The sequence below is a fragment of the Pantoea sp. X-Soil-ISGK-355 genome, from assembly GCF_059730805.1.
This window is the reverse complement of sequence record NZ_AP035975.1, coordinates 1-56,971: the sequence shown is the minus strand read 5'-3', so window position 1 is coordinate 56,971 and position 56,971 is coordinate 1. Positions and strand designations below refer to the sequence as shown.

Here is a 56,971-nt window from a genome sequence, read left to right as displayed (position 1 = left end):
GCGCTTCTTAACGGCGGGTGCCCGAGGTGGCGGCGGTGCGTAGGTGCCCGGTGCGGCTACGGGTGACGTTCCGCTTCCTCATCGCGGTGTTCGCTCCTCGCTGCGCTGCGGTGCGCCTCACCGCGATTTGCGGCGAGCGTGACCGGCGCGGAGACGGGGATCATCACAGGCCCGCGCGGAGGCGGGCGCTTCTTAACGGCGGGTGCCCGAGGTGGCGGCGGTGCGTAGGTGCCCGGTGCGGCCACGGGTGACGTTCCGCTTCCTCATCGCGGTGTTCGCTCCTCGCTGCGCTGCGGTGCGCCTCACCGCGATTTGCGGCGAGCGTACTTAGCAGGCATGTTATTTATAATAATGCTCTACATTGAAAAATGAGGAAATTAATAAAACCGCTTAGCAGTAAGAAAGGTTTCAGTAATATAATATTAAATCTATTCGCTTTTATTTTAATATTACCTATGATAAGGTAATATGAATTAAAGCGGAGGGTGATTTATGTTTGCTATAATGAAAGGCCACACTGTAGAGGTAACTCTTAACAATCGCAGGCATTGTGTAAAACTCAACAGTATAAAGGATGCTCTTACATACCTGGAAGTCATCAACAAAATAGCTCTACGTAAAGACCAGGCATCTCTGCCTGACGATTTTACAGAAGTTCTTCTTACGCATCTGAAGAAAATTGGTCGCATAGGGGCAAAAAGGAACGTAAGCCACAATGTTTTACATGAAAAGGCGCGTCTGCTCAGTTCACTGGCAAATGGCAGGGGGGCATCTTCTCATGCGTAGGAAAGTGAAGATCATCTGCCTCAACCGCTTAGGCGTAAAGCTGGGGTCAATGATGATAACAACCGATACTGTTGAAACTGATCCGAAAATTATTTTTGAAAAAAACAGAAAGGCAATCAAACAGCTTTATCCTGCAACTGTGAAAGTAAAGATTTTGGAGAAAAAAAACTGATCGCTTACAGCGATTTTTTATCGTAAGTTATCATATTTCACTTTTATTTTTACCTATACATAGGTAATATATACAGATAGCGATAGGATTTTAGCAATCGGGCATTGTGCCCATAACCGGAGATATACCCATGTCAGATAAAGACTCATCCTCATTCAATTTAGATTCGCTTCCTCTTGAAACCCTGCTCGAAGGTATTAACGCAAAGATTTATTCTTACCCCGAAAGCATGACGGGAAATTTTGCAGTTCGCAATTCCACCGATTTTCAAAACGCTAAAATTTATGCAGAAGTGAGTAGCGGTCACAGGGTACAGATTGCTGAAGTGAATTGTAATTCCCGCGCTCAAGATGCTGTTAAAGTGTTAACTGAAGCATTCCAGCCTCTGCGCGAAGCATTAGAGCAGCAAAAGGCAGCAAGGCAGGCTGACCGCGAACACCTTAACCATTATGAACGCCGCCAGGAAGAACGCCGTGATCGCTATAATGACTTAGCATTTAAAAAGCGTCAGGCAGCTTTAAACGCGTTTGATGCTAGTCACAACGCAGTTGCGCATATTCCATTTGGACAACCTGTTCTAATCGGCCATCATAGCGAAAGAAGGCACCGGGCTGTACTCTCTCGTTCTCACCGCCTGATGGACAAAAGCTGTGAATTGTCTAAGACAGCAGATTATTATGAAAATCGCGCTGATAGTGTAGGGCGGGCCGGTATCTCCTCAGACGATCCCGAGGCGGCAAGAAAGCTTGCGGAGAAGGTAACAAGCCTGAAAAAATCACATGCCATGATGATTCAAGCTAACAAGATAGTTAGGCTGAAAAATGTAAGTGATGAAGGCAAGCAGGAAGCGCTATTTTGCCTTGGATACTCTGAAGCAATGATCAAAGAGATATTAGAGCCGGTTTACGGTGGTCAGGGCTTTGCAAGATATCAATTAAGTTTAAGCAATAAAGCCATTAAAACAGCCGAAGATAGAATTATAGCTATTGAGAAAGCTAAAACACTCAGCACAGAAGAAATTTCCTATAATGGGTTTACTGTGCAAAATGATACGGATGATAATCGTATCGTCATTCGTTTCGAATCAAAGCCAGCGGAGGACGTCAGAAAATTGCTGAAAAGGAATGCATTCAACTACAGCCCTTCGCGTAAAGGGGCTTGGGTAAGAAAAATTACACCTAATGCACTTGCCTCAATGAAGTATCTACTAAAAAACTTATGTGAAATTATGTAAAAAATAAGGCGGCAAATGCCGCCTTATTTATTTATATTGTTACTCTAAGCTCAACAATCTATAAAGTAGGTGATTATGAAACATTTAAGCTATTTTGATTCGGCTGAGGACATGCAGATAGATCGTAAAAGAGTCATAGCCGAGTTTAAAAAACATCATACAGATGAGCGGGATATAAAAGAGTTCTTTACAAAATACCCAGCCGATCACAACCAATTCGAAGCACAAGAACTGCTCATTTTCCTTGGATACTAAATCGTAGTCTGTTGCGCATGCGCAACTTTAAGATTCACAACAGTCTTATCACGTTGAATAAACCAGCTTTTTCTACAAACGCACAGTGACTTTGCTGTTCCGTCTTGCAGGCAAAAATCTCCCTCTCTATACTGTATAAAAAACCAGTGTTAGGGAGGGGCTATGCAGATTGAAATTTATACACCATCAACGACTGATATCACGCAGCATGCATTATTTTATGTAGAGCCGGTCTATGCCGGTTTCCCATCTCCGACAAGCGGCTATGAAGCTTCTGAACTAAACCTCCATGACTACTGCGTAAAAAACAGAAACGCCACCTTTTTTGTAAGGGCGTCCGGCTCCTCGATGATTGAAGCAGGAATAAGTGATAATGATATTTTGGTAGTAGACAGATCTCTGAAGCCTGTTCCGGGTAATGTTGTTATAGCAGCAATGGATAATGAGTTCACTGTCAAGCTGTTAAACGTAGTGTCTGGTAGACCTGTTCTAATGCCAATGAATCGCGCGTATAGCCCTATCTATCCAGATCCAGATAGCTTAATCATATGGGGTGTCGTTACATATATTGTCAAAAAGGCAGAGATATGTTTGCCTTAATCGATATAAACTCTGCTTTCGCCAGTTGCGAAACAGTTTTTAGACCGGACCTTTATAATAAACCGGTTGTAGTTTTAAGTTCGAATGATGGCAATATTATTGCAAGGAATAAGCTTGCGAAGAGCTTAGGGATTAAAATGGGAGATCCCTATTTTAAGCTTAAGGGATTTTTGAAGCAAAACAACGTAGCCGTTTTTTCGTCGAATTACACTCTATATCATAGCTTTAGCCAGAGGTTTTATAATTTAATCGAGTCGGTCTCCCCTAAAACAGAAATCTACAGCGTAGATGAAGTATTTTCACAGATAGACAATATCGATAATGTAATAACGTTTGATAATTTTGGAAAAGAGTTAAGGGAGTTAATACTGAGACATACTGGCCTTACAGTCGGGATCGGAATAGCCCCAACTAAAACTTTAGCCAAAGTATGTAATCATCATGCAAAAAAATGGGATATTTTCGGCGGAGTTGTAGCGCTGAACAATCCAGAAAGAATTAGACGCATGTTACTTAAAACAGACGTCGAGGATGTTTGGGGAGTAGGGCGACGATTAACCAAAAAACTTGCGTTAATGGGTATCAAAACGGCTTATGACCTGGCCCAATCAGACACCCGTTTGATCAGAAAAAGTTTCGGTGTTGTCCTTGAGAGGACTGTCAGAGAGTTGCGCGGCGAAGTATGTTTCAGGCTTGAAGAAAATCCGCCCGTTAAGCAACAGATTGTAGTCTCGCGTTCGTTTGGCAGCCGTGTAACAGCGTTTGACGAAATGCAAAGGGCTGTATGTGGCTATGCAGTCAGAGCCGCAGCTAAATTGCGCAGCGAAAAGCAGTACGCTCGTATCATCAGCGTTTTCATTAAATCATCGCCTTTCTCAGTGAATGAGCCACCTTACAGCAATATAGCCACTATCAAATTAACAACTGCCACACAAGATACCAGAGACATTATTGAAGCCTCTCAGCGCGCTCTGTCTAGGATTTGGCGCGATGGTATAAGGTATGCAAAGGCAGGAGTGATGCTCGATGATTTCTCTGGAAAAGAAACTCAGTTCAATCTGTTTGATGAGCACCGGCCAAAACCCAAAAGCGAGCAGTTAATGAGAGTGCTCGATCAGCTTAACGCCTGTGACGGAAACCATCTCTTTTTTGCAGGAGAAGGTATAGATAACACTTTCACTATGCGGCGCGAGCTATTGTCTCCGTACTACACAACAAATTGGAATGACATACCCAAAGCTAGGGTATTATGATTGTTTAAAACAAGCATTCTGGTGAGGGTATTATGAGCGCAGATGGAAGAGAAGACAGTCTAAAAAGTCATTTCGACTCAGAACTAATTAAAGCCTGTGAATTATTAGGTGGCTTGGAAGTCAGGATGCCGCTGAATAGTCAAGATGAGTTCTTCAATGCTGATACCTTATTTTCAACGTTTGACAGATTTTTTTTAGTTGAATTTAAGACTGAAGATAAAAGCTTGAAAGCTGAGCGTAGAAAACCCGCAGCATGTGTACTCTGCACAAATATAGAAAATAACACCAAAATTACAGCTTTACATGATAGCTGTCATTTCGCTATGTGGGGTTACATGGAAGATGATGAACTGAGGGGGGAATATGACTGTTACAGAAAATGTGTATGTAATCAGAAAGTTCTCCCGAAATGTGCCTCAGCCGTAAAACAAAATCTGAAGCCAGATCCTCTAGACTATTCTTATCTGGCATGTGGTGCTGCGAAGAACGAAGTAGGTATTGATTCTGAGAACTTCCAGATCTACCTGGAATGGTTATTGGGTGAACGGGGTGACGGTGGCGGTGGCGGTGGCGGTGGCAGAACAGGGGATTTAAAAGCTGCTATTTATGCAAGCTCAACGACGCACAATATTCATACCGAAATGTTTGAATCCCGTGCAGCACTACATAAATGGGCCATAGGCGACAGACCTACGCCAAATAACAGCACCACCTACACACCCCGTAAAAGAAGGATGTAAAAACATTTCACACGCGCAAATTTCTTCTTTTATTTTTCGCATTGGCATCAATGGCCCCCTTCGGCTCCCCGGCGCTGCCGGGTCGTCGAGCCATACTCCGCTAAGCGGCATAGCCGCTAAGCTCCGCCGAACCCCGCAGGCGGGTTTCGGGCCTCCCGGCTAATGTCTGATGGCTGAGGTCAAGGGAGTGCAGCCAGCCTTGCGGCTGTCGCGTTAAAGGGCCATGCAGCCAGCCTGACGGCTGTCGCATTAACCGGTCGCAGGCTCCCTCTGAAGGCTCACGCCTTGCGTGAGAAGTACTGTGCCCTGTCTAACCTCTCTGACGTGCCACTTCCCCGAGTCCCTCCACCGCGCCTGACGATGCCATACGGGCTGTGCCGGTCAAGGGTCGCTGACGCTGAACGGCTGCACCCGGTCCCTCCGGGCTGCGGCTTTGCCGTTCCCCCGTGACAGTCACCTGCCGCCCGTGAGGCACCTCGGGCTTTGCGGCGGGGGGAACGGGGAATCATCAGCAACAACAACGGGAGAGAAAGACATGGCACAGCAAAACATCAACGTCAAGGTCAAGGGCGCAGCGAAAGGCCCAAGGAATCTTTCGGAAGTGCTTATAAAGAAAGAAAAGATAAACCTATCAGATATACAGGGTTCGATTGTAGGGAATTGCGATGAGGTCGCCGCTTATTTAAAACATAATTATCCGTGTGGAGTCTTCACAGTAATTGTATGGACTCTTGAAGAAATCAAAGTTCTTGCTCAGGCAGAAGGGTTATCATTAAGTGATCAGATAGCGGGGGATGTTTTATTTGATATCGCTGTCAATGAAATTCATGAGCACGGACAAAATGAAGAGAGCGCCTTATCATATGTTTTTTCTTCTAAAAACTAGAGTTTATTTTAGTTCTGACCTGGTAGATTAATAACAGTTTATATATAATATATTTGTTTTCAGGCGCAATGCCTAAACCGGACACCCGCCGTAATTCGGGATAGTAGGTAAGAAATGAAAATCACTATTTCACATGCAATTTCAGTTTTAAATATCTCAGGCGCAATTACTGAAGATTCAATCAAACGCGCTTACAGAAGCCTCGCCAACAAACTCCATCCAGACCGTAATCCGGGAAATGCTAAAGCCGCCGACGAAATGAAGTTAGTCAATGCAGCTTATCATTTCATTAAAACTCAGAACCTTTTAGCAATCCAACGTGCAGCCGCTGAAGCACATGACGACAATTTAGTGTGCGTGATTGCAAGCCTGAACCAACTTTCCGGCATCAAGTACGAACAGATTGGGCGCTGGGTATGGATCACCGGGGACACACGGCCTCACAAAGAAATTCTTAAGGCTCTCGGCTGCATGTGGTCACGTCAAAAGCAGCTTTGGTACTTTCGCCCCAACGAACATAACGCGCGTCATAATCGCCGCACACATGAGCAAGACGAACTCCGGAAAAAATTCGGCACAAGCGGTGAGCGCAAGAGCGCAGGCATGGCAGAGTTACAAGCCTAGTTAATCCGGCGGGGGATTGACCCCCGCCAGCTTAAATATCGGACACCCGCCGCAATTCGGGAAGGAATTTAAATGAAAAATTACAGAAAAACTATTACCGGCACGATCACAGAAATCAATGGTACTCATCAGTTGCATTTTAATGGTTTATATAAATTATCTGGCGGTAAAAACACTCTTAATTTTCCAGTTTACCAGGGAATTCCCCTTCATAACCAGATTGAATCAATAATGCTAGTTAATAAAATGTGCACTAATGTCACAAGAGTCTGCATCTTAAGGGATATAAACAAAGTTAAGGATATTGAAATAACCTACAACTTGCCAGCCTGAGTGAATTAAAAAATGTGAAACGGTCTGTTGACCGTTTCAAATCTAAATATTGGAGCTACATAATGTCCCATTTTACTTATCCATGCTTTATTGGTGTTCAGGGCGGTCAGAAGATTATTACTATCCAGGTGCCATTCTCGCACGTTGAACGTTTATTAGTGTGTGACAACACAGGCCATGTCCTTGAGCGAAGTCAGCGGGAACGTAGTATGAAACGCGTCAACGACTTTGCTAAATATCTTCTTGATGCAGTAGAACATGATAAACCTTTTATCGTTCCACCTCTCATCGGCAATTGCGAAGGTGAATTGCAGATTGACTTATGGGGCGAAACCTTTTTAGGCCAGGTGACATTTCCGATGGAAGCGCGAACAGTCCTTTTTGACGGTCAGCACCGACAGGGCGGCATTGTGCAGGCGGTAAAATGTGATCCACGCCTTGCCTCTCATAAGGTGACGATAGTGCTAACACAGAATTTAGATTTGCCGACCCGGCAACAATTCTTTTCCGACATAAACAGTAATGCCTCAAAACCGAGCGCCTCAATCAATATGGCATATAACCGTTCCAATGAGGTCAGCCAGCTTGTGAAACGGGTAATCAGTTCGCATCCTCTACTGCTTAAAAAGACTGATTTTGAGCGTCCTGTTGTGACCGGAAAGATCAATAATTACTATGTTTCTTATAAGGCTGTCTGCGATGCTACCAGCCGATTTATAGCGTTTCTCAGTGATGACGACTCAGAGACCATAGAGACAAAACTTTTTTTAATCTGGAGTGCCTGGGTAAAGTTTTCCCACTTAGGGCAGGGGACCGAGATTGCTTACGCTTCGTATAAGTCCTGGTTTGTAACCTTCCATGCCGTGTCTATTGTAGGGTTTGGGTTTGCCATGAAAATTCTCCTTGAGCGCAATTCTCTAACAGAAGTAATCGCCATGCTTGAGAACATGAAATCGGATACGTGCAATGCTCAGTCTGACTACTTTGAACATGAAAACTGGAAGGGGATATGTGTTAATCCTGATACCGGCAACATAATTGCAACAGTCAAGGCACAGAAAGCCGTGGGTATAAAGCTGGCCGCAACAATTCAATCAGGTAGTTTTAGCTGAAGTTACATTAAGCCGCAGGAATGCGGCTTTTTGTTTGTAAGGTGATCAATGCTGCTCATACAATACGTGATGCACAGCTTTAGGGATAAGTCATGAAAGTTATATTTGAAAATATTCACACAAAAAACACGAAACAATTCATTTTTACAGTCCATCAGAAAAATGATGGTTCATACCTCATTGCACATGTCAGTTACAGAATTATGCCAGATGCTTCGCGCCGTGTTGTAGCGCAAAAAGAATGGACAGCCAACGATCTACAGGAGTTGAAGGAAGGTGAGTTTATGAACACCCGGCAGGGAAAGCTTTTCGCCAGTTCTTTAACTTGAAAATTCAGGTGCTAAGCCTTTCGATTGATCCCCCCTCAGTCAATGAAACCTGCCAATTTTCCCTTTTTGCGCATGCGCAACTTTCAGTTTTTTCCTTTCACCTTTAAACGGCATGCTGGCCCCCTTCGGCTCCCCGGCGCTGCCGGGTCGTCGAGCCATACTCCGCTAAGCGGCAAGCCGCTAAGCTCCGCCGAACCCCGCAGGCGGGTTTCGGGCCTCCCGGCTAATGTCTGATGGCTGAGGTCAAGGGAGTGCAGCCAGCCTTGCGGCTGTCGCGTTAAAGGGCCATGCAGCCAGCCTGACGGCTGTCGCATTAACCGGTCGCAGGCTCCCTCTGAAGGCTCACGCCTTGCGTGAGAAGTGCTGTGCCCTGTCTAACCTCTCTGCCGTGCCGCTTCCCCGAGTCCCTCCACCGCGCCTGACGATGCCACACGGGCTGTGCCGGTCAAGGGTCGCTGACGCTGAACGGCTGCACCCGGTCCCTCCGGGCTGCGGCTTTGCCGTTCCCCCATGACAGTCACCTGCCGCCCGTGAGGCACCTCGGGCTTTGCGGCGGGGGGAACGGGGAATCATCAGCAACAACAACGGGAGAGAAAGACATGTCACAGCAAAATATCAACGTCAAGGTCAAGGGCGCAGCGAAAGGCCCAAGGAATCATTTTGAAAACCATACAGGAAATCTCTGGTATAGCCCTGATAAAGATGCGGCCTGGTATGCGCACTGGAATGGTGTTGAGTGGGATTTAGAAATTGCCGGTATTGGGCTGGCAAATATGAAACAAAAATATCCCGATCTGGTTTTGATAACGAGAGAAGATTTTGACCTGATCCGCTATCACCTGAACTGCAAACCAGTTACAGAAATTTCGGAGGAAACGTTCACTGACATGCTGGAAGTATTGCCGCCCTTAAGATACTGGCAGTGTCCGGCTAACAAACAGGGCTGCTCATTTCAGCTCGAAGAAATTTTTTCAGGTGGAGTTGTTGATATTTACGTTGCGTGGGAGGGGAAATTCTATTCGCTGAGAGATGACCTGGACCTGAATCACGCCGAAATCATTGAGAAAGTAAAAGTTTCGCGTGGGATTTTGCAGAAATGAAAAGAGCAGGGTTGCCCCCCTGCTCTATCACCCGTCATACGCAGGCGTATGACTTTCACATTAACTCTGGAGCCAACATGAATACTGAAGAACATATCCTGACATATGCAAAAAACTTTGTAAATGGCCTTAGAAACGGGCGTGCTTCCATGCCAGCTATGAAAGTACATGAATGGAATGTGTTTATGCGACTTGTTCGAGAGCAAATGCAACAGCAGGAAATTACCATACATTAAAATAAGACATCTCATATTCTTCGGGACTAAGGCTGATATATCCGCTTTAGTCCCGTGATCATGACCAATGAATAGCTGATGTTCATTTAAAATTTGCGCAAATTTTAATTACAACACCCAAGTACTACCCCGCATCAACAGGTGCCAAATGTAAGCTCATAGCTCAGGTTAGATATTTTGGGCGGATATGAGGGGCTGTCTTGCAGTCATAAATCACTATAATTACAGTAAAAAAGGGTTGATATGTCCCGCAGTGGGACTATAATAGAGGCAAGTCCCACATTGGGACATTGAGAGGGAGCTATGAGAGTTATATCAATCGCTACTTTGCGCAATTTCTGGGAAAACAAGCTTTATCGCGACGCAGAACAACCACTTAAATCATGGCTTGATGAAGTCAAAAAGGTTCACTGGAAAGAACCCGCAGACATTAAAGATTTGTACGGGAGCGCCAGTATACTTAAAAACCGCCGTGTAGTATTTAATATCAAAGGTAACGACTATCGTCTTGTCGTAGCGATTGCATACAACACAGGTATAGTTTTCGTTAAGTTCGTCGGAACGCATGCTCAATATGACAGGATCGACGTTAACACTGTAGAACCGGAGTGATTATGAACATTAAACCTATTCATACTGAAGCTGATCACAAAGCAGCACTGGCAGCGATTGCGCCACTGTTTGAGCTAGATCCAATGCCAGGCACCGAGGAGGGCGACTACCTCGAAGTAATGGCGGCGCTTATCGAACAGTACGAAAATAAGCACTACCCGATTGAAGCGCCCGATCCAATCGAAGCTATTAAGTTTCGCATGGAACAGGCAGGTCTCACGGCCACTGACATGAAACCCGTGTTTGGAACAACCAGCCGTTTCTATGAGGTGGTTAACGGGAAGCGCAACCTTACCCTGCCAATGATCATCAAGCTTCATAAAAGTTTCAAAATACCTGCTGAAGCATTACTGAATCTGAGTGTGTAGTTTTTGGCCCCCTTCGGCTCCCCGGCGCTGCCGGGTCGTCGAGCCATACTCCGCTAAGCGGCAAGCCGCTAAGCTCCGCCGAACCCCGCAGGCGGGTTTCGGGCCTCCCGGCTAATGTCTGATGGCTGAGGTCAAGGGAGTGCAGCCAGCCTTGCGGCTGTCGCGTTAAAGGGCCATGCAGCCAGCCTGACGGCTGTCGCATTAACCGGTCGCAGGCTCCCTCTGAAGGCTCACGCCTTGCGTGAGAAGTGCTGTGCCCTGTCTAACCTCTCTGCCGTGCCGCTTCCCCGAGTCCCTCCACCGCGCCTGACGATGCCACACGGGCTGTGCCGGTCAAGGGTCGCTGACGCTGAACGGCTGCACCCGGTCCCTCCGGGCTGCGGCTTTGCCGTTCCCCCATGACAGTCACCTGCCGCCCGTGAGGCACCTCGGGCTTTGCGGCGGGGGGAACGGGGAATCATCAGCAACAACAACGGGAGAGAAAGACATGTCACAGCAAAACATCAACGTCAAGGTCAAGGGCGCAGCGAAAGGCCCAAGGAATGCATGTTTAAAGGCAGAAAACAAAATACTGAATTTCAGAAATGGGACTGTTGAAACAGGCGATATCTTCTATTCATCCTGGGGCTACGAACAAACGAACATCAACTTTTACCAAGTAACGCATCTAAAGGGGAAAAGCACGGTCGTCGTTCAGGAAATCCGGTGTCAGCAAATTACAGCATCCGGCGCTATGAGCGGCACTGTAGAACCTGTAAAGGGTGATTTTATCGGAGATCCCTTAACAAGACGTGTTAAAGAATGCGCACAGGTTCCCATGATTGTCATAGACGAATGCGAGAACGCTTATAAAAAAACAGATGCAAAAAAGTTTTATTATTCATCCTATGGTTAAGGTTAACGTAAAATAATTAAATTAATAATCTGATTAAGCCTGGTATGTTTACCCGGCTTTTAATATAATAGCTGCATGGCATTGGGCCACTAACCGAAGGTAATATTATGAAAGCTGATTCAACCGCGTCATATATAAAGAAATACTCTCACCTGCCAGTATCTGAATTAGTATTATACATTCCAGGCAAATCATCAATTCAGGATACTGTAGTTGTTCGCGATGGCTCATATGTTGGTCAATACTCAAACAAGACTCTTGAGCAATATCGCGAAGAACATCCCAGCATGATAATCACCTCTTTTGATGAAGCCATTATGCTGACTGAGGAATTAGTCAAAACGGATGTAAGTGAGATCACTGAGGAAAGATATAACGATATGCTGGAGTGCCTTTGGCCTATCGACTGGAAGCAGGGCAGCGGAACGGATTCATTTAAATTCAGAGAAATGTATTCAGGTAATATTACTGATATTTTTGCATTTATTAAGGATGAAGTCTCAGGCGAGCGGCGCTACTTTACTTTCCGCGATAATGTCAGAATGGCACACAGCGAAATTATTGCAAAATGTTCGGCTTTCATCGCTAAGGGGAAAAACGCATGAGTACGATCAGTAACGTCTCAATGGTGTATAAACTCGCTGGCCTGGAAGGTGAAGCGTTAACGCTTTTAGCGCTGATTAATACAGTAGCTGATCTGGACATGGAAGTAATAACGGCGCGCACTGAGAAGCTTTGCAAAAGCGTTTCAGACCTTGTATGGAGTGATAGCAATCTAGGGAAACACGGGTTGACTATCCTTGAAAGCATTGAATCTACAGCTTTAACACTGAATCCATCATGCTGGCTTGATCACATGCCGGAAGATATCTCTATTGTGTTCAATGAGGAGCATTTAGCGTTTTTACATGATGAGACTGAGGAATCAAAAACGGTGAAAACTTGCGCTACATCCGATAAGGGTTGGAGCTTGAACGGCCAACGTTATTACGGCGGCTGCATAGATGCCGGTGAAGAAATTTGTGACCTCGTTTATGCTTGTGAATGTCCCGCATGTGGTGCTAAAGCACAGCGAACTGAATATGATCGGGTCGAAGGTGGATCACTTAACAGCTATGTAAAAACTCAGTGCAATGCGTGTGGCCACCATAGCGATAGCGGTAGATATTTCTGAGTAAGCAAGGCGGCTGTAATATGCCGCCTCTAGACAAATAGTTTTAATTTACGCAAATTGTAACTCTTGTATCTGGTTTTGCCTGATTTTGTCGATTACCTGCATCAGAATAAGTATCGCGTCCGGTTCGGCTCCAGAAAAACCGCAGGCCCTTCGGGCCGGGAAAAGCCGGTGCTGGCGCACCGGCATTATCCCTCCGCATTTTTTAAAGGTTTAGTTTGACCATAATTTTAGTGTTGCGACGGATTGATTCTTTTTTCATCAAGCCTCGATTATGGTCCTAAATTTTAATCTCCAACAGCAACAGCAACAGCAACAGCAACAGCCGGAGACTGGCCCCCTTCGGCTCCCCGGCGCTGCCGGGTCGTCGAGCCATACTCCGCTAAGCGGCATAGCCGCTAAGCTCCGCCGAACCCCGCAGGCGGGTTTCGGGCCTCCCGGCTAATGTCTGATGGCTGAGGTCAAGGGAGTGCAGCCAGCCTTGCGGCTGTCGCGTTAAAGGGCCATGCAGCCAGCCTGACGGCTGTCGCAGTAACCGGTCGCAGGCTCCCTCTGAAGGCTCACGCCTTGCGTGAGAAGTGCTGTGCCCTGTCTTACCTCTCTGCCGTGCCGCTTCCCCGAATCCCTCCACCGCGCCTGACGATGCCACACGGGCTGTGCCGGTCAAGGGTCGCTGACGCTGAACGGCTGCACCCGGTCCCTCCGGGCTGCGGCTTTGCCGTTCCCCCGTGACAGTCACCTGCCGCCCGTGAGGCACCTCGGGCTTTGCGGCGGGGGGAACGGGGAATCATCAGCAACAACAACGGGAGAGAAAGACATGTCACAGCAGAACATCAACGTCAAGGTCAAGGGCGCAGCGAAAGGCCCAAGGAATCTTTCGCAAAACCAACACACACTGAATTTTGATGAGGTTTATAATTTTCTGAGAGCGCACTATAAGCCCTCGCGGTTTTCAGAACGCGATCAACCTGGTATATGGCACGATTATTCACATAGCGTGACTCGGTCACATATTGAATCTTTGCAGCGTTACGGTGTTTCATACATTTCTAAATTCGAAGACAGAGCAGGAATTGGGCTTAAGTTTAATGACCAACTCCAGATTTTGAGTTAATAAACTTTTATCAGGCATTAGGCCACTAACCGGGAGAGCATTATGCATATTGTTGAAACCAGAACACCAATATCAACCGTACAGAATATTAAACTTTTCTATATCGACTGTTCATCTGAGTGTGAGGGTTTGGATCTGCTGGAGCGAAAAGCTTTTGTTACTCAGTTTGAAAAGCAGTTTAACGAGGCGCTGATAGCCGTCACGGGTGAAGATTTATGTCATGGGTTTTGCATCTGGTCGAAAGGATGGACTTCTAATTTTGGTTTAAAAAAGCATCATGATGTTGTTTTTCGCAATGTGTTTGACAAAATACAGAGTGAATTTTCATTCTCTCCGCCCATTGTTAATAAAATTTGTGCCTCCTGCATGGAGAACTATTGCGGAAACTGCTCACAAAGTAATGGCAATAAAATAGCTTACTAGGAAATCAGGTCTGGGTTTCCAGACCTGATTTTAGGCTTAATCAGCAGTGACTGATTTGGCTGGCTCTGACAGATTCAGCTTTGCCGCTATCGCTTTTTTCATTTCGGCAATTGCTCCTCTCACGACTTTTTCAAAGTCTTCGTTTAAGTTAATTTTCAATCCCAGTTCGTTTAGCTCCTTTCGCAAGCTGTCATATTCATCTTTCAATTCCCCATCACACGCGAACTGGATCTTCTTACGCCGCGATTCGGTTGCAGAAACAATCTTAGCCATCTTGGTAACTCCAAATGATACGAATAGGTATCATAAGATCGTAAGTCAATTAGAGCAACTACTGACACACACACGACCGCTAGGTATGTGTGCAAATAAACAGCCCTTACATAGCCAAAGAAAGCCGTTATACAAGGAGCCGCCAGAATATCCGCCTGACGCCCGAACGTGGCAGGCGGTCGCGGTCGATGCCGCCGCCGCCAGTGCATCCCACCTGACGCCCGGACGTGGCAGGCGGTTGCGGTCGATGCCGCCGCCGCCAGTGCATCCCACCTGACGCCCGAACGTGGCAGGCGGTCGCGGTCGATGCCGCTGCCGCCAGTGCATCCCACCTGACGCCCGGACGCGGCAGGCGGTCGCGGTCGATGCCGCTGCCGCCAGTGCATGCCACCTGACGCCCGGACGCGGCAGGCGGTCGCGGTCGATGCCGCTGCCGCCAGCGCATGCCACCTGATGCCCGGACGTGGCAGGCGGTCGCGGTCGATGCCGCTGCCGCCAGCGCATGCCACGTGATGCCCGGACGTGGCAGGCGGTCGCGGTCGATGCCGCCGCCGCCAGTGCATCCCACCTGACGCCCGGACGTGGCAGGCGGTCGCGGTCGATGCCGCTGCCGCCTGCGCACCCCGCCTGATGCCCGTACTGGGCAGGCGGTCACGGCATTGCCGCTGCCGCCAGTGCATGCCACCTGATGCCCGGACGGGGCAGGCTTTCGCGGCAACGCCGCTGCCGCCAGCGCACCCCGCCTGATGCCCGTACTGGGCAGGCGGTCACGGCATTGCCGCTGCCGCCAGTGCATGCCACCTGATGCCCGGACGGGGCAGGCTTTCGCGGCAACGCCGCTGCCGACAGAACACCCCGCCCGATGCCCGGACGGGGCAGGCGGTCACGGCATTGCCGCTGCCGCCAGTGCATGCCACCTGATGCCCGGACGGGGCAGGCTTTCGCGGCGTTGCCGCTGCCACCAGAACACCCCGCCTGATGCCCGGACGGGGCAGGCGGTCGCGGCGTTGCCGATGTCGCCAGTGCATGCCACCTGATGCCCGGACGGGGCAGGCTTTCGCGGCAACGCCGCTGCCGCCAGAACACCCCGCCCGATGCCCGGACGGGGCAGGCGGTCACGGCATTGCCGTTGCCGCCAGTGCATGCCACCTGATGCCCGGACGGGGCAGGCTTTCGCGGCAACGCCGCTGCCGCCAGTGCATGCCACCTGATGCCCGGACGGGGCAGGCTTTCGCGGCGTTGCCGCTGCCACCAGAACACCCCGCCTGATGCCCGGACGGGGCAGGCGGTCGCGGCGTTGCCGATGTCGCCAGTGCATGCCACCTGATGCCCGGACGGGGCAGGCTTTCGCGGCGTTGCCGCTGCCACCAGAACACCCCGCCTTATGCCCGGACGCGGGAGGCGGTCGCGGCGTTGCCGCTGCCGCCAGAACACCGTGCCTGATGCCCGGACGGGGGAGACGGTCGCGGCGTTGCCGCTGCCGCCAGAACACCCCGCCTGATGCCCGGACTCGGGAGGCGGTCGCGGCGTTGCCGCTGCTGCTGATGTGCTGCACGGCCAGCGCCCGGATTCGGGGGGCAGTCGCGGCGGTGCCGCTGCTGCTGATGTGCTGCACGGCCAGCGCCCGGATTCGGGGGGCAGTCGCGGCGGTGCCGCTGCTGCTGATGTGCTGCACGGTCAGCGCCCGGATTCGGGGGGGGGCAGTCGCGGCGGTGCCGCTGCTGCAACATGCAATTAGCCTCCTCAGAACGAATCTGGCAGGAGGTCACAAAAAGCGACAGGTTTTCCAAACCGGCGCATTCAACGTCATAGCGTTCGACTCCTGGAACCTGACGATGCATCGAAACAGTAACTAAGGACAAAACCAAGGGCAAAACGCGGATCAGTGCCCGGTTCGGCTGTATACCCCCATGAAAATCCGTCACACCCAACGCATCATGCGATGCTAAGCCCAAACCCGCATAGGGCGCGGCTTTGGGGTGCATGACTGCTATTTCATAGCTGTCATGCACCAAAAGGATTCACTCCGCAGCAGTAAAGGGGTTAGAGGTGCATGATCGTCATGCTATGATACGAATATGTATCATTGAGAAGAGAAACAACATGGCGGTCAAAAGACACAACTTTCAATTCAGGCTTGCAGCAGACATGGAGGAGCTAATCCTGGCTGAAGCTGCACGCAGAAACGTATCACCAAGTGATTACGCTCGTTCACTAGTTATCTCTTCATTGAGAGATACAAGTCACTTAAGCGCGCGGTCTGACATGAGTCTGAAGCTTCAGGCTACTGCCACCTTCCAGCTTACTCACTTCATTTTCGAACTTATGAAAAAACTCGATCCCGACGTCAGTGATACCGAGATTACCGAATATCTAAACAGGACCATCTTTACACCGGCCAAGCAAAAAGCCGAAACCATTCTGGAGCAACTAGGCACAGGAGAAAACCATGCAAAATAAGCAGGCAGACAGAAGCACAATGGTAGATTTGAACAGGGGAGGACAGACGTTAATCCACTTCCTGCGAATGCTTCATCAAACCCTGAAGCGTTACTTCCGGGCTGTGCTGTGCGTTTACATCGTTTCTTCTTGTTTCTTAGGCTACTACCTGACAAACACCCTTGATCGCTACATGGGATTTAAATACTACTTCTGCAAGCTTCAATACGACTTCCTAAACCTCAAAACTAGTTCTGCGAACCTGACACTGCCTAACGGTCAAACTGTCGTAACGACCAATCAGGCTATCGTGGAAAGTCCACTCATGCAAAAGCACGGTGAAGCACTCTATAGCAACCTTCTTAGTGGCGGCTTAATCGCTGGCGTGATAGCGCTAGCTTCAGCCTACATTCTGTTTCGTTATCTCGTAAAAAGAGGACGCAAAGAAGCGCGGGATGAACATGTAAGGGGTAGCGAACTCGCTGAGCATGATAAGTTGCGTGATGCTGCGATAATGAAGGTTAAGGAGACCGGGCTTGATTCGAGGATTCGCATTGCTGACATACCACTTATACGGTTCCAGGAAAACTCTGGGATAGGTCTTTCAGGCTCTCCGGGCACAGGAAAATCTAACGCCATGCGCGATCTTCTTCGTCAGGTAAGGGCGATGAAGAAAAAAGCTGTTGTGTACGATATTTCCGGCGAATTTGTGAAGCGATTTTATCGTCCTGGTATCGACGTCATTCTTAATTGTTTTGATGCACGATCTCACTCATGGGATGTATGGTGCGAAGGCAATCATGAGATGGTTTTCGACAGACAAGCCAAGGCTGCAATACCGTCCACCAAAGGTGGCGATCCTTTCTGGACCCTCTCAGCGCAATTGTTCTTTTCATCCTTAACACATTCATTCTCACTGAGAAGTGAAAAGCCTGAAATGGCGCATCTGATGCACACTATTCTCAGAATGAGCGCTGACCAGATTTCAAGTGTATTGGCCGACACAGATGCCCGTAACGTTATTAACGTGGATGCTGAAAAACTTGCATCTTCCGTAAGGGCCATTGTTACTGCTTATACACGTAATCTTAAATATTTTGCACACACAAAAGGTAAGCGGTTTTCTTTCAAAGAGTGGGCCAGAGACGAAGACAGTGACGTAACTGTGTTCATCACTGTGCGTGATGACATGATGGAGGCTTTGCGTTCACCTATCTCAATGATGCTGGAGTCTGCAATCTCAGCGATTCTTTCTTTAGAAGCTGATGAAGATCGTCTTATAGCTGTACTGATAGATGAACTTAAAACACTAAATGAACTTCCATCACTTCCTAATCTCATCAACACAGGACGTAAATTCGGTGCCATGCCTGTGATTGGATTTCAGTCTCCTTTTCAGATTTACGAGCTTATGGGAGAGTCGGGTGGTAAGGCTTTTTTCGATTCGCTGGGAACGTTTGGGGCATTCAGAATTAATGGCATGGATGGTGCAAAATGGTCAGCCTATCAGTTGGGAGACAGAGAGAAAGAAGTTGCGAATGAAAACACCAGTTTTGGTGCTAACGATGTAAGAGACGCCGTTAGTGTCAATCACAGCCAGCAGGAAGGTCAGTTACTTTTAGCGAGCGAAATTTTCGCGCTTAACGACCTACACTGTTATTTAAAACTTAACCGAGGCTTGCCAGTATCGCACATCAAATATGAGCATGACGGCATGAAGCAAATTGCACCTGCAATTCTTGAAGCTGACTTCCTGAAAAATGCTGAAAGCATGAAAGCTTTTCATATTGATAACAAGGACAGCCCTGAAGCAATCATTGCTGAAATCAACAAAGATGCGCAGACAAAGAATCTTAAAGATATCAGAAGCTGGGAAGGACAGAAAAAAGCAAATGACGCACGAGCAAGCGGGGCCGCTGCTACAGCCTCTGCAAGCACTTATGCAACAACCTCTGAAAGTGATTCTGACTCAGGAGAAGGTATAAGCGGCGGTGTTGATTTAATGGCTATGGCCTTTGAGCGTGAACAGATAAGCGCATCTTTACCCGAGACTCGATTAGCCGAAAAATCTGGCGAGCGCAATATCTCATCTGAACTTGATATAGGATTCTAATATGCTGAGTGTCAATAAAGTCGGAAATGTTGCGCAAGCCACAACTTATTATAACTCACCTGATAAGTATTATTCTCAGGATGGAGGCGATATTGGTTCTGAATGGAATGGAAAGGGAGCAGAAAATTTAGGGCTTTCAGGTAATGTTAATGATGAAAAATTCCTACAATTGCTGGATGGTAGAGTAGCACCAGACATTCAGTTGGGAAGAAACGGCGCAGGTGGAGAAATTAAACATGTTCCTGCATGGGACTTTACATTCTCCGCCCCTAAGAGTGTATCAATTCTGGCTCTGGTAGGAGGCGATGAAAGAATTGTTAAAGCGCATCTTGAAGCCAACAGAAAAGCATTAGCCTATATCGAAAAGAATCATGCATTAACCAGAATTACAGAGAAGGGGGAAACTAAATACGAAAAGGTTGATAACTTAACTGCTGCTAGCTTTACGCATACAGAGTCACGTAAAAATGATCCTCAATTGCATACACACAATGTAATCATGAATGCAGTTGTCGATAAAGATGGACAGTGGCGCAGCCTAGAGACCCTTCGAATGTATGAAGGGAAAATGATGGCAGGTCTTATTTATCGATTTGAGTTAGCCAATCAAGTTAAACAGTTAGGGTACGACCTGGAGATTACAGATCGCGACAAAGGGTTCTTTGAAATTAAGGGTGTCCCTGATTCTTTAATCGGGTCCTTATCGAAAAGAAGAAAGCAGGTTTTGGAATCTGCGAAGCAGCGCGGACTATTCGATCAAAAATCACTTGAGAAGGCGACAGTCTATAGCCGGGATACAAAAAAAACACCTGAAAGGCATGCATTGCTTGAAGAATGGAAAGATACAGCTATTGAGTCAGGTGCAGACCTAAAGGGAGTTATTGAAAGGGCGATTAATAACAGTGCACCTACATTGAGCGAACAGCCTCTTGCAGAAAATGTGGGGAGCGATCCGGTCAAGGCTGACAGGCGTCAGGAAATAGAGGACCAATCTGAGTGGTCATTCAATAGTTATGGCGAGGAGCGGGGGGCTGATGATGAGCATGCCGATTTTGAATCACTGTATGAAGCAGCTTATCCTACGTTCACTGTAGAGAGTAAACAGGCAAACTCCGAACGTCACATTCTGACCGCGCAGTCAGAAACGCTTGTCAGTGATGTTCAACTTGCCTACAGGGTATTGGCAGAATCTGAAGCTGTTTTTAATGCTGAAGATCTTACAAAAGAAGTCGTGCGCCTCAGAATAGGTGAGGAGACAACTCAGGAAGATATTGAGCAGGTTTATAACGCTATGGTAGAGAGCGGTGAACTCCTTACCCGTGCGTCACGCACAAAGTTTGGCGAGCTTGCGTTTACAACTCCTCATGCGTTCGAAACAGAAAGGCAAATGGTTTCTCTAATGCTGAGCGGTAAGGAATCGAGACCGGCGATTGCAGATGAGGCTGGAATCGTCGCTTATATTGCTGCGTTTGAAGAGAGCAAATCAGAAGAATATGGTTCACCATTCAAATTTTCAGATGACCAACGTCAGGCCATCATTCAAACGGCCACTAATAAGGATCTGGTTTCAGGCATTCAGGGGTTTGCAGGAACGGGCAAGACAACGCTGCTTGAATGTCTGATTGGCTATGCCAGCAAAGAGGGTTACAAGGTCAAAGGATTTGCACCCACAGGTTCAGCTAAAGACACGCTCGCAAAAGAGACCGGTATCGATGCAAAAACTGTTGATACATTCCTGTTCCAGCGTAAGAGAGACGAAGTATCTACCGGTGAAGTGTGGATTGTGGATGAGGCATCGCTGATTAATGGTAATAACGTTTTTAAACTAATCGATGAAGCGCAGCGTAGCGGCGCAAAACTGATATTGCTTGGTGACAGCAAACAGCTTGAATCTGTTGAATGGGGTAAGGCTTTCTCCGTTCTTCAGGGGTTTCGTATGCAAACCTCACATGTTACTTCGATCATTCGACAAAAAAATGCCGCCCTTCTGCAATCGGTATATCACTCGATAGATAAGAACTGGTCTGAAACGTTTGAGAAGATCAGGGATAATGTGCACAAGATAGAGGAGCGCGATATCAAGGATGACTATCTTGCTATGACTCCCGAAGAACGTGCAAAAACGTTGGTCATCATTCCTGACAACGAAGGGCGCAGCAAATTTAACCGTTCAGTTCACGATTCCAGAGTAGAAGCAGGCGAACTTTCGGCCAATGAACATTCCCTTAGCATTCTTGTGAACGCTAATCTCAACACCGCCCAGCGCCGCGATGCACGTTACTTTGCGAAATCGCAGCACATTGAATTTCAGAGAGATCATGAGGAGTTTAAAGCTGGAGAGTTCTGGGAAGTGGTTTCGAAAACTAACGAAACTTTGGAACTTAAAAACAAAGCAGGAGAAGTTAAAACCCTGAATCCCTCAGCCTTGCCAAAAGACAGTAAATTCAGCCTGGATGTGTTTACACAAGAAAAGATAAACGTCTCTGAAGGTGAAACCCTGCGTGTGACAAAGTCCAGAAAAAAGTTAGGGCTTGGAAACGGGGATGAGGTCACAGTAAAAGGTGTAAACGCAGCAGAATGCACTTTAACAATCATTAAGGCCGATGGTACTGAAATATCGCTCGATACAAATAAGGCTCATAACATCGATTACAACTATGCGCAGACAGCTTTCGGAGCACAAGGCAAGACGGTTGACAGGGTAATGGGTGTGGTGGAATCGTGGCGCAGAAATCTTATCAACTTCAGGTCTATCTATGTAACGCTGAGTCGCGCGAGACACGAAGCGCACCTTTATGTGGATGATCAGGAAAAAGTCATTAAAAAACTCGGTGAGCATTTGGCCGACAAATCGACCTCATTAAGTGGTATGTCGCAAGCTGATTTGATTCGTAAAGCCACACAATTGCAGGAACAGCGCGAGAAAAAGAGTGATGTAGCTGGCCCTGACTTCAGACACCTTTTTGCTGATCTTGAGTTTGTGACTCAAAAGCTCTCTTTGAAACAAGGCGTATTCAGCCATACGGACTTACTTAAGGAAGTGCTCAAGCATACGATTGGCACCTATGATGTACACGACGTGGAGAAGGGCATAGCTATAATGAGGAATCGCGGCGATCTGGGCTTGTCGCGCATATCCGGCGAAGGCCGCAAATCGGAGCATTTCTACACGCTACCCACGAACATAAGGACAGAGGCGCAGGTTGTTCGCCATATGATTCAGGGTAAAGAGCGAATACCCGCAATAGCGGGTAAAAGCGTTGTTGAGTCATTTGTAAAAGTACGGAATGAACGTGCGGCAACCGGCGATTGTGAACCTGTAACGAAAGAGGCAGCGGTGGCGCTGACAAAGTTACTTTCTAACCGCGACGAGACCATACTTGTTCTGGGTACAGATCACAGTGGTCATAAAGACTTGATGCGGGGTGTTGGCCGCTCTCTCGCAGAAACCAGCGGCTATAAGGTGAGAATGTTCAGCACCAATACTGAAGGGGTTAACCAGTTGCGTGAAAATGTACGTGACGCTCAGAACGTCTACGCGCACGTCAGCCGCATTGAGGAGCGCATTGCGTTAAATGACAGGGTAAAGGCCAGAAAAGAGGTTTGGGTCGTCGAGAATGCTTCACAGCTAGGTTCTGACGATATGCTGAGATTACAGCAGACAGCGCGTTATGCAGGCGCTCGCATAATGCTTGTTGCAGACCGTTCAGAAAATGCCCTTTCATGGGGTAACGTACCGGCACTTCTTATGCAAAATGATGTGTCAGTAGTGAACCTCGATCAGTCCCAGCGCTCGCGCAATGCTGATATCAACCTGGCGACGGATTCGATAGCTCAGGGCAAAGTCGATGAGGCTTTAAAACACATCGACGGAATGATTGAAACGATAAATGCCGGTGATGATCACGCAGAAGGCAAAAAGGCGCGAATCCAGGCACTCGCCAATACCTACCTAAACTTGCCCAAAAATGACAGGGAAAAGACAGCCGTAGTCATTCCTGACTATTTCACAAGAAACAAAGTTGATGCCCTTATCCGCAAAGGGCTTGCAGTAGAAGGCCGTTTGAAGGGGGAAGAACTGACGACAACTCTTTACCGTAACGCTAACCTTGACCCAATGGAAAAACGCCGCGCTCAGTATTACAAAGCGGGGCAGGTTATTGAGTTCGAAAGCGCAAGAAGCGGGGCAGAAAAAGGTGAATATTTCACGGTTACGTCAGCTAATCCACAGACGAACATGCTTACTCTTACGTCGATATCAACAGGGAAAGCATTAACCCTTAATGCTGATGAAATTGCAGGTAGCAGGGGTAACAGTGTCCGGGTCTACCATGTGGAGGAAAAATCAATATCGGTTGGTGAAGAAATACGGTTCAACAAAACAGCACTCAAAGAGCGTTTGATAGATGCAGATAAAAATGTTCCGACAAAGCTAGCTGGAAAAGTTACAGACATCAAAGACAATATAATTCACCTGACAATGCAGAACGGGCGTGAGGTCAGGCTGGATACGAATAACTTTAAGCACCTGGAATACGGTTATACAAGCAATTTCTATGACTTAAAAGACAAGCGATTTGAGAACGTAGTCACCTTAATGGAGTCAGGAAAAAAACACTTTGCAACTCAGGAAGCACTGCAAAACGTCCTGACCAAGTCTACTCTAAATCTCAAAATAGTGACGGACAGTAAGGGCAAGTTGTTTGATAGTCTCAGGCACCAAAATGGCTTTCAGCAGATTGCTTTGAATAGTAAAAAGGTATCAATCGACAAGAGCGAACTGGCGCAATTTAATAAAACCTTTGGGCTTGGATTGTCACCGGTTAATCGTGGATTAGCAAGGCTCGAAAATGCTTTTAGCCAAGCTGTTCAGGTGGCAAGAAATAAAGTGATGGAGAAAGTGGCAGAGAGAAAACAAGAAGTGCCGCTACCACAGAGGCAAAAACAGAGAAGTCTTTAAAAGAAAGGCCGCAGTGCGGCCTTATATTTTGTTAATACAATTTATCAATGGCTGGTTGATGTGAAACTCCTGTGTTAGCTTAGGAATACATCATCATTTATCATCGTCGGTGATTTATTCACTTAACAGCCATTGTCTTGACTGTTTCAGCAATGCATAAATATATACCGCCTAAGCAGAGAATAATAAAAATGGCAAATTTTACGTACCAAATCCAATGAGTATCAGTAAACGTCAATGAATTTCTAAATAAAAGCATAGCTATTATCAGAAATGTCAGGCTCAGATTGATATCCATAACTACCTCCGCAAGATTTTCCTTCGGCCGCAAGGTCTGTAAATTTGGCAAATTAAAACCAAAATCTAACAAACCAATAGTGAGGCGATTAAATTCTAGTTATCTCTATGTTATTAATTTTTAGTTATTTTGTTTTTATTTTCTCTAATAGCTGCTACAGCCTGAGTTGCAACGATTAGTAGAATGATTACACCAACGAATAAGCAAAGCCAGCCGAAGACGTCAGCGCAAGCATTTAAGGTGAGGATCATTCTAGTCTTTAGCTCATCGTTATCAGCAGAGGTGACGTTATGGACGTCAGCATTTCCTGAGAATAGTAGAAAGCGAATAATAGGGATGCTTATTAACAGAATTGCGGTTAATAACAACCTTAAATCAACGAACTTAGATAGGAAAATGTAAGCCTTTTCATAGGGAAAAGAAACAATAAGAAAAATAATACATATGCAAATGATAAAGCTAAACATAATTACCTCATTAGGGCTTGTCTAAATGTAATGTGTCGCGATTAAAATTTCAATTTAACATCAGTGTCCAACAACGCAAGTAAACGGCTCCCGCTGATTATAGTGATATTATCCATGTTAATATTTCTTACTGAAATGTTTTTTGGGGTTTTTCCTGTGTGTATAAATAATCCTTTGCAATTTTGCCTACTAAGGATGTTTGAAAACTCCTCAAGATGATCGTATCGTATCTCTTTCTGATACCGTTTCGCCTGTATGAGATACATTTCACCATTTACAAAGAAACGACCATCAATCCCACCGTCATTTGAATATCTTTCGTTTCTTTTAATCGGGAAGCCCTTTCTTTCCAGACAGGTCATGATTAACTCTTCAAAGCTATATGGGTCAATTTTCCTTAAATAGCCTAATTTCTGAGGAGGAGTGAAATTACCTATTTTTTTTATAACGTAATCGGCAGTTTTGATTTTTTTATCATGCTTGGTTTTTTTTTGTGGGAATGCAAGGGTAAATAGATATGTTAAAAAAACCATAACTAATAAGTATCTGTGTTCGAATAAAAAATGAAATATGCTTTCTAAGTTCATTAAAATGAGTCCGTTGGCGGTGAAGTCTTTCCTGACTCCGGGCTATCGAAATATGAGTCATTCTCTATGCTGTTAGAGGCAGGAAGGTCAGTGTCGGGTATTCCATCCATACCTTCAGTAACCTCCTTTTCTATCATCGATTTCTCAGGAAATTCATGAGGCATATCGAATCTTTTTGCGTCTCCCGAGCCGTCGTCACTTTTACCCTCAGTGAGCCAGCGCAGAACGAGCAGTAACAGTAAAGCAGAGCCGATCATCGCAATACCGATGCCCCATTTACTCAGCATCAATTTCGCTTCCATCTTTTTGTTGCGCATGCGCAACATTTGTCGATTCATTAAAAGGAAGTGAAAACAGCACCAATACCAATGCAACAGCATGCCATACAGTCACGACCATCAAGTAAACTGAGGGTAGCCCAGGTTTGGAGTACATGCTGTCGAGAGTCAGCAGGCCGGCAGTGATGAATAAAAAGAAAACGTGATAGCCCTGATTGACCACAAAAACTTTCATTGCACAATTGATTGACCATAGCGACAGCAACGTGCCTATAGCCATCTGGTAATCAGAAAAGTGCAAATAGCCAAATAGTTTCATGACGTAAAAGATGAGGGCAGCGAAAGCGCCCAGGGCAGTGATTTTTTCATTCATCAGAAGTTACCAACTAGTTTGCCCGGAGCGCCTAGATCACGCTGACGAACAATATTGAAAGAGAAAGACCTTAGCTGAGATTCGAAACGGTAGTTGTGCGCACCGCCATCAAAAGTTTCACGCAACTCACTGACCGGTAACGAACGTAACTTGTCACTGACTTGTGCAATGAGGACGTTGTCTGTGCGACCTTTCAGCCTGGCTAGATGCTTCTGGATAAGACCAATGTAGACCCTCCTTGCTTGTGCCGTTTCAGCTCTGAAACCGGCGTTATAAGCACCGACTGATTCCCAGTTAACGCCATTCAAAGCAAAGTTACCGGCAAGTATCCATGCGCCTGTCCTTATGCTCAGACACCCATCATTAAGGAGGGAGTCACGGGTTATGTTGTTGGCTAGAAAATAGGGCTGCTTAAGCCACCAACTGCTGATCTGCATTAAGGAGATATCGTCATAGCGGGGCGATTGCGTATTAACCGCTCTGTTATTTAAGGAGGATTCCTGTATGCCTATCGACTTAAGTACCATTGGGTCTATTCCATATTCCTCGCCTGCTTTAACAAAGCATTTATCGTAAGGACTTGGTCCATATATGGAAGAAGAAGCGTTTGCATTGCATATAGCTAATGCTGCACTGCATAAGAAAAGTGTTCTGATCATTTCGATTTATGCTCTCTTCGGTTTTGCAAAACTGTCTCAATGGCAACCGAGCATGAAAAACACAACATCCAGAAAACAGCGACCACTTCTTTCACAAGGGGCTTGAGGCTGTTCCGATGAAAGGCGAAACCAACAAGCACATTGCTAAGCGTATTACGTGACAGGGCCGGAGCGCTGGACATACTTAAAAGCAGATTTAGTCGAATCTGGCGGTCTGCTGCGGTTGTTAATGTTTGGCGATGTAACTCAGGACTGAAATCAACTGATTCACTGTCTTTATCTTTACCAAAAATTACATTGTCGGTAACAGGCGTTTTATCTAAGTATTGATTTTTTTCTTTGGCAGCTTTTAGGTTAATTGCAGATTGATTCGATGGAGTATCATGCGTAATGGTTTCGCGCAGAGACTTTTCGATTGATTCGTAAAGAATTGCCGTGTCTAGGTCCGTCAAGTAGTCATAGATACGGTCCGGGCCTACAGCTAAAGTCAGAGTCACAGCAAAAGCGCCGGGCATAACCACACCATGCTTGACTGCATAACGAAGCGATTTCTTAAAATGTATCGCAGATAACAACGAATCCCGACTTAGCAATTGCATTCTTGAACCTTGATTGGATAATTAAATTACATGATACAATAAAGTATCATAAAGGAAAATTAATTTAGCTTGGATTGAGGCATTTGATTTTTTATGCCATGATGCTCAAGGAAATTAAACGAAACAGGCAATGAGGTTGCGATTGACCAGAGAAGAACACAGATCTAGCGAGGAGGTATCGCTGACGCTTAGCTTGCTGACCGTCACCAAACCGCAACTAATCAGGCAGATTGTCAGCCACATCGTTAATGATGTTCCAGCAACTGCTCTCGCGGGCAACCTCAATTGCGCTCAGATATATCGCGGAAAAAAGAAATTTATACAGCTCCGGGACAAAGTAGCCACACTGTCTGAATCTTACTCACGCCTTTTTGCTGTTCAGGCAGATAACGTCGATGGGGCAGCTTTTCCTGTCATCCTTAATGTTGATAAAGCGGATCTTGAGAAAGGGCTTCTTTGGAAAAGCGTAAAGAATGGGTCTGCATACAAAACGGCTGAACTCTGCTTCTTCACGCTTTCAGACGACGAATACGTTCCCTTCTCAATCATCTGAAGGCTGAAAATATGAAAAATTCTGGACAAAAAACAACTGAGGAAATCTGCTCTTATTTGGGTAATTTGTCACGCCGTCGCCAGGTATTCCGCTCACTTTCCATGATGCAGCTAAAAGCTTTGATTACCGATGCTCAGAACGTATTGGCAGACCGTGGTGAAGAGGAAAAGCGTCAGGAAGAACAGGAAGCAGCTAAACAGGCCAAGATCAAACAAACCCTTGAACAGCTTAAGCAGGATGGAGTGTCTGCTAATGATTTAACACCGTTTCTCAGGAAAAAGAAGCCATCAAAAGGGCCGGTGCGGAGCTACCTGATCGAAGGGGAGTACATTGTTTACAAAGGCGCTGGCCGTATGCCAGCCAAGCTTAAGGCGCTTGAAGAGCGTGTTGGGCGTGAAGGGCTGAAAGCTTATGAAACAGAAGAACAGCCCTCCGGTGAAGGTTAAAACTCAAACCGTTTATTTGACGGCCACGGCAAAATGCCGTGGTTTTTTTTGTCTTAAGAAATGTAAGCCGCGCTCGACTAAAAGTGAAGATTAACTTACCGAATATTTTATATAGTATTCTGTTGGTTCAAGGCCGTTAGTACATTTCCATAAGACATCTAAGGAGATAGCGTGGAGCGTTTCACAGTAATAAATTTCGTAACAGATAAAGCCAAACTGATCAACAGTTCTAAGACATCTACGGATTTCATAGCTCAGATTGAGCTTGCTATTGATGAATTGATTCATAATTACGAACTTGGCAAGTTTACCTGACCTGCCCCCAAGATTAGATACAACCTTCAGTTAGTAATGTCGGTTGGTTTTTCTTCATATTTCCCGTTTCGCCAGTCCGCTGCAAATTCAGCTGGCGTCTGGTAATCCAGCGATGAATGTGGACGGCACTCGTTATAATCCTGCCGCCAGTCGTTAATGATTTTCCTGGCGTGAACGATATCGCTGAACCAGTGCTCGTTCAGGCATTCATCTCTGAATCGGCCGTTAAAGCTCTCAATAAATCCGTTCTGTGTCGGCTTGCCCGGCTGGATAAGCCGTAGTTCCACACCATGCTCAAAAGCCCATTGATCGAGCGCGCGGCAGGTAAATTCCGGGCCCTGATCGGTTCTTATCGTAGCCGGATAACCGCGAAACAACGCGATACTGTCCAGAATACGCGTGACCTGAACGCCTGAAATACCGAAAGCAGCGGTGATCGTCAGACACTCCTTCGTGAAATCATCCACACAGGTCAGGCACTTGAGCCTGCGACCGTTGGCCAGTGCGTCCATAACGAAATCCATCGACCATGTCAGGTTCGGCGCATCCGGACGTAGAAGCGGAAACCGTTCGGTCGCCAGCCCTTTACGGCGTCGTCTGCGTTTTACGCTCAGTCCATTAAGGTGGTAAATACGGTATACCCGCTTGTGATTGACGTGAAGGCCCTCCCGACGCAGTAGCTGCCAGATGCGCCGGTAACCAAAACGTCTGCGTTCAAGCGCCAGTTCAGTGATACGCCCTGATAAATGTGCATCAGCAGATGGACGCTGAGCGTCATAACGGCAGGTCGACAGGGACAAACCTGTAAGCCTGCAGGCACGACGTTGCGACAGACCGGTCGCATCACACATAAACTCAACGGCTTCCCGCTTCTGGCCTGTCGTCAGTACTTTCGCCCCAGAGCCACCTGAAGCGCCTCCTTATCCAGCATGGCTTCGGCAAGTAGCTTCTTGAGGCGGGCGTTCTCCTCTTCAAGAGATTTAAGCCGCTTCACCTCAGGGACTTCCATGCCACCAAACTTCTTGCGCCAGGTGTAGAAAGTGGCATCGGAAATGGCGTGCTTACGGCAGAGCTCACGGGCAGAAACCCCGGCTTCCGCTTCGCGAAGAATACTGATGATCTGTTCGTCGGAAAAACGCTTCTTCATGGGGATGTCCTCATGTGGCTTATGAAGACATTACTAACATCGGGGTGTGTTAATCAACGGGGAGCAGGTCATACCCGCGAGGAAGTGGTTTACATCATTCGTGAGCTTCCAAGGCATCTTGAAAAGCGTGACTTTGAGCTTTTTCACGGATTAGAAAGCTTAGCCGAATCTGTAAGCACCGGCAGCATTACAATTGCCTTTGACGGCGGCAATGCGTTGGCTGTCAGGGCTAAAGCACGTCTGGAGGAGCTTAAAGCAAAACAGGGTAAAGCAAAATGACAGTTGCTGCACATGCAGTTCAGCAGGCAGCAGACGTGATGACACTGAAGGACTATGCCTATATTGCAGCAGTGGCCATATCCCTTTTGATGTTTTTCCTTGCCTACCGGCGTGACAAAAACTCCCAGGGTGATTCTGAACTAAAACTGTTCGAAATCATTACTAAAGCCGAAAAAGACCTTGTAGATCTAGACTTCAAGCGGAGTGTTGTAGCAGGTGAGGATGAGGCAGCACTAAATGAGGCAGAAGCGCTAAATGACCAAAGAAAAGCGTATCTGCAATATGTGCTCAATAGCTACGATATGGGATGCCAGCGCTATCTCGATGGCAAACTTGATAAGACAAGATTTGCCAAAACGTATGGGGTGAGGATCAAGGAGATCAATTCCGGCGACATGGCAGAAGGCATCGGTAAAGACTTCAAGTATGCAGCGCTAGATAGAGTAAATGACATGATTAACAATAAAGAGCGCGGCAGGTGGTTTAGATGATAAAGCCGCTGAAGCGGTTGTGATGCACTGTACAGGCTGTGTAGATATAGTGTCTACCAGCCTCCGACACGTACTGACAACCATTCTTCACTTTGCACAGTAATCTGGCCGTAACCACGTAAGCCCATTCTGAGGCGGTCAGAGTTGACGTGAGCAATGCCTAATACCTCGTAGCATTTATCAACCCTCATATGCCCTGGTTTGACGAGAACGCCTACCTCAATTTCCTTTGCACGTTTTCGATGGAAAACTCCTTTATCATTTGCTGCTTCACTCTCTGCGAAAATGGAGATAGGCAACTCACAGCAAGGGCATAACCATTCATCCCAAACCTGATCAGGTTCAAAATCTTGCTCACATGAGTAACAATGATAAAACTCCCCAGGCATACGGGTAGCGTGTTTTCCTAAATGAGTCATAAGATGTCGCCAGATTTTTAATTCTGTTCAAGAATGCCTGATACTGCATTGTTACGCAATGCACGTAAAGCCAGTTCGCTATCCCACGAAAATGAAACTCCGTTCTGTGCGCCGATGTCCATAGCAAACAAGCGCGTATATTTTGCCGTGCTGCTTAGGTACTTGTGTCCAAGATAAGTCTGTAAGGTTTTCTCATGAACCCTATTAAGAAGAAGGTGTATAGCAAAAGAGTGTCGGAAAGTGTGAGGGGTGATGTGAATAGTAAATGTGACGTTGTCACATAAAGCGAGTTTGATTGCCTCCTTTAACCATCTGGCAACAGTATCAGGAGACTCCGGCCAAATGGGTTTGCTGGCCGGAACCTGAAAGGTTGCAAGGTATTGCCGCATCATCCTGACATAATCTTTATCAAGTAATGGAACAACACGTTTAACGCTGTCTCCGCGAGAAGGTCGTCCAGGCTTGCGGCTGCGCTGCTTGAGGGTGCGAATTATGACGTGAGGGCGTGGCCCGTCAAGGACGAAGCTTGCAGGCGTCAGCGCCAGCGCTTCATTGGGACGCGCACCAGTATTCCAGAGGGTCTGAAAATGTGCCAGGCGGCGCATGTCATGCATGTAGCTAAACAGCACGGAAACCTCTGGTGAGAGCAGGTACATTATTGGGTCTGTAAGGTTCTGCGCAATTCGACGCATTGCAGCGGCAACCTCCCATTCCCTTAGTGAATCTGTACGAACCAGGGGTACAGTAGCGAAATGTGCGTCTGGTAAATTCTGCAAGATTCTCCCCCAGTAATTTCTTCAGAATGCGCGTAGCGTTGTCTGCGACTTTTAGGCTGAGTTGCGCATGCGCAACACCTCTTGCTGATATTGTGCCGCAGCGGCTGGCAGGACGCACTCAGATTAATTATTTTTTGCCAGTAAGGGATTGCGGAAGTTTATGCACTGTACAGGCTAATTCCGCAGAAATAAATGCCGGTAAGAGTTGCTTTCGGAGGTTCATAATCACAAAAAAAACAACATATGGTAGTTGTGAGTGGCTAATTGGCACTAAATGTTGTGAAGAGAGGGGAGGGGCAGGGCATGCGGAAGAATACCGCTTTCTCCGCAGAATCACGCACGCGGTGAATCATGACGCAATTGCTTTCTGTAAACAAAGTAGACAGAAGCAGCATAAAGGGGGACGTCGAAGAGAAAAGTAGCAGAGCGATACAAATTGAGGGAGGCCAGATGTGACTAAGGCTCCCTTTAGGGGAGCCTCATTCATGGGTGGGCGTCCCGTAAGACACCACTGATAGCCGTTACCAAAGAACCATAACCAATAGTTAGCGGGTACTCTCTGGTTTACTGTTAGCTACTATACAGCCAATCGGCAGGCATTTCAACCATACTCAGATATCACTTCATTACCCGCCGGATAATGAGTAACATCCTGAATGATACGAAGCTAACTACATGACAGGGAAACGGGATGTTAGATGCGGAAATTCTGGACAAGATATCATTGCCAAGACTTGATAAGTACAAGGAAGCATTCGGGCTTACCACCTACGAACATGCATATGCTGTCTACGTCTGGAACAAAATGCTGGCTGGCGCATTTACCCCGTTAGTGCAATCTGTAGAGGTATCTCTCAGGAATGCGATTAATCAGGGTATTATGTCAGACCCCAGATATAGCTGGTTATGGTTCACCAACGTTTACCGTCCGAAGGATCTTCCAGGCAGTTTCGCTAAACTCCATCATCATATAGTTAATAAATTTACGCACCATGACCTAGATATTCTTAAAGAGAACGGTGACGTCAGTTACGCACCCATTCTGAAAAGCACATATGATAAAAAAATCAAGAAAGGTGCTCCCAGTGCCAAACGCTCGTACAATCAACATATCATCGGTAATCTGATGCTAGGATCATGGGTCGTTCTGCTTAATTCTGACTATGTTGATAACACTCACAAAACGAGATTATGGCCCAACCTCACTTCTACTGTTTTCCCCAACGCGGTAGGCGCGGAAAAAGACAACTTGTTTCATATCTATAATAACGTGCGACTGTTCAGAAACAGGATCAGCCATAATGAACCGCTTTGCAGGGCATCGACGGTCGCTGCGACACAACAAATTAACGACAGCATAGAGTTTCTTTCTGAAAAATATCAGGAGTTGTTACACGCACTCGGCTTGATCAGCCGGAAACGCCAGCAACAAATTAATGATGGCCCCGCTACATCACATTTTTATTCAGTGTGCAATAAAGAATACGTGAATCGCCTTATCGACAGCTTTACAACGGGCAGATTAAGGGTCTGTGGAAAATGTAAAAAGACCTACACTACCAGCACAGGAAGCACCTGCCCATGCCGTATATAGATGATTCCCGATGAAGCAAGGACAAGACCATGAGCGATGATAATCATGCAAAAAACAGAGAGACAGATGATAATCCTCTAACACGGAGAACATCAGCCATACTAAAATCTCTCAGCCAGCTCGGAACGCTATACAGTTCAGAGAACATAAGGATAGCAAATGAGGTAGCAAAGCTCAGTTATATTCCTGAGCAAGATTTTCAAAAGTCCATGTTTGGAAACTTCTTTCGCAACGAAATGACTTTAAAATCCGTTACTCAAAATACCAGCTATCAGGCACTTGTAAGTATACAGAAACAGAATGATTTCTTTCGAAGGTTGACAACGGTTTCTGAAATGCCTTTTTTTAAAATAATGGAGAAATACCGCACCGTCACAGATTTATACCAAAGTCCGGCTATGGGAAATATATTTGCTCCCTCTGCATTAGCCATTGCTGAAGAACAAATGAAGAAAAATGCAGATATTCTTAAATCAATGTCTGTTGGTGCGGGTATTCTTCCTCGTGTTATAAGTAATCACATAGCGAATCATGAATTACTTAGCAGGACTAGTATAAATTACTTTAAATTTGATTGGGATGAGTTTGCACAGAAAACCATAGTCGGGAATAGTTTAAGAGAGCAATCGATAGTTCTTGCAGCATTAAATAATTTCTTTAAGGATGAACCTGATTCTTTCACTAATCTTGCCGAAAACATTATCAGTTCACTGGAATGCGAGCCAGAAAGTGAATTTACTGAAATTAGGATGCAGATCAAATCTGCTAATGTTTTTTCTGATCTGCCAACTAAAGTTAAAAAATATTTTCTTTTATTATTTATTTACATCATATTGCCTACTTTTTTTGCTGTCAGAGATGAAATCTTAATGAACTTGATAAAGCAGCAGTGTCTGACCAGTTTTTTGTGTGAGACTAAAAAGGAACAGGTAAAAAACCTCGAAGAAGGCAGATCAGATGAACTGACATACCGCGATTTGAACCGCATTCGTGTGGTAAGACGTGATAACGTCAGACTCAGAACAGGTCCCTCGATGCAGGCCAATGTTATTGAAGTGCTACCTGTTAATCAGCCCTTATTGATTATGAACAGGGATAACAGAACGTGGTTACTGGTGAGAACAGTGCTTAATGGTGAAGAAATCGAAGGATGGATAAACCGCAGTTATACAACGGTTTTGGTCAAATAGAAACGTTCTTTCTTCAATACTCAATAAGTTAAGTGTGAGGAACAGAGGTACTGCTATGAGTCGTTGCTTACCGGGTACTAATTTGTACTACCTTGCAGGGGATAACGTCCCCCCTGAACAATTCGAACGTATAATGCCGCCTGAAAAGGCCTGGCACAGAGTGCAGCGTGATTTTTGCTTTGACGATACGACAACAGTCAGTGGCTATATCGTGAATATGCGTCCGAAAGTAGTTATAAACTTCAGGGACCAAGCTCCTAAGCGGGGACTGCGTGAAGAAAAGAGAATGCTGCAACTCATATATACCGGTGAAGTCGTTATGATCGACCACGAATCACTACCCGGAGATGTTTTTTTTATTAACAGTGAAGGTAAACTCATATGTACTCGTAGTTGGTTGTTCAGTCCCGGTGGTAGTGAACGTATTCTCAGCGAGTTCGTTAAGTCTGTACAGCGACGTGCAGGACAGTATCGGGACGGAAAACCCAGACCAACTGCCTTTGCTGCGAGATCAGTGGTGTCCTCTCCAGAACAGTACGCTCAGGCTGATAAAAAGCCGGAGACGTTTAGAGCCATAAACAGCAGGGCCGCAGGGCGACTTCTGGCCGCAGGAGCGATATATAATCAGAACCCGGAAATGTACGCGGATACAGCGCGTAAACTGGGCGGAGACGCAGCAGCAGGCTTCAGTGAAGTCCTTAATCAGCAGACAGCAGGCTCGCTTATAGCTCTGAGTTCAATTCTTGCGATAGGCCGGGGGGCCATTCACCCGGTCTCCGTGACAGAACTTGAAAAGCTAAAAAGTTTTCTGGGTACTTATAAAGGAGAAAAAAACCTACTCCAGAATATCGACGTAGTGAAAATGGATTATATCAAGCGTCCGTCAGCAGAGCGTATTGCCCTTCGTAATCAGTTTGATAAGGCCAAAAAATCATTTTTGAAAGAGATTGTTGATAGCCCGGATGTTCAGGGCCGGTTGAGCACTGACGACCTTACAAGAATGACTCAGGGAAACAACCCTGTTGGCTGGGATGTTCACCATAAACTTCCGCTGGATGACAGTGGAACAAATGACTTCAGTAATTTAGTATTGATAAGCAAGTCACCAGAGCATGCTATGTTCACTACAACACAGCAGAGGATTTCCCGCTCTATCGCAGCCGGTGGCCCAACTCAGGTTTTGTGGCCTGTACCCAAAGGTGTCATATATCCATAGGTTTTTAAAATGAAGCGCAGCAACGAGCTAACAAATCTGGCAAGAGACGTTACCGGCCTGGCACAAGCACTTGGCTATCCGGTTAACCCTCCGTATCAGGGAGCTAAACCTAACAAAACATTGGGGGCCGCATCCAGTTCTGAAATGAACGACTTCTGGGAGCAATACTGGCCGTTTCTATCCTGCATCGACGGGTTCAATATTGACGGTTACTCACTGTTTGGATTAGGAAGTTACCATAACGAACAGAACGGACTCGTTGAGTACAATGAAGAATTAGCTACGGCTCTAAAGGGAGATAAGGCAGAGAAAAAATTCATTCTCATAGGCACATCGGGCACTGACTGGTTTGTGTTTAACCTGCAAAACCATACGTGGGAGTCCAGAGACAGGATTGCAATTGATGAAGTTTATGAGTCGTTCGATGGGGTTGAGGGTTTAGTGAAAAACTTAATTTCAAGAATAAAAGAGGCAAACGATATATGTTAAGTCGGGCTGATAAATCAGCCCGTAAGGATATTTATATTGCGCCATCGAATAATTAACTATTGTTTTCTTCTTCAAATTTTTTAAATTTTTTATCACGTATCTTTAGTAACATCAAAGCTATGATACCCATAACTGCATAGCTAGACGGTGTTATATAAGAAATGTTTCTCTCATTTGGGTCAATGAAGAAAATCAATGAAATGACTAAAAAAAGCCAAGGAGTACTTACCGAGTTAAACATAAGCAACAACTGCATACGATATTCGTTCATGTCAAATAGAATGTAGTAGCATCCTATGAGCCATACTATCCCAAAAAAAACCAAAGCCTGAATTTCACTAGTCATAATTATTTTAGTCTCCATCCTTTTATTTCGACTCTTTTGAAGAGTCAACGTATTCAGTGAATATATGTAATGCCTTTTCAATATCAATATCGTCAATCATCATATGTAATATATCGGTCCATCGTACTTTGCAGCCAACTCTCACCTCTAACTTATTAGCAAGGACTTCTAGTTTTGCTTTTTCGACCATCGAAACTGCAAACGTTGTTCTGCCGGTTTTTTTATTATTTTGCTCAGGCTCTTCAATAGCTGCGATCTTATTTTGATTATCTCCAATGATATCGTCTACTGAAACTCCTAAAGCTTTAGCAACTTTGACCGCCGCTGACGCACCAGACTTAAACTTAGAACCTGCTTCCATACGTGATAATTGCCTGGCAGAAAGGCCGGACATTTCCGATAGTTTCTTCATTGAAACGCGTTTGTTCTTCATAAGAGTGTTTATCATTACTCCAGAGTCACTCATTAGAATTAGCCTCACTTTGGTGTGGGTAATTTAACATGTACCACGCGGACACACAATTAGCTTTAAAATTAGAGAAAGTAATGGAGTTTAAAGTAATGCATAATTCATTACTTCCAGTTTGTGCTCTTGCTGTATCAGTTTAGTTTATCGCGTTCAATGAAGCTAACGCTTACTATTCCCGTTGCCGGGACTTTCATAATCTCACGAATTTTGTTATTGACAGCGCCTTCTGATTTACTTGAGCGAAATGGCATTCCATTAGCTGTAATTCTGACTACAACAGAAATGATTGTCAAAGTCATGCAAATGCTCGTTAAATTTCTTAAGCATGAGGCGATTTCTTCCGAAGTAGCGGTTCTTAAATCTGAAATGAATTGTACGACTGATGATGATTCTGGCAGAGTAGATAGTAGAGCGATTGAAATCATGCCAATTATAACGGAAGTGAAATGCCGTACAACCATGTATGCTAGTGAATTAAGCGACCCGGCCAGACCGAGAAAATCAGCAATGCGAATCCTCCAGTCTTTTTTTACACTACTTATGATGTTTTGATAGTCGTTTAAAGGTAGTTCACCGACCTCAATGTTATTAACTTTAACGATCACGACATTTTCTTTCATTTTTTTTCCTTTGTATAAAGATTGTGTTAAGAAGTGCTATTTTCGCAAGTATTTGCCAATTTTCTGTAACTTATTGATATTTAACATAATTTACGTTATGCGCAGTGAGTGGTTACTTGTGCGTACCTGACTGATCACGGGCCATATCATAAAATTCGAATGCACAGCGTACTGGCTGAGCTTGCTTTAAAACCATGTCGTTGCCGGTCGTATCTGGTATCACTATTGCTTTTAGCTGACCATTCTTTTGCACCTCGTATCCATATCCATTGATACAAAGTTTGCTATGAGACTTTTCGAGGTGTACCTGCATTGATGTTGCAGATTTTCTTTCTTCAACAAGAGACGTTAGTCTCTCAGTCAAAGCAGTCGAAAAATTATGCTCAAAATCATTCACACTTTGAGGTATTGGGTCGAACCGGGCATGTGAGATGTACGAGTCGCGTCGATCTTGTTCAATTGTTTTAGTCTGAAGGTAGTCATAGTAACTACTAATCCAGTGAGATATATAAATCGACAGGACGACGATAAGTAGTAGTTCTATAAAGCTTCTGACTCTTTTAGGCCACCTTGCCATTCGTTCAAAAATATCCATCACACATCCCCTCCATGTAGGCATTGTCTGAAATACGGTGCTTAGGTACAAGCATAGATGTTTTCTGTTGTGAATGATACTAAAATGTATCATAATCTAAGTGTGTCGTGCGGTGAACTTGTGTAGAGTGTTTAACTCAGAAATTATTAATTGACTGTACGATCATAAAAAAGCATATGTGCCATGCTCACGAATCAGAGAGTTTGACATACAGCACTAAGAAAACTAAAAAGATAAGCTTCGTGTAAACGACTGGAAGAAAAATGACAAGAGAAGATTGGCTGTTCAAGCTTAGAAAAATAAATAGGATCGATACCCTGGAGAAGGTTATTGATAAAAACAAGTATGAACTGTCCCAAAGAGAATTAGCAGTATTTTACTCCGCATCAGATCATCGTTTAGCTGAACTTACAGTTGGAAAATTATTCGATAAAGTTCCCCCGAGCGTCTGGAGGTTGATCAAGTAGTGCTCTGTGTTTAATCCGATAAAGGAGTAACGATGTTGCGACTAACATATAAAGACATTGCCAGTATTTGCACCACAGTGCTCTGTGTTACTTATTTACCTTTTATTTATTCATTGTTTCTCTTAACTATTGGATATGGATTTTGTCTCATTTACACTCTAATCAAAGATCGGATTAAATTAAGTAAAAGGGAAAAAAGAGTGCGAATTTTATAACCCTGCGTGTGGTGCATGAATGACAGGAAGAATGCTCATAATTATACACCGCCTACGACCACCGCTTAGCATAACTGACAGTTTGTAAGTCTTTGGACAAAATCCACTCTATGAATCGAAGTTAGTTAAATATGTATATCCACCCTTCAGCCAATTTTCAAGCAGGTAAATTAACATGACTAAGCACACTGTCACCACCCGCGAGCAAGTAATGATCGGCGGCATAGTGAATGAACGAGTAGCTACCCACATAGTCACGGGAGTTCACGGTTATGAAACCCTATGCACTAGCGGGTTGAGTTGGGAAAAAGATGAGGCTGGAAATTTGATAACTGATGCGGTCGAGTTGTCTCGCAACCAGTATCCCGTCACTTGTCACGTCTGCAAAGCCGTCTGGCAAGATGTAATGGGCTTTAAAAATGGCGATTTCTGCACCGATGATGACTTTGCTAATTATGAGAAAACGAAATATTTAACATTATCTGTAGATGAGAACCTTTCCGACTATCTATCAAAGCATAATATATCAAGTATAGTCGATGAGAAATCTAAAGAAAAAAAATGGATTGATATAGACAGTTTTTTAGAAATAAACAGTGTAACAACTTCTCTTCTTTCGTTTATAATCGCATTTATTATATATTCGTTTTTTTCCTATGTTTACAGAGTATTACCCATAGGTGTCGGCTCTGCGCCATACCATTTTCTTTTCTATTTTGCATTTTCGTTAATAATCATCTCCTTCGCTAGCTTTATATATAGTATGGTTAAATATATAAAGTCTCGCAATAAACGGAATAATAAATCTTAAGAAGATTAAGCTTTTCTAGCAATCTCAAGGTGTTTCATTAATTCATCGATGACTATGATTAGTTGCTGACCGGGACAACAATACAGTTTATTAACCCCAGCTTAGAAGAGATTTGCTGCCCCGGTCAGTACCATTTTCTTTGTGCAATGCATCACTTGTCCAGCCTTTTCTCATGACCCTCTCCACAAGTGTAACTTTTAACAGCGTAATTTAGTTGTATACTTAGATTCGGATGTTAACTAACGGAGGTTGTATGAAAGAGGCAATGATGAATGATCCTATCATGTTCTGGCAGTCGGTAGCTGTTCTGGCCGTACTCGTCGTCTTAACAATCAGGAATGTAGTTGTACCTTCTTCAAAAAAATAATTAATATTTGCGCAATGTTTAATTGAGTTTTAAAGAAAAGCCCCTCTTGGAGGGGCTTTTTTTCATTACTGGCTTGGCTCTGTGGCGGCTGTATGGGATGAGTTCGGCACTTCAGGATCGTTCAGATACTGCTTTATGCTTTTCACTACTTCTGCTTCATCATCGACGTGTGTGAAGATAAGACAACCCACACCTGCCCCTGACATCAGTGCCCCTTTGCGATCATCGTCTTTACCAGACAAAATTATCGCTGTAATTGGCAAGCGAGTTTGTTTATCAATCAGCACTACTTCAGCCATAAGGCGATGTAACTCTTGATTAAATACAGCATTTTTACTCAGTCCCGAAGAATGAATAAGGGAACTGAATGGCTGTTGTGTGCAAATATAAAATTGGTCAGAGAAATGCCTGTAACACACCTCTCCCAGCTTTAAGCTATTGCTTGGCTTAAGCAGCGGCTGTATGTCTGTCGGCTTTTGCAGCAATCGTTTCGGCTTGTATATCATTACGTAGTAGAACACAGCAATCATTACAATGCCCCCAACAATATTAACTTCAGTTTGTGTCATGTCATCCTCTGCAAAATTTTTTAGTGTCGGTTACAAGAATATTTCTGCTCTCATTCATTCCAACAATCCGCCCTGATTTGAGCTTTGAATACAGAGTCTCAAACTCAGACGTTGAGGCAATACGTTTCAGGTTTTCAATCGTCGCCGTAGCGCGACAAACATTCGAAAAGGTCATATCGGCTTGCATGTATGCAGCATGTCGGGAGCCGTCAAAACCACTGCTTTCCTGAATGAACTTCCCTTTCTCCATGCCTGCTGTTAATTGTTGTGGAATATTAATTGTGACTGCATAACCAGGTTGCATTGCAGCCATAACCATTAATAACAAGGCAGAAACCGTTTTCTTAAGCATAATCATAATAACACCTATGATACTAATGTGTATCATTGAGGGGTAAAAAAAAGCCAAACCTTAAAGGTCTGGCTCGTCAATTATTGCGCATGCGCAACTATCCCAATCATCCGCGATGATAATGGCCGCCGTCCATCGCTTCACTTCTCGCGTTCATATGCGCCACATTTTGCCCGACAAAGTGTGCCGGTTGACCGTTAATCAGAGTTTCTGCGGTAAGAGGATCTGCAAAATTTGCCGGTTTTCCATTGCGGCTGGCAATGCCATTTAGTTGGGTGAGCGCATTTCCGCTGGCCCAACTTTTTGCAACGACACGCGCACTTCTCCGGGCTTTACGCCCCAGAAAAGTCATATCTTCCATTAATTCCATCAGCCACTTTTTCATTATTTTGTCCTTTTTTTAGCCATAAATAAGTTTTAGCATGAATTCAGTACGGTGGCAAATAATACTGTTTTTTTAAACAGCCCATCCTTGGGCTTCAGGTATTATTTGGGAGCCTTTGGATTATCTTTTGATGAACCTGCAATGGGGATACCGGCTGAAGCTGTGCCAGTATTTACAGGTGGATGTGCGCCTGTATCATCATGACTGCTTACCTCTGTTGATTCGCCCTCACCTGTATCTGACTTTTTAACCCGGACAATGGTCTGCACATTGGGTGGCGTATACTCTGGTGCGCGAGATTCATTCGTTGATGAATTTGCCCTTTCCTGGCTTACCTGTTCAGTTACCTGTTCTGACGCAGTTCTTACCGCCCCGTTTTGTTGCTGACGCCATAGATATTCCTGCGCCGATATCATCTGAGTTTCTCCCTTTTCATTTGTAGGGATGACCGGTGCGGTTGGTCTGTCATTAATGTTATTCTTTTCGTTCCACGATTCATTGAACTTATTTTGACGGGTAGACAGACCTGATTCCATTGAATCAGAGTTTGCAGTCCGTAAATTCTGTCCGTAGTAATTAGCAAATTCACGGGCCGTATAATCATCTACGTAATTCTGTTTAGCATTGCCCTGAAGACCCAGTGCATTCGCCTCACGCAGCCCTGCCGCCTGCATTGCCTGAGCTTCATTCAGATAAGCACCATACATAGCATTGGTTCTCTCAGTATCTGTGTCAGTATGGGACGCATTCGCTCCAGCACTTGCGCCGAACAAACCACCTGCCCCACTTTTGCCAGCATTAACTCCACCTGAAATGCTTGTTGACGTATTGCCTTCATTTGATGCTGAGCGAATTGAAGACATATTTCTGGCGGCTTCATTTGCCAGCACTTCCGGTGCAGAACCCGGACGGTTTGCGTTACTCTGCTTGATAAGTCCCAGCACACTCTCCGGATCTTGAAGCACAGTGCGGCCACTGTTGTCACCGCCTGTATCAATGCCTTTGTTAACCGAATAACTACTGTCGTCTTTGGACGAATTATCTTTAGAGGTGCTGTGGCCGCTGTGGACAGACCCTGTGGAGGCAAGTTCACCATTCGCATTACGGGCAAGAGCAAGGTCAACTTTGGCCGCTCCTTCATCCGGTACACTTGCTGCCTGTTTGGTATCGATTAGGCCGCTTTCCTTAAGCGCTTTTGCCTGTGCAGCATTAACGGCCAGATGTACACCTGATCCGGTTTCTGCTGCTGCGAGTTGCTGATCGCCCCCGAGCGGTTTACTGAGTTCATTGAACTGGCTCTGTCCTGCAATGCCGCGTTCTGTACTGATTTCGCCGCCGCGCTCAAAGTGCTGTTTAGTTTCAATCCCATTTTCGGCAAGCGCTTTCTGTTCGCCGGTATTCTGCGCCAGGTGTTTGGTTGCATCATACGCGGCTGTATCTTCAACGGCTTTACCATCACCGTTATGTGCTCTGAGGGCACCGGCAGTCTGTGCGCCATTCGCATCAGACAGATCTCTCCGTGCTTCGCTTTCGGTTTTAAGCGGCACCCCGTTCTCGTCGCGCTGCTGAAGAGTATTAACCAGATCTGCCTGACGCTGCATATCAACCGCATGCTGTTTAGTCTGCTCCGTCTGCATCGCCGCAACGCCGCTCTCAATACCGCCGTTACCGCCAAATGCATTATGCAACGAATCTGCATGGCCTTTGCTTTCAGCACTGCCTGTACTTGCAACGTAGCTTTCGCGGGACTGTACATTTGCGAGACTGCCACCGGCTGCATCAAGAATACCTTGAGAATGCCCGAGGTCAGATGACTGGTTGACGCTTGTTTTCTTAGCTGTCATATCAGTAACAGAGAGGCCGGCCGCATTTGCTGCCTGCTGAGTGCCGACAGATGTACCAATCTCGGTCTGACGCTCCGTGCCGTGGACCTGCTTTTGTTGCTTATGCAGATTAGCAAGATTGCCACCCGCATTAGCAATGTTTGACTGTGCATCGGCAGTCTGCATCACGCCTGAAGCCGAACTTGTTACCCTGGCCTGTTCGCCAACGCTTAAGTTAGCAGCACCCGCCGATTCAATTTGACCAAGAGCGTTGCCTGTTTCGTGCTGCGCACTGGTCCTTGATGCGATAGCCGCACTTTCAGCGCCAGACATATTCGGTGATGCTGTTTCGTAACCGCTAACCTCACCAACCTGTCTGCCTCCCTGTACTTGCCCTATTCTCTGTGCTGCGGTTTCAACACTGCCATTACCCAAGCCCTGTATCTGGGCACTGGAAGCGCTTATATCTTTCATTTGTCCCAGCATGCTTGTATTTGACATTGCATCAATGCCTGCTGTGTTCAGAACCTGCTGAGTTGCTATACCGCCGCTGATATCATTGATTAGGTGGCCGCGACCTTCAGGTGTAAGTGTTTTGTCACCGACTTCGTTACTGATACGGTCAAGGTTCGACAGTGCACGTTGACCGAAAGCGCTCAGGCCAAAGGCACTGACGCCAAAAATACCTGCAACCAGAGTGGCAATCTGTACGGCGCTTGTACGTGCAGATCCCATAACAGACATCGCTTTCATGGCAGCGGTAGGCGCAAGCTGCATTGAGTCAATACCCAGACCATAATTTTTGACTTCATTCATGACGGTCAGGATTTCGTCTGTACTGGCCTGCAAAAGCATAACGTCTGCGATCTGCCAGGTCGTTATGAAGACCCACAGACCGAATAACAGAGTCAGTGCCTTTGTCATCAGTGGAGTGAAAACAAGTAAAAGAAGCATTGGAGTGATAGCGAGAATAATTGCCAGCACTGCGGCCATTATCGTAGACATCCACTCTGGGTTAGTCATGGCATCGGCTAATCCGCTGTTCATCATCGAGCGATTAGCTACCATTGAAGCCGCAACTTCAGGGTTGTTTTCTATAAGCGCATCAGTGATACCTTGTGATACCAGAACGTTACTCATGATGCTGTTCAGGGAGAGCGTGCTTGACCCGAAAATAGTCTGAATTGAGCTTTCAAGGCGGTTTTTGCAATCGACGTATTGTGAACTGTCAGAGACCGCGTAGCCACTTTTGACACAGATATCCCTTAGTCGTGCATCATAGGCTGAGGGATCGCCTAACGCACCTTTCAGAGAGGTATACGATTGATCGCAAGTGACAGTTGCACCGCCTGGATTTGAACTGCTGTACCAGACAGTGTAAGCCGCCTGATTACGTAATGGACTCAATGCTGTTACTACATCAAGGGCATTCGCCCCTGACTTGACTGTGCGGGGGTCAAAACCTCGCGACTCTGCTATGGGTTCGCATTGCCTCCAGAGTGCTTTAACGTTATCTGTCAGATACGGGTCAAACGGTGCTCCGTTCCGCGAAACAACGTTCATGAGCATTTTTATCGCCATGCCCTCCCCCGTAAAACGGACAGTTGAAGCCGTATCACGATTAGAGAAATCTACAAATGCCTGATATACGGAGTTCGTTAACCTGGCTGTCACGGTAATGAAGTCAGGAATCCCACTGACGGCCTGATACTGGTTTCGGGATTGATCATAAATGTAAACGGTCCCTTTGGGCTGTACCAAACCGACATAGAACAGTGTTCCCATGACCGCCATAGCAAGCCATCCCATTCCCATCTGCGCTTTGCCAGTTTCAAGATACTCGATCCCGTTTTTGGCGCTTTTGGTCAGCAGCGCTGCGGCAACACCCATAAAAACAAACGCAGATATCAGCATGGTGTACTGATTATCGTTGAATATGAGCTTCAGCCGGGTGAAAGCATTCACGATAGTTTCAAATCCGCCCATCACAACATAATCAGTGTCAAAGGCGAATGCAGCGGGGCTTAGCCCCGCCAGAACGGTGAACAGTAGTAGATTCTTTTTAATCATTTCAGGTTTGCTCCCGCCCAATCGCGACCGCGCTGCCGCTCATCTTTTTCAAATGACTGACTGAAGTCTTTATTCAGCATGTAGGATTGCAGGCGGCTGTTATAAGCCTGCTCAACCTTACCGCTGGCATCGCGCGCCTGCTTGATGAGGTCATCAAACTTGGCTACAGCCGGTTTGAATAAGTCCATACGGCATGGCTTCGAACCGGCATTCGGATCGGAAAGAGGCATTGAAACCATTTCATTCACCTTATCGAAGGTGTTTTGTGTATTGCGGTAAAGGTCGGTGAAAATGAAATACGTGTAATTAAGGCCAACAAGCTCTGACAGAGTGCCAAGCATTACGTCGCTTTCGCCGCGCACTACTGCTTCCTTAAGGATGGAATAGATGGGCATATTGGTATTCTTGATAAATGCCTGGTCATCTGTTGATAACGGCTGCGATGCCTTGATGTGGTCCACGATGCTTTGCATTTTCTGATACACAACCGTGCGAACCGGGCGGGAGCCAGAAGGTACACATTGTTTATCTTGCGTTTTAATGTAAACGCGACCGTTAAGCATATCGTCCAGGCTGTATTTCTGGTTCTGAGGGCATGCAGTTACGGTTACGGCCATAGGGATCTTGTTGTTGGATTTAGCGTCAATCCAGACGTCACCAAGGTAGCCTCGGATAGTGTCAGCGTAATCCCCCATCCCAACCTTATCAGCGGCGCGTTGCACGATTGAACCATTACGCATGAGGTCGCGGAAATCAGCAGGACAACCGGCAATCATTTCATTCAGGTTCGCAATTGGGTTGTCGTTGTTCGCTTTAATTTTGCTTGTTGTATCAGACCACATGCGATCAGCAGCTTCATTCAGGTTTTTTGTGCCGGTCATTTCGGTCCAAAGCCCCTTCAGCGCTTCTGGATCTTGATCGACCATAGCCGTTGCGATTGGCTTAGCCATAGCACACTCATTAAGCTGAATGCCGTTAAGAAAGTTAGTTATTTGCTCTATCTTCCCAAGCGTATCAGCACATTCCTTGCACATGGTTTTCAATGCCATATCGAATGCAACATAGGGTGCCGCCTGCATTGCTCGTTGCGCCTTTTCAACAAGGTAATCCGGGTCCAGGAAAGAGTACCCACCCAAAAAGCCGTCAATGCCGCCACAGCCGACTGATAAACGAGGCGGTGAAATTGTTACGGGATAGTCTGTGCTGCTTGTTGTTCTGGCGGTAAACCCGCCCATCGTGTAGTAGCCACGCTTCTGTGATTCAAAACTGCTTGGTGAGTCATATACAGCATTATCGAACCACTTATCCGCCCAGTTAGCGGCTAAAGATGGAAATGAGCTAACAGCAAGCGTTGCTGCAAATAACAGTTTTGCCAGATTCATTGTTGCGCTCCGTTATAGGTTGTTGACTGCCCCTGCATCACAAGGCTGTTAAGTTCTTGCGCTGGGGCTTCACCGTTAAGAACGCGGGTAATGCCATAAACGCTGCTAACAAGCGATTCAGCATCCGCAAATCCGTAAGAAACGGGTTGCCATGATCGCGAATCCATATCGTGTTTAATGAGCACAATGGTTGGGGTGTTTGTGATGTTGAATTTTGTACGTACTTCTGGCTGGCGACGAATATCAACTTCTTTTATGTACCATCCCGTGCGGTGACCGAACGCCGAAATAATTGGCTGCTCTTTTGCACAATACGGGCATCCTTCCTGAACGAAATAGAGCAAGGCATAGCGGTTGCTCTGACCAGCCAGCTTATCAAGCATGGATGCAACAGGTTTCAATGGCAGAGAGGCCAAAGCCGGGATTGCAGCGCTGAGGCCAATTACTCCGGCAACAAATTGACGGCGAGATATGATCATGGTGTGGCATCCTGTGCTGGATTGTTTAATCGTTTCAGAGGGTCAAAGAAACCGCCTTGCTGTTTTTCGCTGGTAAAGAACTGGCGTGGATCTGTTTCACCGTTAAGCAGTCGTGTCATGTTGTAAACGCTGGTACGAAGGTTATCGAGCGAGTCAACGCCGACTGATACGGGCATCCATTTATCAGACACATTCTTTTTAATCAGCACTGTCACAGGCGCACGGTCGATCCTGAACTTGGCTCGTGCTTCAGGATGCGCTTTGATATCAATTTGCTTGATGTACCACCCTGTTTCGCGCTGGAAGTTTTCTAAAATATGCGACTGCTGAGTGCATAAACCGCAGTCAGGCTCGGTAAAGAAGAACAGTGCGTAGGCATCAGCATTACGGGAAAGGTTTGCGCTGACTGAAGCTTCACGTTCGCGCTTCTTCTCTGCCGTACCTGGATTGGTAATAGGGTAATCCTGCGCCGCGTTGTATTGCGGATTTTCCAGCATCACGTAACCAGTGAGGTTGGTATAAGCCGCAGCCTTGCGGCGTGCCGCGTCCTGCACTTTGTAATAGTCGAGAACTGCTTCAGGAGTAAGCTTAAAGACAGCATAGTCACGGGTTTCATCAAGTAACGCCTGTATATCTTTCGGATGCATTTTAAAAAGCGCATCGGAAGACGGAACAACCGGGCGAGGATGCTTTTCTTCTTCTTTCACCTCATCAGGCTTCTTTGGCGTTTCGTACCAGAACAGACCGTGTTTTGGTGTATTTGGCTGTTCATCCTGCCCGACACTCGCTTGTGTTGAGCTACATAGCAACGTCATCATCACGAAGCTGAGTAGTTTTAGTTTCATCGTTATTACCTGTTGGTCAGGGTATGAAAAGTTGCGCATGCGCAAACATTCAAAAGATCGGCGTCAGCCGTTCGGCTGTGCTTATTTCCATAAATCCCCAGTAACGGCTGTCATAGCTGTTATCGGTATCACCTACAGCAAAGGCTTTTCCTTTAGGAATAACGCCGGTGAATGAGAAAACAGGCAGGGGTGTTCCGGTTGAGTCCTCGACGGCGGCAATCGCTATTTCGGTGCCATCGCAATAAAATTGACGATTCAGCTTGCTCAGATACTGCCCTTCCATGCAGCCCAGCCGTTTAACCAGGTGCGTTTCGCCTTCAGGCAGATAGGTATCGTTATGCTCAAACAACATATAATCATTCTGCGCTGAAGGGATGCCACCCGACCGCCAGAGCACCCTGTATTTAATGCTGTGCGTTGCAGGGAGCAGAATGTGATTCATTGTGTATGAACCAATACCCATGCAGATAAGTAGCACTGCGACACTGAGAGATTTTCTGTCTTCCGTTTTCATCAGGCTTTTTCCAGTTTTTTAATCAATGCCTGTACTTTCTCGTCAGGATTAAGCTGATTCATGCGATTCAGCATGCCTTTGAGGGAAGCGTCACCATAAATAACGGAGGAGGCGCGGTTGATGTTTTCCAGACCATCGCAATAGCTTTGAATATGCATATTTGGCTGATAGATGAGGGCAGGAACCTGATTTATTCCGTATACGCGGAAAATTACCGGGTCAATAAGCATTTGAGTTCCCCACATCTTGCAATTCGCTCCTTCACAAGTGGGATCAGCACGCAGCGCATCGTGGGTCAACTTCATAGTAGCGCCTATCTTACTGATGCCACCCACTGCGCCCCGCAGTACCATAACCCCATTTACTTTAGCGAGGTCGCGAGCGTAATTACGCAACGTCTGAATAGGCATGCTACTGGAAACAAACAACACAACCTGATCTGATACAAGCTCAGGTCCTTTTTCTGAATCACTATTCTCGTCTAAACCGGCTGTTTTATAGACCTGCGATTTAAGCGCGTTTTGTTTCTGTCGAAAATCAGTGCTGCTTGAATAGTCGGAAATTTTTCTCGCCATTTCTTCCGCATGCTTAATATCGAAATCTGTCAGCTTTTCACCCTGGCTTTTAACCGCGTCTTGTGCTGATTTCATCATTTCAGGCGTAATGGAAATGTTGCTGCCAGAGGCATAGACGCCAAATGAAGCAGCCAGAGCTAAAGCTATAATAGATTTATTATTCATGACATCTTTCCCGGTTGGTATGAGCTATCTGAAATACTGAAACAGGCGGAAAATAGCGTCAGTAAATTACCCAACAGTGCCGAAAAGGAAATTGCCCCCATAAAATCTGATTCATCCCAATCAATTCGGTCATTAAGTAAAAACGCTTTCATGCAAAAATAGGCAGTCATGATAAATAACGGCCCTGATATTCCCACTACTAACGACAAGGCAGTTTCGAAATTACTGCTTCCCCACCACAGGAAAAAACCAAGAAAAACGCCCGTTAATACATAAAACCTGATAAATAATAAATCCTCACTAAGTACAGTCGTCTTCATTAGGACATATATAGATGTCAGGAATGCGTAATAAAAAGCCAGTGGAAACAGGACATAAAACACAGTCCTGTTTTGAGTGTCAGAAAGATGGATTCTCATAAATTTCCTTTTTTGCGCATGCGCAACAAGTCAGCCCTGGTAGCGAATACAGCAGTCTTTCTTTTCAAACATCATCCACATGAAGTTATCTTTGCGCGGATTGTGTTTCATGCTGTCCCAGAGCAAGCCTTCACGCCCAATCGGGACACACGCTGATGCACGGGTCGGGCGCATCATCTGAAGCTTGAAGCGGTCTTTACGCCAGATAGGTGCAAGTTCGCGGTAGCACCCGTCTTCAGAGGTATTCCATAGCAGGCCCAGCCTTCCCATCATGAAAATGGTTCGCGCGGCGATACCGGCGTTCGCTTCTACGTAGTCTGTGCTCGTAATGGCACCCGAAAGCGGGTATGCATTGCCCCATGATCCCATGCACCAGAACAGCAGGTTATTAGGCATCCCATAAGTGGCGAGCGCCGCATCAGCCGAGCAGGTAATTGTGGAGATTGGATTAGCGAAAAGTACGGCTTCAGGGTTGATGATCAGACTCAGAATGTCGTTATTCCACTGAGGTAGAATCTCAGTCATCATTGCAACGTCATAACCTTCATCGTCCAGGCAGGGAATGTCATAAAACATGTTCAAAATTTTCCACGCAGGAAAAATGTAATAGTGCGCTTGCTGGAAGGCGCGTTTTGACGTGTTGTTTTCATTCAGTCCACCTGAAAGAGTCCCTGGAACGGGCGTGTTCAGCGCGACACCCAGCGGCATCATGCAGTAAGGATCACTGACAGTGTCGATAATGCGTTTCGGCTCCCAGAATGAGGTCCGTAGGCCAAGCGTTGCGATGGTGCCGCCTTTACAGATGCATATAGGGCTATTAGTAGAGGAAGGGTTTTCTTCACCATTCACGATCTGAACACCGGCTATGCGCATTGGAAAAATACAACTCCAGCCAATATCAGTGACAGGGTTTATAAACTGACTGTTGCATTCAGCGTGCGCTGGAGTAACCAGGGAGTTGAGCATCGAGGTAAGTAATGCGTCGCCTGCACCTGTAACATCGCTTCCAAGAGCACGAAGGAGTGCGGTAGAACGCAGTTTCTGAGGGTTCCAGGCAAACTCCTGAATGACAAGATGAGCACCTTCCTGATGGACAATAGAAGGAGTTGCCCGGATATCCAGACGTTTTCTTGCCGAGTCATCGAGGATAAACGCAGTGCGGCCAATAGCTTTACCCTTGGTGATCACATCGCCGTGCGTGAAGAGGATCATGTCTGTGTCATTGACGTGGTCCTTTAACCAGTCTTCCTGTCCAGGAGAAATGACAACGATACGCTGCGGCAACTTAACGTATGTCAGCGGGTTAAAGGTGTACCCTTTTGGATAGAGAATGCGCCCCTCCTTATCCGGCACGTCTACTGTGGAAGTGTAAAATGGTATAAAGGTTCGAGTGCTGTCCTGCTGGGCTGTAGGAAGGCGAACACCTTTAAATGCACCCCATTCATCACGATTTTTGTTAAGCTCTTTTTCCCAGTTGACACCGGCTACCCGGTTCTGTACTTCGGTAAGTGCATCCGGTTCATCAATTGAATAAACCTGGCCGATCACGTCTTGCGAGGCGCTTACGTAGCTGCTGACGCTTAGCAGCAATGCAGCTATGCGAACATTGAATGTGGTCATTATCAATCCATCCTGTGATACATATTAGTATCATAAGATAAAATTGATTTAGTTGATAGGCGTGTTTTTAATTAATGATATCAGGAAAAAATATGCATAAATCAAACGCCCGATAGGACGGGCGTTTGTATGTGGCTTAGTTGGTTTTGTCGTAAAAACTTTGCGTTATCGTCGTGACGTTCTGTTGTATCTCTGCTGTGGCCGCCTTAACCATTGTCTGAACGTACTCATCCAGATTGATTTTACTAAAGTCAAGGTTCTGAAATTCTTCAGGTGTAAAACCGCGACATTGAGGTGATTGAGGCGTTCCCCAGCCGTTGAACGTCTTAAGCTGTGGTCTGCCCTGTTCCTGTATAATTCGGGCAAGTATGCTGTTATAGCAACAGTAAGTTTTGGCTTTCTGTACACACCCAAGTAGAGGAACCTTTTTCTTGCAGTATGTCCCTATTTCATGACACATGCCGGAATCGGCCTCCATAGCGGTCTCCATAGACATCTGATCGCAGGCTTTCATCAGATACTGCATAACGAAGTGAACAGCAATGGCTATAGCGATGGTAGCAGGGTTCATGGTTGCCATCATGGCGTTAACGAATGCATCAGCGGCCATTGTAGATGCCACGGCCACATCAGCGGTCGCCTGCATTGCTACTGTATAATACAAATAGGCTTCCTGTGCCGCTCCATAGACGTCCTTAACAACACTCGCAGCCTGAAGTACAGTCGTATATGGACCAGCATCATCGGAGTAAACTTTCCCCTCACTTTTACAGCAGTTTTTAAATGCCGTGCTTACTCCTGCTAACTTGCAGTCAGAGCCTCGCCCATTGAAGATGAAGACCTGATCAAGACATACTCCCTCGTCATTCTTTTTCCCATCGTCAACAAGTTGAGTACCATCTACGTTGCCTTCATCAAATGGTTTATTTTTATCAATATCGATACAGGACGCATTTCCAAGAGGGCAAACAATAGATTGCTCAGTCTTGGAGCAGGTATCGTTTTGAAGTGAGTAACCCGATGGACATGAGACAGTCTCAGTTGTTGTGGAGGTTTTTACGCACGTACCGTTCACATTTACATAGCCCGGAAAACATACGTATACCGCATCTACGGAGACTTCCTGCGAGCACTGTTCTCCTGCCGGTGTCCAGCCAGGATCGCAGTATTTATTAGTGTAAGGAACTATCCAACCATTGCTGATGTAACGATCCATAGCAGGATCACATTTTGTCCAGTTCCCGTTCATGAAGCCACAGCGCTCACCATTAGAAAGGCTGTCATAATGAGCTTGAGTATCAATGCACCATGCCTGGGTATCGAAGTATTTCTTGGACGAGAAAATCAGTGCGTATATAGAGTGCGAAGGATCGCTACATGTGTATTCTTGCGTGTTCCCTTTAGCCGGTTGGTAGTAATGCACGGTACATCTTGCGCCATTCTGCGTATAGCCTGACGGGCATGATAAGGTCGGCGATGAAGTTTCCTGTCTCGTACACGTACTGCCATTTCGGGTATATCCCGCAGGGCAAGAGTGCGTTGCTCCTACGGTGAGAATATTAGTTCTATTAAGGCACGTTGCATACTCACCCTCTGAATCAAACGAACCATCGCCATTTTTATCTATACCACAGGCAAAACTAGGATTAGGCGTATCAACTGCATATGAAATTGGGATATACACAAAAACGGAGAAATAAGTGCATATGAGAGTCAGGCTCAATATTCGCTTAAAAAATTCCATGATTTTTTCCATAAAAGGTAGCCCCTTAATGATACTAAAAAGTATCATTAAGGGGTAAATAAAAAAGAATTTGCTATTTTTTCCCTTTACTACCGTCCGGGTTTTTCTTCTCCCCCGAACTACAAATCATGTCCTGACCCGCCTGGCGCATCGTCTGCATGATTGCAGCAGCTTCTGCAAATTCATTCATGCACTGACATGCCTTAACTACTTGCTCACCCGCCTCAGCAGGGCACTGATTGCTGGTATCGCATTCATGGTAGTAGTAGTTGTACTGGACGTTTGCCCCGGTACGCGTTTTATCGGTCGTGCCGCTAACCGTCATGTCAGGCGTCTCCTTAACCTTCCGCGTTTTGCATACGTTGGTACAGTCTCCAACAGTTGGCATTTTCGGCCAGAAAAGTTCACCGGCACCATAGGACACATTGCCATTAGAAAACATTTTGTCTTTGTAATCGCCGGGCGTAACCGTCTTATCGATATAGGCTTTTCGCTCGATAATATTGTCAAAGTTATAAGCCGTTTTCTTATTACAGCGGTAGGTTCTTTTCTTAGTGAACCAAGGGCGTTGAACCACGATTGAACAGAAATTGCCGGTCAGCGTCTGGGTAGGCTTGATCGCAGTGAGGCCGGTATTAATGCCGCCACTAAACGTGGTCACGCCATCTACGTTTTCATCAACAAGGTGGCAACCATCATCTTGCTCATAGACCGCGCAGGTATTAACTGTGCGCTCCTGCCCTTCTTTGCAGGACAAATCGGCTTTGATGCGCACAAGTGCATACCCCTCGCCGTCTCCTGAAACTTCCACACGGATTTTAAACTGTATTGGCCCTGCCTGATTGAAATGCTGCCTGAAATCCAGGTTAGGGCTTACGTTCCAGCTTGTGCTCAATTCACACTTACCCGGCACTGGACCGGCATCGTTCCATGTCCCGTAAGGACCGTTCCATACGACCTTGTCATCTTTCCAGACCTGCATCCAGTCATCAAACTGCGCATTAACAAGCGTGGCGCTGGCGATTCGCGAAGGGTCTTTCAAAATGAAGTTTGACTTCACCTCAAAGTATTTGCAGCTTCCACTCCAGTAATCATTTCCCTGTTTACCCAAAATTAACTGAAGACAATCATTTCCGCAGGACTGCACAGAGCCTTCACCACCGTCGAACTGAATGATATCGGTAAGCTTTGGTTCATCGAGTGGAACTATGCGGTTTACTTCACAGCTTTTCAGGTCATAGGACTCATCCGGGTTGAAGCTCCCGCCTACAATTGCCTGATAAGCCTTGCTCGACTGCTTTTGTGCATTGGCATCATTGCTCATCTGATTTGCGTTTGAGTTGTATTTAAGGGCTGTCTGACCGCTGCTGCTGTTAAAGAAACCATCACTGTCATTCATGGCGCATGCGCCACCATCGCCGCCGGTGAAAGTGGCTGTGACACCATCCACGCTGACTGCGCTGACCGCAAAGAATGGATTTACTTTAGCCAGTGCCTGTGTTGCGCCTCCCCCCAAATCACTCAGTATTTGCCCCATATTGCGCCAGGCGAGACTGCTGCCGCACTGGTTGTTGATGCAGTAACAACCGCCAAGGTCTGTCATTGCCACGCGCTGCCTTCCAAGTTGGTAGGTTTTGCTGTCTGCAATCCAGCCCCATGAGGTGCAGGTCGTAGTTTCATTAGGATTTGAACAGGTCATAAACCCATTGCTGCATACAGCCGATACGTCATAGTTGGGTGAATAAACGGTATCTAGTTTTCCATCCATATTTGCATCCTGCATGATGTTCAAAATGCGCAAATCACCATTTCCCATAGGCTGACCAATGACCTTGAGAAACTCAGACGAACCTTTGCACATCACCTGACCGTTGAACTCGGTTTTACCGTCTAGTGTCTTCATCTTCGTTTCACCGACCACGGGCCGGATTTGGCTGGAATTGAGCGAAGATGCCGAGTTAGTCTGACCCTTTACGGTATTGCTTAGTGATGAGGCGATATCAGAGCTTTTATTGATGTCGGCCTCATTGACTGCAACTTTTTGCGCATGCGCAACAAAAAGGGGGAGCGCAAGCGCCCCCACAATGACATTACGCAGCAGGAAATTCATGAACATCCCCTTTGGCCGCGTTCAGTTGTTTACGAATCTGGTCGGGTATTTCAATTCCAGAAAGTCGTGACAGGGCTTCTACCGGCTCCATGCCATCGTTTACGAGCTTGTTATAGGCGGCAACGTCTTTACCGTCTGATGTATTGACCCAATAGCGCCACTGATCGACACACAGCCTCGCCACGCCCATTCCGAGAGGGCTATCAATAAACATTTCACCGTAGCGCGGCCTGACGTTCTTAATGCTGTTGATTAGCTTTAAGGGGAAACCACTTGTAATGCCTGGAAGTGCTTTTAGGTCTGCGGCTTCGGAATACATTTTGGACTCAAGATAATAACGCCAAGGCGCATTAGCTTTAGCAACGTTACCCAGACCAGGTAATTCAGCAAGATCTAGTGCTGACTGTAAGACAATACCGAATGCCCCTCGATATTTACGTGCTCGTCGATACCCTTCTTCAGCCATACTTGAAAATCCATCCATAGAAATATTTCCGACTTTTTTTACCATAGAGGCTATTTCTTCAAACAAAATTATGCTCGGACGTGAACGGTCTGAAAGGTACAAGTCCTGCGTAATGCTGTTCATCACTTGCATCATCATTGGGAAAAATAGTTGCTTTACGCTGCGTAGCTTTTCCATATCCACACAAACAAATTCATCGTCTTTGATACTGAATTGCGAGGGGCCGACCATGAATTTTTCATAAGCCCCCCCCGTTCCAAAGTTGCGTAATAGGTAAGCCAACGATTTTGCTTTTAGTTCTATACCAGGAAAATCAGTCTCATCATCTCTTTGATAACCACGAGAATTAAGGAATTCAATAATGAAGTCCGTTCCACGCATATGGTCACCCTTAGCATGTGCAGCAACACAAGCTTGGTTCAAAAGGTTAGCCTCTAGCTCATCAATTGCTTGACCTGTAAATGAGTAGGCTGCGGAACCAAAAATGATTTGTGCCATAGATATGTTTTGAGCAAAGTCTTCATCATCGAGTGATATAAAATCCAGAGGATTCATGCATAATGGCTTCTTCAAATTGAAGTCAATAAAACGCCCTTTTCGAATATGAGTGAGTTTTTTATAGGATTCACCAAGGTCAGCAATACGAACTTTCGCGCCGGTAGATGCGTAACTATCTACAAGGTCGTTCAGAGAGAACGACTTACCTCCACCTGTCTCAGCCACTACATAAAAGTTATGTGAATTAGCGCGTTTATCAAACATGTTCAGAGTAACCATCTGCCCTTTACGCCCCTGATACACCTGAACAGGATCACCACCGCCTCTGAAGTCACTTTGCACGGGCAGAAAGCGCGTAATATTCTCGTAATCGAGATAATAGTAGCGATCAATGTTTATGAGGTTCTGGTCAATGTGGTAGAGGCCAAAAGGCAAGCCATGAATAAACATTGTTTGTGCAAGCTTGGTCTCTTTCATCAACTTAAAATCTTTAGCGTCCCAGAGCTTTATCGCCTGAGCCGTTGCGCTTCGAACTTCAGCAGGGGTATCACCGAAAACCATCAACTGCGGGATTATGTACGCATAGTTACCGCCGTTTGCCATGGTTTTTTGCATGCTCGAAAATTCATTGATGCGTGCATTAAGTGCGTGAGCGAGTCCGGCCCCTACTTTTTGAAACATTGTCTGAGTGGCTTTACTGCCAATCTCACTCTTCAAATCGTCATATACGATAGTCAGCGTGTATAAGTGCGGATATTTAATCTGGTTCATGTCGTCCATGACGCCCATAAACCCGCCAAGAAGTTCATTGGTACGTAATGGATCATTTTTCTTCTGTGGCACTTCATTGGGATAAAG

The 56,971-nt window shown here is 46.0% G+C and carries 61 protein-coding genes; 33 read left to right on the top strand and 28 right to left on the bottom strand.

Annotation, left to right across the window (positions count from 1 at the left end):
• Positions 1-715 precede the first annotated feature (715 nt).
• From AC6I8J_RS22795 to AC6I8J_RS22705, 19 genes are all read left to right on the top strand, one after another.
• Positions 716-958, top strand: a complete 243-nt coding sequence (locus AC6I8J_RS22795; protein ID WP_455941920.1) for a hypothetical protein — start codon at positions 716-718, stop codon at positions 956-958.
• A gap of 130 nt (positions 959-1,088) precedes the next feature.
• The gene (locus AC6I8J_RS22790; protein ID WP_497826024.1) at positions 1,089-2,192 is read left to right on the top strand and encodes a DUF3560 domain-containing protein; all 1,104 of its coding nucleotides are present in this window, start codon (positions 1,089-1,091) and stop codon (positions 2,190-2,192) included.
• Positions 2,193-2,609: 417 nt separating this feature from the next.
• A complete protein-coding gene (locus AC6I8J_RS22785; protein WP_497826023.1) occupies positions 2,610-3,047 on the top strand; it encodes a LexA family protein in 438 nt (145 codons plus the stop codon).
• A complete protein-coding gene (umuC, locus tag AC6I8J_RS22780) occupies positions 3,035-4,300 on the top strand; it encodes a translesion error-prone DNA polymerase V subunit UmuC (protein ID WP_497826022.1) in 1,266 nt (421 codons plus the stop codon). The genes AC6I8J_RS22785 and umuC overlap by 13 nt, the downstream gene beginning before the upstream one ends.
• Positions 4,301-4,332: 32 nt before the next feature.
• Entirely contained in the window at positions 4,333-5,040 is a 708-nt protein-coding gene (locus AC6I8J_RS22775) for a hypothetical protein (protein ID WP_497826021.1), read from the top strand.
• Between the two features lie 535 nt (positions 5,041-5,575).
• The gene (locus AC6I8J_RS22770) at positions 5,576-5,926 is read left to right on the top strand and encodes a hypothetical protein (RefSeq protein WP_497826020.1); all 351 of its coding nucleotides are present in this window, start codon (positions 5,576-5,578) and stop codon (positions 5,924-5,926) included.
• Between the two features lie 114 nt (positions 5,927-6,040).
• Entirely contained in the window at positions 6,041-6,550 is a 510-nt protein-coding gene (locus AC6I8J_RS22765; protein ID WP_497826019.1) for a J domain-containing protein, read from the top strand.
• A 72-nt stretch (positions 6,551-6,622) separates the two neighbouring features.
• On the top strand, positions 6,623-6,883 hold the full coding sequence (locus tag AC6I8J_RS22760; RefSeq protein WP_497826018.1) for a hypothetical protein: 261 nt from the start codon (positions 6,623-6,625) through the stop codon (positions 6,881-6,883).
• A gap of 62 nt (positions 6,884-6,945) precedes the next feature.
• Entirely contained in the window at positions 6,946-7,995 is a 1,050-nt protein-coding gene (locus AC6I8J_RS22755; RefSeq protein ID WP_497826017.1) for a DNA sulfur modification protein DndB, read from the top strand.
• Between the two features lie 92 nt (positions 7,996-8,087).
• Entirely contained in the window at positions 8,088-8,324 is a 237-nt protein-coding gene (locus AC6I8J_RS22750; protein WP_497826016.1) for a hypothetical protein, read from the top strand.
• A gap of 599 nt (positions 8,325-8,923) precedes the next feature.
• Positions 8,924-9,424, top strand: coding sequence for a hypothetical protein (locus AC6I8J_RS22745; protein ID WP_497826015.1), 501 nt, complete (start codon positions 8,924-8,926; stop codon positions 9,422-9,424).
• 77 nt (positions 9,425-9,501) lie between these two features.
• Entirely contained in the window at positions 9,502-9,660 is a 159-nt protein-coding gene (locus AC6I8J_RS22740) for a succinate dehydrogenase flavoprotein subunit (protein ID WP_497826014.1), read from the top strand.
• 303 nt (positions 9,661-9,963) lie between these two features.
• Positions 9,964-10,272 (top strand): type II toxin-antitoxin system HigB family toxin, encoded by a 309-nt coding sequence (locus AC6I8J_RS22735; RefSeq protein ID WP_497826013.1) that lies wholly within the window; start codon positions 9,964-9,966, stop codon positions 10,270-10,272.
• A 2-nt stretch (positions 10,273-10,274) separates the two neighbouring features.
• A complete protein-coding gene (locus tag AC6I8J_RS22730) occupies positions 10,275-10,640 on the top strand; it encodes a helix-turn-helix domain-containing protein (RefSeq protein WP_497826012.1) in 366 nt (121 codons plus the stop codon).
• A 487-nt stretch (positions 10,641-11,127) separates the two neighbouring features.
• Positions 11,128-11,535 (top strand): hypothetical protein, encoded by a 408-nt coding sequence (locus AC6I8J_RS22725; RefSeq protein WP_497826011.1) that lies wholly within the window; start codon positions 11,128-11,130, stop codon positions 11,533-11,535.
• A 107-nt stretch (positions 11,536-11,642) separates the two neighbouring features.
• On the top strand, positions 11,643-12,140 hold the full coding sequence (locus AC6I8J_RS22720; protein ID WP_497826010.1) for a DUF1419 domain-containing protein: 498 nt from the start codon (positions 11,643-11,645) through the stop codon (positions 12,138-12,140).
• A complete protein-coding gene (locus AC6I8J_RS22715) occupies positions 12,137-12,709 on the top strand; it encodes a hypothetical protein (RefSeq protein ID WP_267443496.1) in 573 nt (190 codons plus the stop codon). Before AC6I8J_RS22720 ends, AC6I8J_RS22715 begins: the two co-directional genes overlap by 4 nt.
• Positions 12,710-13,526: 817 nt before the next feature.
• Entirely contained in the window at positions 13,527-13,823 is a 297-nt protein-coding gene (locus AC6I8J_RS22710) for a hypothetical protein (RefSeq protein ID WP_497826009.1), read from the top strand.
• 42 nt (positions 13,824-13,865) lie between these two features.
• Positions 13,866-14,246, top strand: coding sequence for a hypothetical protein (locus AC6I8J_RS22705; protein WP_497826008.1), 381 nt, complete (start codon positions 13,866-13,868; stop codon positions 14,244-14,246).
• A 36-nt stretch (positions 14,247-14,282) separates the two neighbouring features.
• Here the strand turns inward: AC6I8J_RS22705 and AC6I8J_RS22700 are convergent, their stop codons facing one another.
• Entirely contained in the window at positions 14,283-14,519 is a 237-nt protein-coding gene (locus AC6I8J_RS22700) for a hypothetical protein (protein WP_089529263.1), read from the bottom strand.
• A gap of 1,529 nt (positions 14,520-16,048) precedes the next feature.
• Between AC6I8J_RS22700 and AC6I8J_RS22695 the strand changes: the two genes are divergently transcribed.
• From AC6I8J_RS22695 to mobF, 4 genes are all read left to right on the top strand, one after another.
• Positions 16,049-16,375 carry a hypothetical protein gene (locus AC6I8J_RS22695; protein ID WP_497826007.1) on the top strand — a complete coding sequence of 109 codons (327 nt, stop codon included), beginning with the start codon at positions 16,049-16,051 and terminating at the stop codon, positions 16,373-16,375.
• A gap of 247 nt (positions 16,376-16,622) precedes the next feature.
• Positions 16,623-16,979: a hypothetical protein gene (locus AC6I8J_RS22690; RefSeq protein ID WP_497826006.1), complete on the top strand. Its 357-nt coding sequence runs from the start codon at positions 16,623-16,625 to the stop codon at positions 16,977-16,979.
• Positions 16,969-19,071, top strand: coding sequence for a type IV secretion system DNA-binding domain-containing protein (locus tag AC6I8J_RS22685; RefSeq protein WP_497826005.1), 2,103 nt, complete (start codon positions 16,969-16,971; stop codon positions 19,069-19,071). Before AC6I8J_RS22690 ends, AC6I8J_RS22685 begins: the two co-directional genes overlap by 11 nt.
• 1 nt (position 19,072) lies before the next feature.
• On the top strand, positions 19,073-24,031 hold the full coding sequence (mobF, locus tag AC6I8J_RS22680) for a MobF family relaxase (protein ID WP_497826004.1): 4,959 nt from the start codon (positions 19,073-19,075) through the stop codon (positions 24,029-24,031).
• A 411-nt stretch (positions 24,032-24,442) separates the two neighbouring features.
• On the opposite strand, the gene AC6I8J_RS22675 is transcribed toward mobF, so the two are convergent.
• From AC6I8J_RS22675 to AC6I8J_RS22650, 6 genes are read right to left on the bottom strand one after another with little or no spacing between them, the layout of a single operon-like run.
• Positions 24,443-24,796, bottom strand: a complete 354-nt coding sequence (locus AC6I8J_RS22675; RefSeq protein WP_497826003.1) for a hypothetical protein — start codon at positions 24,794-24,796, stop codon at positions 24,443-24,445.
• Between the two features lie 41 nt (positions 24,797-24,837).
• Complete coding sequence (locus AC6I8J_RS22670) at positions 24,838-25,383, bottom strand: restriction endonuclease (protein ID WP_497826002.1); 546 nt, start codon at positions 25,381-25,383, stop codon at positions 24,838-24,840.
• Complete coding sequence (locus AC6I8J_RS22665; RefSeq protein WP_497826001.1) at positions 25,383-25,670, bottom strand: hypothetical protein; 288 nt, start codon at positions 25,668-25,670, stop codon at positions 25,383-25,385. The genes AC6I8J_RS22670 and AC6I8J_RS22665 overlap by 1 nt, the downstream gene beginning before the upstream one ends.
• The gene (locus AC6I8J_RS22660; protein ID WP_497826000.1) at positions 25,660-26,034 is read right to left on the bottom strand and encodes a hypothetical protein; all 375 of its coding nucleotides are present in this window, start codon (positions 26,032-26,034) and stop codon (positions 25,660-25,662) included. The genes AC6I8J_RS22665 and AC6I8J_RS22660 overlap by 11 nt, the downstream gene beginning before the upstream one ends.
• Entirely contained in the window at positions 26,034-26,693 is a 660-nt protein-coding gene (locus tag AC6I8J_RS22655) for a lytic transglycosylase domain-containing protein (RefSeq protein ID WP_497825999.1), read from the bottom strand. Before AC6I8J_RS22655 ends, AC6I8J_RS22660 begins: the two co-directional genes overlap by 1 nt.
• The gene (locus tag AC6I8J_RS22650; RefSeq protein ID WP_497825998.1) at positions 26,690-27,292 is read right to left on the bottom strand and encodes a hypothetical protein; all 603 of its coding nucleotides are present in this window, start codon (positions 27,290-27,292) and stop codon (positions 26,690-26,692) included. Before AC6I8J_RS22650 ends, AC6I8J_RS22655 begins: the two co-directional genes overlap by 4 nt.
• 142 nt (positions 27,293-27,434) lie before the next feature.
• On the opposite strand from AC6I8J_RS22650, the gene AC6I8J_RS22645 reads away from it, so the two are divergent.
• Together AC6I8J_RS22645 and AC6I8J_RS22640 are read left to right on the top strand one after the other, a co-directional pair.
• A complete protein-coding gene (locus tag AC6I8J_RS22645) occupies positions 27,435-27,845 on the top strand; it encodes a hypothetical protein (protein ID WP_497825997.1) in 411 nt (136 codons plus the stop codon).
• An 11-nt stretch (positions 27,846-27,856) separates the two neighbouring features.
• The gene (locus AC6I8J_RS22640) at positions 27,857-28,291 is read left to right on the top strand and encodes an H-NS family histone-like protein (protein ID WP_497825996.1); all 435 of its coding nucleotides are present in this window, start codon (positions 27,857-27,859) and stop codon (positions 28,289-28,291) included.
• A gap of 341 nt (positions 28,292-28,632) precedes the next feature.
• On the opposite strand, the gene AC6I8J_RS22635 is transcribed toward AC6I8J_RS22640, so the two are convergent.
• Positions 28,633-29,753, bottom strand: a protein-coding gene (locus AC6I8J_RS22635) for an IS3 family transposase (protein WP_145032956.1) whose coding sequence is annotated in 2 segments (ribosomal slippage) — positions 28,633-29,495 and positions 29,495-29,753 — 1,122 coding nt in all. Because the reading frame shifts where the segments join, the coding sequence is not laid out codon by codon here.
• Positions 29,754-29,774: 21 nt separating this feature from the next.
• Here AC6I8J_RS22635 and AC6I8J_RS22630 point away from each other — a divergent pair.
• Both AC6I8J_RS22630 and AC6I8J_RS22625 read left to right on the top strand, forming a co-directional pair.
• A complete protein-coding gene (locus AC6I8J_RS22630) occupies positions 29,775-30,032 on the top strand; it encodes a hypothetical protein (RefSeq protein ID WP_497825995.1) in 258 nt (85 codons plus the stop codon).
• Positions 30,029-30,523, top strand: coding sequence for a hypothetical protein (locus tag AC6I8J_RS22625; RefSeq protein WP_497825994.1), 495 nt, complete (start codon positions 30,029-30,031; stop codon positions 30,521-30,523). Before AC6I8J_RS22630 ends, AC6I8J_RS22625 begins: the two co-directional genes overlap by 4 nt.
• Before the next feature lie 53 nt (positions 30,524-30,576).
• Here AC6I8J_RS22625 and AC6I8J_RS22620 read toward each other — a convergent pair whose 3' ends face one another.
• Both AC6I8J_RS22620 and AC6I8J_RS22615 read right to left on the bottom strand, forming a co-directional pair.
• The gene (locus AC6I8J_RS22620) at positions 30,577-30,942 is read right to left on the bottom strand and encodes a hypothetical protein (RefSeq protein WP_497825993.1); all 366 of its coding nucleotides are present in this window, start codon (positions 30,940-30,942) and stop codon (positions 30,577-30,579) included.
• 17 nt (positions 30,943-30,959) lie between these two features.
• Positions 30,960-31,634: a tyrosine-type recombinase/integrase gene (locus tag AC6I8J_RS22615; RefSeq protein ID WP_497825992.1), complete on the bottom strand. Its 675-nt coding sequence runs from the start codon at positions 31,632-31,634 to the stop codon at positions 30,960-30,962.
• A 775-nt stretch (positions 31,635-32,409) separates the two neighbouring features.
• Here AC6I8J_RS22615 and AC6I8J_RS22610 point away from each other — a divergent pair.
• The 4 genes from AC6I8J_RS22610 (at position 32,410) to AC6I8J_RS22595 (ending at position 36,207) form a co-directional block, all read left to right on the top strand.
• Positions 32,410-33,312: an Abi family protein gene (locus tag AC6I8J_RS22610; RefSeq protein ID WP_497825991.1), complete on the top strand. Its 903-nt coding sequence runs from the start codon at positions 32,410-32,412 to the stop codon at positions 33,310-33,312.
• Between the two features lie 29 nt (positions 33,313-33,341).
• On the top strand, positions 33,342-34,502 hold the full coding sequence (locus AC6I8J_RS22605; RefSeq protein ID WP_497825990.1) for an SH3 domain-containing protein: 1,161 nt from the start codon (positions 33,342-33,344) through the stop codon (positions 34,500-34,502).
• Positions 34,503-34,584: 82 nt separating this feature from the next.
• Positions 34,585-35,718, top strand: a complete 1,134-nt coding sequence (locus tag AC6I8J_RS22600) for an HNH endonuclease signature motif containing protein (RefSeq protein ID WP_497825989.1) — start codon at positions 34,585-34,587, stop codon at positions 35,716-35,718.
• 9 nt (positions 35,719-35,727) lie between these two features.
• The gene (locus tag AC6I8J_RS22595) at positions 35,728-36,207 is read left to right on the top strand and encodes a YrhA family protein (RefSeq protein WP_497825988.1); all 480 of its coding nucleotides are present in this window, start codon (positions 35,728-35,730) and stop codon (positions 36,205-36,207) included.
• Between the two features lie 52 nt (positions 36,208-36,259).
• Here the strand turns inward: AC6I8J_RS22595 and AC6I8J_RS22590 are convergent, their stop codons facing one another.
• From AC6I8J_RS22590 to AC6I8J_RS22575, 4 genes are all read right to left on the bottom strand, one after another.
• Entirely contained in the window at positions 36,260-36,553 is a 294-nt protein-coding gene (locus AC6I8J_RS22590) for a hypothetical protein (RefSeq protein ID WP_497825987.1), read from the bottom strand.
• 22 nt (positions 36,554-36,575) lie between these two features.
• Positions 36,576-37,019 (bottom strand): helix-turn-helix domain-containing protein, encoded by a 444-nt coding sequence (locus tag AC6I8J_RS22585; RefSeq protein WP_497825986.1) that lies wholly within the window; start codon positions 37,017-37,019, stop codon positions 36,576-36,578.
• Between the two features lie 134 nt (positions 37,020-37,153).
• Complete coding sequence (locus tag AC6I8J_RS22580; RefSeq protein ID WP_497825985.1) at positions 37,154-37,642, bottom strand: hypothetical protein; 489 nt, start codon at positions 37,640-37,642, stop codon at positions 37,154-37,156.
• Positions 37,643-37,754: 112 nt separating this feature from the next.
• The gene (locus AC6I8J_RS22575; RefSeq protein WP_497825984.1) at positions 37,755-38,240 is read right to left on the bottom strand and encodes a hypothetical protein; all 486 of its coding nucleotides are present in this window, start codon (positions 38,238-38,240) and stop codon (positions 37,755-37,757) included.
• A gap of 260 nt (positions 38,241-38,500) precedes the next feature.
• Here AC6I8J_RS22575 and hha point away from each other — a divergent pair, with 260 nt between their 5' ends.
• Positions 38,501-38,704, top strand: coding sequence for a hemolysin expression modulator Hha (gene hha, locus AC6I8J_RS22570; RefSeq protein WP_497825983.1), 204 nt, complete (start codon positions 38,501-38,503; stop codon positions 38,702-38,704).
• 390 nt (positions 38,705-39,094) lie between these two features.
• Positions 39,095-39,730, top strand: a complete 636-nt coding sequence (locus AC6I8J_RS22565; RefSeq protein WP_497825982.1) for a hypothetical protein — start codon at positions 39,095-39,097, stop codon at positions 39,728-39,730.
• Between the two features lie 432 nt (positions 39,731-40,162).
• On the opposite strand, the gene AC6I8J_RS22560 is transcribed toward AC6I8J_RS22565, so the two are convergent.
• The 14 genes from AC6I8J_RS22560 to AC6I8J_RS22495 form a co-directional block, all read right to left on the bottom strand.
• Complete coding sequence (locus tag AC6I8J_RS22560; RefSeq protein ID WP_497825981.1) at positions 40,163-40,666, bottom strand: hypothetical protein; 504 nt, start codon at positions 40,664-40,666, stop codon at positions 40,163-40,165.
• 1 nt (position 40,667) lies between these two features.
• A complete protein-coding gene (locus tag AC6I8J_RS22555; protein ID WP_497825980.1) occupies positions 40,668-41,024 on the bottom strand; it encodes a hypothetical protein in 357 nt (118 codons plus the stop codon).
• 100 nt (positions 41,025-41,124) lie between these two features.
• Complete coding sequence (locus tag AC6I8J_RS22550; protein WP_497825979.1) at positions 41,125-41,403, bottom strand: hypothetical protein; 279 nt, start codon at positions 41,401-41,403, stop codon at positions 41,125-41,127.
• Between the two features lie 101 nt (positions 41,404-41,504).
• The gene (locus AC6I8J_RS22545) at positions 41,505-45,296 is read right to left on the bottom strand and encodes a conjugal transfer protein TraG N-terminal domain-containing protein (RefSeq protein WP_497825978.1); all 3,792 of its coding nucleotides are present in this window, start codon (positions 45,294-45,296) and stop codon (positions 41,505-41,507) included.
• Entirely contained in the window at positions 45,293-46,678 is a 1,386-nt protein-coding gene (locus AC6I8J_RS22540) for a conjugal transfer protein TraH (RefSeq protein ID WP_497825977.1), read from the bottom strand. Before AC6I8J_RS22540 ends, AC6I8J_RS22545 begins: the two co-directional genes overlap by 4 nt.
• Positions 46,675-47,157 (bottom strand): conjugal transfer protein TraF, encoded by a 483-nt coding sequence (gene traF / locus AC6I8J_RS22535; protein WP_497825976.1) that lies wholly within the window; start codon positions 47,155-47,157, stop codon positions 46,675-46,677. Before traF ends, AC6I8J_RS22540 begins: the two co-directional genes overlap by 4 nt.
• On the bottom strand, positions 47,154-48,002 hold the full coding sequence (locus AC6I8J_RS22530; protein WP_346530309.1) for a conjugal transfer protein TraF: 849 nt from the start codon (positions 48,000-48,002) through the stop codon (positions 47,154-47,156). The genes traF and AC6I8J_RS22530 overlap by 4 nt, the downstream gene beginning before the upstream one ends.
• 49 nt (positions 48,003-48,051) lie before the next feature.
• On the bottom strand, positions 48,052-48,516 hold the full coding sequence (locus AC6I8J_RS22525) for a S26 family signal peptidase (RefSeq protein ID WP_497825975.1): 465 nt from the start codon (positions 48,514-48,516) through the stop codon (positions 48,052-48,054).
• Positions 48,516-49,256, bottom strand: a complete 741-nt coding sequence (locus tag AC6I8J_RS22520; protein WP_497825974.1) for a type-F conjugative transfer system pilin assembly protein TrbC — start codon at positions 49,254-49,256, stop codon at positions 48,516-48,518. The genes AC6I8J_RS22525 and AC6I8J_RS22520 overlap by 1 nt, the downstream gene beginning before the upstream one ends.
• Positions 49,253-49,675 (bottom strand): hypothetical protein, encoded by a 423-nt coding sequence (locus AC6I8J_RS22515; protein WP_497825973.1) that lies wholly within the window; start codon positions 49,673-49,675, stop codon positions 49,253-49,255. The genes AC6I8J_RS22520 and AC6I8J_RS22515 overlap by 4 nt, the downstream gene beginning before the upstream one ends.
• Before the next feature lie 30 nt (positions 49,676-49,705).
• Positions 49,706-51,295: a TraU family protein gene (locus tag AC6I8J_RS22510; protein ID WP_497825972.1), complete on the bottom strand. Its 1,590-nt coding sequence runs from the start codon at positions 51,293-51,295 to the stop codon at positions 49,706-49,708.
• A gap of 136 nt (positions 51,296-51,431) precedes the next feature.
• Positions 51,432-53,051 (bottom strand): conjugal transfer protein TraN, encoded by a 1,620-nt coding sequence (traN, locus tag AC6I8J_RS22505; RefSeq protein ID WP_497825971.1) that lies wholly within the window; start codon positions 53,049-53,051, stop codon positions 51,432-51,434.
• A gap of 61 nt (positions 53,052-53,112) precedes the next feature.
• On the bottom strand, positions 53,113-55,149 hold the full coding sequence (locus AC6I8J_RS22500; protein ID WP_497825970.1) for a conjugal transfer protein TraN: 2,037 nt from the start codon (positions 55,147-55,149) through the stop codon (positions 53,113-53,115).
• Positions 55,130-56,971, bottom strand: a 1,842-nt coding sequence (locus AC6I8J_RS22495) for a TraG/VirB4 family ATPase (RefSeq protein WP_497825969.1), incomplete at its 5' end; no start/stop codon positions are given. The genes AC6I8J_RS22495 and AC6I8J_RS22500, both read right to left, overlap by 20 nt.

Coding starts and splice junctions, on each gene's coding strand:
- AC6I8J_RS22795 (WP_455941920.1), top strand. CDS start 716: ATGTTTTACATGAAAAGGCGCGTCTGCTCAGTTCACTGGCAAATGGCA.
- AC6I8J_RS22790 (WP_497826024.1), top strand. CDS start 1,089: ATGTCAGATAAAGACTCATCCTCATTCAATTTAGATTCGCTTCCTCTT.
- AC6I8J_RS22785 (WP_497826023.1), top strand. CDS start 2,610: ATGCAGATTGAAATTTATACACCATCAACGACTGATATCACGCAGCAT.
- umuC (WP_497826022.1), top strand. CDS start 3,035: ATGTTTGCCTTAATCGATATAAACTCTGCTTTCGCCAGTTGCGAAACA.
- AC6I8J_RS22775 (WP_497826021.1), top strand. CDS start 4,333: ATGAGCGCAGATGGAAGAGAAGACAGTCTAAAAAGTCATTTCGACTCA.
- AC6I8J_RS22770 (WP_497826020.1), top strand. CDS start 5,576: ATGGCACAGCAAAACATCAACGTCAAGGTCAAGGGCGCAGCGAAAGGC.
- AC6I8J_RS22765 (WP_497826019.1), top strand. CDS start 6,041: ATGAAAATCACTATTTCACATGCAATTTCAGTTTTAAATATCTCAGGC.
- AC6I8J_RS22760 (WP_497826018.1), top strand. CDS start 6,623: ATGAAAAATTACAGAAAAACTATTACCGGCACGATCACAGAAATCAAT.
- AC6I8J_RS22755 (WP_497826017.1), top strand. CDS start 6,946: ATGTCCCATTTTACTTATCCATGCTTTATTGGTGTTCAGGGCGGTCAG.
- AC6I8J_RS22750 (WP_497826016.1), top strand. CDS start 8,088: ATGAAAGTTATATTTGAAAATATTCACACAAAAAACACGAAACAATTC.
- AC6I8J_RS22745 (WP_497826015.1), top strand. CDS start 8,924: ATGTCACAGCAAAATATCAACGTCAAGGTCAAGGGCGCAGCGAAAGGC.
- AC6I8J_RS22740 (WP_497826014.1), top strand. CDS start 9,502: ATGAATACTGAAGAACATATCCTGACATATGCAAAAAACTTTGTAAAT.
- AC6I8J_RS22735 (WP_497826013.1), top strand. CDS start 9,964: ATGAGAGTTATATCAATCGCTACTTTGCGCAATTTCTGGGAAAACAAG.
- AC6I8J_RS22730 (WP_497826012.1), top strand. CDS start 10,275: ATGAACATTAAACCTATTCATACTGAAGCTGATCACAAAGCAGCACTG.
- AC6I8J_RS22725 (WP_497826011.1), top strand. CDS start 11,128: ATGTCACAGCAAAACATCAACGTCAAGGTCAAGGGCGCAGCGAAAGGC.
- AC6I8J_RS22720 (WP_497826010.1), top strand. CDS start 11,643: ATGAAAGCTGATTCAACCGCGTCATATATAAAGAAATACTCTCACCTG.
- AC6I8J_RS22715 (WP_267443496.1), top strand. CDS start 12,137: ATGAGTACGATCAGTAACGTCTCAATGGTGTATAAACTCGCTGGCCTG.
- AC6I8J_RS22710 (WP_497826009.1), top strand. CDS start 13,527: ATGTCACAGCAGAACATCAACGTCAAGGTCAAGGGCGCAGCGAAAGGC.
- AC6I8J_RS22705 (WP_497826008.1), top strand. CDS start 13,866: ATGCATATTGTTGAAACCAGAACACCAATATCAACCGTACAGAATATT.
- AC6I8J_RS22700 (WP_089529263.1), bottom strand. CDS start 14,519: ATGGCTAAGATTGTTTCTGCAACCGAATCGCGGCGTAAGAAGATCCAG.
- AC6I8J_RS22690 (WP_497826006.1), top strand. CDS start 16,623: ATGGCGGTCAAAAGACACAACTTTCAATTCAGGCTTGCAGCAGACATG.
- AC6I8J_RS22685 (WP_497826005.1), top strand. CDS start 16,969: ATGCAAAATAAGCAGGCAGACAGAAGCACAATGGTAGATTTGAACAGG.
- mobF (WP_497826004.1), top strand. CDS start 19,073: ATGCTGAGTGTCAATAAAGTCGGAAATGTTGCGCAAGCCACAACTTAT.
- AC6I8J_RS22675 (WP_497826003.1), bottom strand. CDS start 24,796: ATGTTTAGCTTTATCATTTGCATATGTATTATTTTTCTTATTGTTTCT.
- AC6I8J_RS22670 (WP_497826002.1), bottom strand. CDS start 25,383: ATGAACTTAGAAAGCATATTTCATTTTTTATTCGAACACAGATACTTA.
- AC6I8J_RS22665 (WP_497826001.1), bottom strand. CDS start 25,670: ATGCTGAGTAAATGGGGCATCGGTATTGCGATGATCGGCTCTGCTTTA.
- AC6I8J_RS22660 (WP_497826000.1), bottom strand. CDS start 26,034: ATGAATGAAAAAATCACTGCCCTGGGCGCTTTCGCTGCCCTCATCTTT.
- AC6I8J_RS22655 (WP_497825999.1), bottom strand. CDS start 26,693: ATGATCAGAACACTTTTCTTATGCAGTGCAGCATTAGCTATATGCAAT.
- AC6I8J_RS22650 (WP_497825998.1), bottom strand. CDS start 27,292: ATGCAATTGCTAAGTCGGGATTCGTTGTTATCTGCGATACATTTTAAG.
- AC6I8J_RS22640 (WP_497825996.1), top strand. CDS start 27,857: ATGAAAAATTCTGGACAAAAAACAACTGAGGAAATCTGCTCTTATTTG.
- AC6I8J_RS22630 (WP_497825995.1), top strand. CDS start 29,775: ATGAAGACATTACTAACATCGGGGTGTGTTAATCAACGGGGAGCAGGT.
- AC6I8J_RS22625 (WP_497825994.1), top strand. CDS start 30,029: ATGACAGTTGCTGCACATGCAGTTCAGCAGGCAGCAGACGTGATGACA.
- AC6I8J_RS22620 (WP_497825993.1), bottom strand. CDS start 30,942: ATGACTCATTTAGGAAAACACGCTACCCGTATGCCTGGGGAGTTTTAT.
- AC6I8J_RS22615 (WP_497825992.1), bottom strand. CDS start 31,634: ATGCGTCGAATTGCGCAGAACCTTACAGACCCAATAATGTACCTGCTC.
- AC6I8J_RS22610 (WP_497825991.1), top strand. CDS start 32,410: ATGTTAGATGCGGAAATTCTGGACAAGATATCATTGCCAAGACTTGAT.
- AC6I8J_RS22605 (WP_497825990.1), top strand. CDS start 33,342: ATGAGCGATGATAATCATGCAAAAAACAGAGAGACAGATGATAATCCT.
- AC6I8J_RS22595 (WP_497825988.1), top strand. CDS start 35,728: ATGAAGCGCAGCAACGAGCTAACAAATCTGGCAAGAGACGTTACCGGC.
- AC6I8J_RS22590 (WP_497825987.1), bottom strand. CDS start 36,553: ATGACTAGTGAAATTCAGGCTTTGGTTTTTTTTGGGATAGTATGGCTC.
- AC6I8J_RS22585 (WP_497825986.1), bottom strand. CDS start 37,019: ATGAGTGACTCTGGAGTAATGATAAACACTCTTATGAAGAACAAACGC.
- AC6I8J_RS22580 (WP_497825985.1), bottom strand. CDS start 37,642: ATGAAAGAAAATGTCGTGATCGTTAAAGTTAATAACATTGAGGTCGGT.
- hha (WP_497825983.1), top strand. CDS start 38,501: ATGACAAGAGAAGATTGGCTGTTCAAGCTTAGAAAAATAAATAGGATC.
- AC6I8J_RS22565 (WP_497825982.1), top strand. CDS start 39,095: ATGACTAAGCACACTGTCACCACCCGCGAGCAAGTAATGATCGGCGGC.
- AC6I8J_RS22560 (WP_497825981.1), bottom strand. CDS start 40,666: ATGACACAAACTGAAGTTAATATTGTTGGGGGCATTGTAATGATTGCT.
- AC6I8J_RS22555 (WP_497825980.1), bottom strand. CDS start 41,024: ATGATTATGCTTAAGAAAACGGTTTCTGCCTTGTTATTAATGGTTATG.
- AC6I8J_RS22550 (WP_497825979.1), bottom strand. CDS start 41,403: ATGAAAAAGTGGCTGATGGAATTAATGGAAGATATGACTTTTCTGGGG.
- AC6I8J_RS22545 (WP_497825978.1), bottom strand. CDS start 45,296: ATGATTAAAAAGAATCTACTACTGTTCACCGTTCTGGCGGGGCTAAGC.
- AC6I8J_RS22540 (WP_497825977.1), bottom strand. CDS start 46,678: ATGAATCTGGCAAAACTGTTATTTGCAGCAACGCTTGCTGTTAGCTCA.
- traF (WP_497825976.1), bottom strand. CDS start 47,157: ATGATCATATCTCGCCGTCAATTTGTTGCCGGAGTAATTGGCCTCAGC.
- AC6I8J_RS22530 (WP_346530309.1), bottom strand. CDS start 48,002: ATGAAACTAAAACTACTCAGCTTCGTGATGATGACGTTGCTATGTAGC.
- AC6I8J_RS22525 (WP_497825975.1), bottom strand. CDS start 48,516: ATGAAAACGGAAGACAGAAAATCTCTCAGTGTCGCAGTGCTACTTATC.
- AC6I8J_RS22520 (WP_497825974.1), bottom strand. CDS start 49,256: ATGAATAATAAATCTATTATAGCTTTAGCTCTGGCTGCTTCATTTGGC.
- AC6I8J_RS22515 (WP_497825973.1), bottom strand. CDS start 49,675: ATGAGAATCCATCTTTCTGACACTCAAAACAGGACTGTGTTTTATGTC.
- AC6I8J_RS22510 (WP_497825972.1), bottom strand. CDS start 51,295: ATGACCACATTCAATGTTCGCATAGCTGCATTGCTGCTAAGCGTCAGC.
- traN (WP_497825971.1), bottom strand. CDS start 53,051: ATGGAAAAAATCATGGAATTTTTTAAGCGAATATTGAGCCTGACTCTC.
- AC6I8J_RS22500 (WP_497825970.1), bottom strand. CDS start 55,149: ATGAATTTCCTGCTGCGTAATGTCATTGTGGGGGCGCTTGCGCTCCCC.